This window comes from Streptomyces sp. NPDC002276 (assembly GCF_053891435.1).
The window spans coordinates 222441-277539 of the sequence record NZ_JBSFCQ010000010.1 but is presented as its reverse complement, the minus strand read 5'-3'; the positions used below and the strand labels follow the sequence as shown (position 1 = coordinate 277539).

Here is a 55099-nt window from a genome sequence, read left to right as displayed (position 1 = left end):
ACGGCGAGCGACGCGAGGATCCCGCCGAGGACCGCCGGCGGCAACTCGGCGTGGAGCACGCTCCCGTCGGGTCCGGCCTCGAAACGCTGGAGGCGGTTCCGGACGCCGTAGGACCACACCGCCAGTCCCGGGCCCGCGCCGGAGCTTCCCCCACCTGGCGCGATCAGGTCGTGAGGTCCCGTCGCCGTAGACCCGCCAGTCCTACGGCGATCAGGGCGGCGGCGATCCCCGTGAGGGCCGCCACCGGCTCCCACGCCATCTCCCCGCCCGGCAGCTTCGGCAGGTGGCCGAAGGGGGAGATGTCCAGGACCGCTTGGGGGAGGTTCAGTGCCGGGCCGATCCAGCCGAGGAGGAGGGTGAGGCCGGCCGCTGCCCAGGAGAGTGGGGACAGGCGGGGGGAGAGGCCGTGGAGGAGGACCGCGAGGGCGCCCAGGGTCCAGATCGCCGGGAGTTGGACCAGGGTGGCGGCGAGGATCGGGCCGGGCTCGGCGCCGTAGCCGAGGGTGAGGCCCAGGCCGCTCAGGAGCATGATCAGGGCCGCGCCCGCGAAGGCGATCGTCAGGTGCCCGGCCGCCCAGCGCAGGCGGCCCACCGCGTTCGCGAGGATCGGTTCGGCGCGTCCGGTCGTTTCCTCGCTGTGCAGCCGTAGGACCGACGAGACGGCGTAGAGCGCGGCCAGCATGCCGAACATGCCGACCATCGTGGCCAGGAACGCGTCCTCGATGCCGGACCGGCCGCCCATCCGCTCGATGATCTCGCGGGTCCTGTCGTTGTCGCCGACCAGGTCCGCCGCGCCCTTCGTGATGCCGCCGAAGGCGACCCCGGCCGCGAGGAAGCCCAGGCTCCAGCCCAGGACGCTGCTCCGTTGGAGGCGCCAGGCCAGTGCCGCCGCCGTGCCGAGGCGGCCGTGGGCCGGGCCGGGGCGGGCGGGCAGGAAGCTCATGCCCACGTCCCGGCGGCCCGCCAACTCGTAGGCCACGGAGCCTTGTAGGAGTGCCGCCGCCGCGAACAGGCCCAGCACCCACCACCGTTCGGACGCGAACGGGCGCAGGTTCTCCAGCCAGCCGATCGGGGAGAGCCAAGTCGCGGGTGAGGAGGCGTCGTTGGTCGTCGCGTCGCCCACCGCCCGCAGCACGAACGCTGTTCCCAGCAGGCCGCCGGTCAGGCCCTTCGCCAGCCTTCCGCTGTCCGTGAACTGCGCGACGATCGCCGCGAGCGTCGCGAACACCATGCCCACTCCGCCGATGCCGAGGCCGAGGGCCAGGGCTCCCGCTGTTCCCTGTCCGGCCAGTCCGGCCGTGATCAGCAGTGCCAGGGCGGAGTCGGCGACGAACGCCGTCAGCAGGGCCGCCGTCAGGGGTGCGCGGCGGCCCACCATCGCCGAGGAGACCAGTTCCTGGCGACCGCTCTCCTCCTCGTCCCGCGTGTGCCGTACCACGACGATCAGGCTCATGACTCCGGCGAGGATCGCGGCGTAGCCACCGATGCGCCAGGCGGTGAGGCCACCCAGCGAGTCGCTGAACACCGGGCCGTAGGTGGCGCGGAGTGAGCTGTTGGTGAGCATCTGGCGGGCGAGGTCGGCGCGTTCGGCGGGAGTTGAGTAGACGCTGCGCAGGGAGCTGGGGAGTGACAGGACCAGCAACGCCGTCACCGCGACCCAGGACGGGATCACCACGCGGTCGCGGCGCAGGTTGAAGCGCAACAGGGCGCCGGTGCCCGTGAGTTGGCGTGAGGTGCCGGTGCTGGTGCGTGCGGGGAGCGCGGTGGCGGTCATTCCGCCTCCTGGTAGTGGCGCAGGAAGAGTTCCTCCAGCGTCGGCGGCTGCGAGGTGAGCGACCGTACGCCCGAGTCGCTCAACGAGCGTAGTACGGCGGTGAGTTGGTCGGCCTCTACCTGGAGGCGGACGCGGTGGCCCTGTACGTCGAGGTCGTGCACGCCGGGGAGGGACGCCAACCCGTTGGGCGGGCCGGTGAGTTCGGCGCTCACGCTGGTGCGGGTGAGGTGGCGCAGGTCGGCGAGTGAACCGCTCTCCACCGTGCGGCCGTTGCGGATGATGCTCACGCGGTCGCACAACTCCTCCACCTCGCTGAGGATGTGGGAGGAGAGGAGGATCGTTCGGCCCCGGTCGCGTTCCTCCTCCACGCAGCGCTGGAAGACCTCCTCCATGAGGGGGTCGAGGCCCGAGGTCGGTTCGTCCAGGATCAGCAGGTCGACGTCCGAGGCGAACGCGGCGACCAGTGCGACCTTCTGGCGGTTGCCCTTGGAGTACGTGCGGCCCTTTTTTGTGGGGTCGAGTTCGAAGCGGTCGATCAGCTCGGCGCGGCGGGACGTGTCGAGGCCGCCGCGCAACCTGCCGTAGAGGTCGATGACTTCGCCTCCGGACAGATTGCGCCAGAGCGTCACGTCGCCGGGGACGTAGGCGACCTGGCGGTGCAGTTCGACCGCGTCGGCCCAGGGGTCGCGGCCCAGGAGCTGGGCGGCGCCCGAGTCGGCGCGCAGCAGGCCGAGCAGGACGCGGATGGTGGTGGACTTGCCGGAGCCGTTGGGGCCGAGGAAGCCGTGCACCTCGCCGGTCTCGACGTCCAGGTCGAGGCCGGTGAGGGCGGGTGTTCCGCCGAACGACTTGTGCAGCCCGGAGACGGTGATTGCCTTCGTCATGGAGCCGAACGTACGCTACGTTCAGAAATTTGTGAAGTTAAGGAAGGGCGTGAAACCCCGATAAGGTGGTGACCATGACGGATGAGGCGGGGCGGGACCAGGAGGCGGTCTCGAAGTTCGTGGAGAGTTTCGCGGCGCAGCTTGTCGAGGCCGGGATGCAGCGGATGCCGGCGCGGGTCTTCGCCGCGCTGCTGTCCTCCGACGACGGTGCGATGACCTCGGCGGAGCTGGGCGAACAACTGCGGATCAGTCCGGCTGGGGTCTCTGGGGCGGTGCGGTATCTGGCCCAGACGCACATGGTCTCGCGTGAGCGGGAACCCGGGTCGCGTCGGGAGCGGTATGTGGTGCACGGCGATCAGTGGTACGAGGCCCTCACCAACCGCGAGGCTCTCATCAAGCGCTGGGAGGGTGCCCTGCGCGAGGGGGTCAGCAGCCTCGGCGCGGACACCCCCGCGGGACGCCGCATGGCCGAGACGCTCGCCTTCTTCGAGTTCGTCGAGGGCGAGATCGTGGCGATGATGGAGCGGTGGCGGGTGCACCGGGAAACGCGGTTCGGTGGAGCGCCCTGAAGGGGCGCGGGGAACTGCGCGACTAGCCACGACGCTCCCGCAGATTCGTACTCGTCTGCGGCCCGGTGGTGGGCTGGTCGCGCAGTTCCCCGCGCCCCTAAAAGCTAAAAGCGCTTCAGCGCTCCTTGGTTTCTTCGAGCACCGTGCGGCCGAGCAAGGCGTAGCGCTCAGGGGCCCGGCGCTTCAAGTACTGGGCGTAGCCGATACCCGTCGCCGCGACCAGGGCCACCAGCCACGGCGTTGCCTTCAGGAGCGGGGAGTCGGACTCCGAGCCCGCCGCCACGCTCATGTTGGACACCAGGAGCAGTACCACCGCCAGCATCGCCACGCCCCCGAGCAGCGGAGCGGTGAACGTGCGGAACCAGTGGCGGCTCTCGGGGTGGTGGGTCCGGAAGTACGCCAGCACCGCGAACGAGCACACCGCCTGCACGACCAGGATCGCCATCGTGCCGAGGATCGCCAGCAGGACGTACATCGCGTTGGCCGGGTCCTTGCTCGTGGCCCAGAACGCGAGGATCAGCAGCGCGCTCACCACCGTCTGCACCAGGCCCGCGATGTGCGGGGAACCGTGCTTGGCGTGGGTGCGGCCGATGGTGTTCTTGAGCGAGGGGAGGACACCCTCGCGGCCCAGCGCGTACATGTAACGGCTGGCGCAGTTGTGGAAGGCCATGCCGCAGGCGAGCGAGCCGGTGATCATCAGCCACTGCATGAGGTCGACCGCCCAGTGGCCGACGTAGTGCTCGGTGGGGTTGAAGAAGAGCGCGAGCGGGTTCGCGGACGAGGCGACCTTGACGGCCTCGGTCTCGCCGTTGCCGATGATGGCCATCCAGGAGACGAAGACGTAGAAGACGCCGACGCCGAGGACCGAGATCATCGTCGCCTTGGGGATGATCTTCTTGGGGTCGCGGGACTCCTCGCCGTACATGGCGGTCGACTCGAAGCCGACCCAGGACCAGAAGGCGAAGAAGAGGCCGAGTCCGGCGCTCGTTCCCTTGAACGCGTTGACCGGGTTGACCGGGCCGAAGGTGAAGCCGTGCGGGCCGCCGCCGTGCAGGGCGACCGAGATCGCCATCGCGGCGAGGACGGTCACCTCCGTGCCGAGGAGGACGACGAGCAGCTTCTCCGCGACCGAGACACCGAACCAGGTGCCTGTCGCGTTGACGGCGAGCATCACGATCGCGCAGGCCCACCACGGGACGTCAAGTCCCGTCTGGTCCTTGAGGGTTCCGGTGGCGAAGACCGAGAAGATGCCGATCAGCGCCGGCTCGAATACGACGTACGCGAAGGTGGCGAGGAGGCCGGAGGCGAGGCCGACGGTGCGGCCGAGGCCGTAGGAGATGAAGCCGTAGAAGGCGCCCGTGGAGGTGATGTGCTTCGCCATCGACGTGAAGCCGACGGAAAAGATTGCCAGGACGACCATTGCGACGAGGTAGCTCGCCGGGGCGCCGATGCCGTTGCCTGACGAGACCATGAAGGGCACGTTGCCGGTCATCGCGGTGATCGGGGCGGCGGTCGCGACGGCCATGAAGACCACGCCCAGCAGGCCGATGGCGTTGGGCTTGAGCCGGTGAACGGCGCCGTCCTCGCTTGTGTTCGCCGCGGGGGCGACTCCTTCGTCCACTGCCATCGGGATGGCTCCTCTCCTGCTGCTCGGGTGGGTCTACGGTGCGGAACTCTGTCGGCCGAATGAGTCCGGCAAGGGTTTCCGTGCGTTAAATGTTTGTCAACCAGACCTTTAGAAATCTGAGGAAATCCGGTGGCAACACGCGCCTCGTACGGTCGCCGCCATGAGTACGTACACCTCGACCCTCGGCGGCCACCGTTACCGCTTCGGCTCCCTGGCGCGGCTGCTCGCCGCCGCGAGCCCCGAGCGGTCCGGCGACCGGCTGGCGGGGCTGGCGGCCGAAAGTGCCCAGGAGCGGGTGGCGGCGCGGTGGGCGCTGGCGGACGTACCGCTGACCGCCTTTCTCGCCGAGCCGGTGATCCCCTACGAGACCGACGACGTGACCCGGTTGATCATCGACACGCATGACGCGGCGGCTTTCGCGCCGGTGGCCGGGCTGTCGGTCGGCGGGTTCCGGGAATGGCTGCTGACGGCGGACACGTCCCAACTGGCCGCCGTAGCACCCGGGTTGACGCCGGAGGTGGTGGCGGCCGTGTCCAAGCTGATGGGCAACGCGGATCTGGTCGCCGTCGCGCGCAAGGTGCGGGTGGTGACCGCCTTCCGCTCGACGATCGGGCTCCCTGGCCGCCTCGCCACCCGCCTCCAGCCCAACCACCCCACCGACGATCCGGCGGGTGTGGCCGCGGCCCTGCTCGACGGGCTGCTGCTCGGCTCCGGCGACGCGGTCATCGGCATCAACCCGGCGACCGACAGCCCGAAGGCGGTACGCGACCTGCTGGAACTCCTGGACGGAGTCATCCAGCGCTACGCCATCCCCACCCAGTCCTGCGTCCTGTCCCACGTCACGACCAGCATGGACCTGATGGCACGCGGGGCGCCGGTCGACCTCGTCTTCCAGTCCATCGCCGGCACCCAGGCGGCCAACGCGTCCTTCGGCGTGACGCTGGGCCTGCTGGACGAGGCGTACGAGGCGGCGCGGGCGCTCGGCCGGGGCACGGTCGGCTCCAACGTCATGTACTTCGAGACGGGCCAGGGCAGCGCACTCTCCGCCGACGCGCACCACGGGGTGGACCAGCAGACGGTGGAGGCACGGGCGTACGCGGTCGCCCGCCGCTACGACCCGCTGCTCGTGAACACGGTGGTGGGCTTCATCGGCCCGGAGTACTTGTACGACGGCCGGCAGATCCTCCGCGCCGCCCTGGAGGACCACTTCTGCGGCAAGGTCCTCGGCCTGCCCATGGGCCTGGACATCTGCTACACCAACCACGCCGACGCGGACGACGACGACATCGCCACGATGCTCACCATGCTCGGCGTGGCCGGCGCGTCCTTCGTGATCTGCACCCCCGGCGGCGACGACATCATGCTCAACTACCAATCCGCCTCATACCACGACGCGTTGTACCTCCGCGAGGTACTCGGCCTGCGCCCGGCACCGGAGTTCGAGACCTGGCTCGACTCGATCGGCCTGCTGGAGGAGGGCGGGTCGATCCGGGACGTATCGGCTACGGCCCACCCGTTGACGGCGATCGGAAGGGAACTGGTGGCATGACGACCGGTCAAGTGGAGCTGGTGGGCGGGGAGTTGTGGCCGACCCTGCGACGCCACACGCAGGCGAGGATCGGCCTGGGGAGGGCGGGCTCGGGGCTCCCGACCCACCACCGGCTGGAGTTGCAGGCCGCGCACGCGGCGGCGCGGGACGCGGTGCACTCGCCGTTCGCGCCGGACGTGGTGGCGGCGGCGCTGGGCGGCGAGCCGACGGTACGGGTGCGCAGCGCGGCGCCCGACCGGCTCACGTATCTCCAACGCCCGGACCTGGGCCGCCGGTTGGACCCCGCGGACCGCGCGCACCTGCCGCTGGGCGACTGGGATGTGGTCTTCGTCGTCGCGGACGGCCTGTCCAGCCGGGCGGTGCACGAGCACGCGGCCGCGATGGTCCGTGCGACGACGGCCCTCCTCCCGACGTCCTGGCAGGTCGCCCCGGTGATCCTCGCCGAACAGGCCCGCGTGGCCCTCGGCGACGACATCGCCTCGGCGATGGGCGCGACGATGGTCGTCGTCCTGATCGGCGAACGCCCCGGCATGTCGGCGGCGGACTCCCTGGGCGCGTACCTGACGCACCGCCCGAAGCCGGGCGTCACGACGGACGCCGACCGCAACTGCCTGAGCAACATCCGACCGCCGTTGGGGCTGACGTATGAGGTGGCGGCGGGGAAGTTGGCGGCGTTGATGGGGCGGGCGCGGGAGTTGGAGATCACCGGGGTGGGGTTGAAGGACGAATCCGATCACATGGAAGTAGCCGAGCGGATACTCTGAGTTGCGATTGCGATAAGGGAGGTTCCGCGTGTCCGACGGTTTCCAGGGACTGTTGGACGACGGCGATGAGTTGCAGGTGCCTCCGGGCTACCGGGTCGAGATCATCAGGGGGAACATCGTCCTGTCGCCTTGGCCCCCCGGCTACTACGCCAGGGTGATGAACCAGGTGTGCGAGCAGCTGAGTTCCCACCTGCCCGAAGGGCACATCGCCTGTTCGGGACGACTGTTGTACGTCTTCCCGAGCGCGGAGCGCGCCTACGAACCGGACATTCACGTGGTGCACCGACGAAAGCTCCGGACGACGAGCAACCGTATGGACGGCACGGCACTCTCCTTCGTCGCGGAGCTGACTCTCCCCTCCACTCGGGACGTCGACTTCACCGACAAAGTCGAGACCTACGGCAAGGCGGGCGTCCCGGTCTATCTCCTCCTCGACATGCAGGAGGAGCAGGCCACCGTCTACTGGACCCCCTCCGCCAAAGGCTACGAGTCATGCAGCACGAGGCCGTTCGGAGGGAGGCTCTCGATCCCCGCTCCCTTCGACTGCACCCTCGACACCACCGGCTTCGAGCCCCCTAAGCCGTCGGCAACGTAAGCCCCCAAGCCCCCTCCCGCACTACCCACGTCCGCGTCCGCACCGGCCCCGCCACCACAGCATCCGCCCGGTACCGGAAATCCGCCCCGGACACAGTCACCGACCGCCCCCGTGCACACACAGGCGAAGCCTCCGCGCCCACCGACACCGGGCGCACCTCCACCTCGGCCAGCCCCGACGCCCCCGGCCGCACGGCGACCGTCTCCACCGGCTGGTCCAGGTCGACCAGGGTGACCCCGTCGACCTCGACGCGCAGCCGGGCCGGTCCGAAGCGGGGTACACCGACGAGCGGCTCCCGTTCCCGTGGCGGGCGGGCCGGGACCAGGGTGCGTACCAGTGACTGGCAGGTGCGGAGCCACGACGCGTGCCCGGTGCCCGCGGGCGAGGGCACCGCGGGTGAGGGGAGCGAGGGGATCCGCAGCGCGCCCAGCACCACCCCGTCGCTGTCGTCGACCAGCAGGTCCATCCGCCGTACGACCCCGTCGAGCACCGCCCGTGCCGCCGCCACCGCCCCCGTGGGCACCCCCAGTGCCCCCGCCAGGGACAGCGCGCCGCCCACCGGCACCATCGACAGGGCGCATCCCGCCAGCTCGCGCTGGCGGTACAGCAGGGACACGGTCCGCATCAGGGCCCGGTCGTCGCCCACCAGCACCGGTCGCCGTGAGCCCCGCCGGGCCAGGACCCGGGCGAATTCCTCGGGCCCCTCCGGCATGCACACCTTGGTCGCCGCACCCGCGCTGAGCACGTCTTTCGCGATGCGGACGGACTCTCCGTCGGTGCGCCGGGCGACCGGATCGATGACGACCAGGAGCTGATCGGAAGTCGCGAAAGTCGCCACCTCGGCCATGCCTCGCTTCCTCGGGTAGCATCTTTGTGCAAGAGCCCCTTGCGCTATTGCGCCAGGGGCTTCGTCTATTCCGGGGCATCCGGTCCGACGGGTTGCGGCCGACGAGGGTCGCTGACGTACGAGGCACACGCTGTGCGGCGTACGTCTCTGACCTTGGACATGCCCCGCCCGGAAGGGGTGTACGCGCGTGCCCGCACTTGTGCTGCTCGGTGCTCAGTGGGGTGACGAAGGCAAGGGAAAGGCGACGGACCTGCTAGGTGGGTCGGTCGACTATGTGGTGCGCTACCAGGGCGGCAACAACGCCGGCCACACGGTAGTCGTGGGCGATCAGAAGTACGCCCTTCACCTGCTCCCTTCCGGGATCCTCACACCGGAGTGCACTCCGGTCATCGGCAACGGTGTCGTCGTCGACCCGTCGGTCCTGTTCTCCGAGCTGAACGGGCTGAACGAGCGCGGCGTCGACACGTCCAAGCTCCTGATCAGCGGTAACGCTCACATCATCACGCCCTACAACGTGACGGTGGACAAGGTGACCGAGCGCTTCCTCGGGAAGCGGAAGATCGGCACGACCGGCCGCGGCATCGGCCCGACCTACGCGGACAAGATCAACCGCGTCGGCATCCGGGTCCAGGACCTCTACGACGAGTCGATCCTGACCCAGAAGGTCGAGGCGTCCCTCGACATCAAGAACCAGATGCTCACCAAGCTCTACAACCGGCGCGCGATCGCCATCGAGCAGGTCGTCGAGGAGCTGCTGTCCTACGCGGACCGCCTCAAGCCGTACGTCGCCGACACGGTCCTCGTCCTCAACCAGGCGCTGGACCAGGACAAGGTCGTCCTCTTCGAGGGCGGGCAGGGCACCCTCCTCGACATCGACCACGGGACCTATCCCTTCGTCACGTCCTCGAACCCCACCGCGGGCGGCGCGTGCACGGGCGCGGGTGTCGGCCCCACGAAGATCAGCCGGGTCATCGGCATCCTCAAGGCCTACACGACCCGGGTCGGCTCGGGCCCGTTCCCGACCGAGCTGTTCGACGCGGACGGCGACGCGCTGCGCCGTATCGGTGGCGAGCGGGGCGTCACCACCGGCCGCGACCGGCGCTGCGGCTGGTTCGACGCGGTCATCGCCCGCTACGCGACCCGCGTGAACGGCCTGACCGACTTCTTCCTCACCAAGCTCGACGTCCTCACCGGCTGGGAGCAGATCCCGGTCTGCGTGGCCTACGAGATCGACGGCAAGCGCGTCGAGGAACTCCCGTACTCGCAGACCGACTTCCACCACGCGAAGCCGATCTACGAGAACCTGCCCGGCTGGAGCGAGGACATCACGAAGGCCAAGACCTTCGCGGACCTCCCGAAGAACGCGCAGGCGTACGTGAAGGCGCTGGAGGAGATGTCGGGCGCGCCGATCTCCGCGATCGGTGTCGGCCCCGGCCGCACGGAGACGATCGAGATCAACTCGTTCATCTAGAGCGAGGGTTGAGCCGCGGCTGACGACGGTACTTGGGCCGGTCTTGGGAAACCTTGACCGGCCCTTGGGCTGTCCGTGGTTACGCCGGTAACGGGCGGAGGCCAGCATCTACGCGGGTAGCCCGCCGCGCCCCGCACGCACCACTCACCCTCTGTGCCCTCCCAGGAGCCCTGAATGCCCGTCAATCCCATGAACCGCCGTGAGTTCGTGCAGAAGTCCGCCGTCACCGGCGCGGTCGTGGCCGTCGCGGGGACGGCGGCGGCGACCCCGGCCGAGGCCGCCGACCGGCACCGGCCGAAGCCGACGCCCAAGCCGAAGACCTGGTCGTTCTCCATCCTGGGTACGACCGACCTGCACAGCCACGTCTTCAACTGGGACTACTACACCAACGCCGCCCCGGTGGACTCCAAGGGCAACACCTACGGCATCGCCCGTATCGCCACCCTGGTCAAGAACCTGCGCGCCGAGAAGGGCGAGCACAAGGTGCTGCTCGTCGACGCGGGCGACATCATCCAGGGAACGTCCCTCGCGTACTACTACGCCAACGTCGACCCCATCACGGGCAAGAACGGCAAGCGCGGCCCCAAGCACCCCATGGCCGTCGCCATGAACGAGATGCGCTACGACGCCGCCGCCCTCGGCAACCACGAGTTCAACTACGGCGTGGACGTGCTGCGCGCCTTCGAGAAGCAGTGTCACTTCCCGCTGCTCGGCGCCAACGCCCTGGACGCGAAGACCCTCAAGCCCGCCTTCGAGCCCTACACGGTCAAGCACATCAAGGTGCCCGGCGCGCCGGACATCAAGGTCGGCATCCTCGGCCTCACCAACCCGGGCATCGCGCTGTGGGACAAGGACAACGTCAGCGGCAAGCTGGTCTTCCCCGGGCTCGTCGAGCAGGCGAAGAAGTACGTGCCGCGGCTGCGCGCGCTCGGCTGTGACGTCGTCTTCCTCACCGACCACTCGGGCCTCGACGGCTCCACCTCCTGGGGCGACGAACTCCCCTACGTGGAGAACGCGTCGAACCTGGTCGCCCAGCAGGTCCCCGGCATCGACGCGATCCTCGTCGGCCACACCCACGTCGACGTCCCCACCTACACCGTGAAGAACGACGAGACCGGCGAGGACGTCCTCCTCTCCGAGCCGTACTGCTACGGCTACCGCCTCTCCGTCTTCGACTTCGAGCTGGAACTCGTGCGCGGCTGCTGGAAGATCACCAGCAAGACGGCGACCACGCTCAACAGCAACACGGTCGCGGAGGACAAGAAGATCACCGAACTCCTCACCGCCGACCACGACTTGGTCGTCAAGTACGTCAACACCGCGATCGGCACAAGCACCGTGGACATGTCGACCGCGGAGGCCTGCTGGAAGGACGTCCCCGCCATCGACTTCATCCACGAGGTCCAGATGGAGACGGTGAAGGCGGGCCTCTCGGCGGCGGACGCCGCGCTCCCGCTGATCTCGGTGGCGGCCTGCTTCAGCCGCACCGCCGACATCCCCAAGGGCGACGTGACCATCCGCGACGTCGCCGGCCTCTACATCTACGAGAACACCCTCTACGGCAAGAAGCTCACCGGCGCCCAGCTCAAGGACTACCTGGAGTTCGCGGCGAAGTACTACCACCAGGTCCCGGCCGGCACCGCGGTGGACACTTCTACGTTGACGAACGCCAACAGCTTCTGGGACTACATGTACGACACGGCGGCCGGTGTCTCCTACGAGATCGACATCGCGGCGGCCGAGGGCTCCCGCATCAAGAACCTCACCTACAACGGCGCCGCGATCCCCGACGACCAGGTCTTCGTCGTCGCGGTCAACAACTACCGCGCCAACGGCGGCAGCGGCTACCCGCACATCGCCGCCGCGGAGTCCGCCTACAGCTCCACCAACCAGGTCCGCGACCTGATGATCGCCTACGCCACGGCCAAGGGCACCATCGACCCGTCGACCTTCGCGGCCTCCAACTGGAAGCTGACGCAGGCCGGTACGGCGGTCTTCTAGCCGTTCGTTCCTGTGAGTTGCTGTGAATGATCAACTTCACGGCTTCCTCACACCGGACATTCGCTACGTTCCGTCCATGCCCTATCGAAGACGGTTGTCCCCGGCGGCGCTCCTGTTCCTGTTCCTGGAGGGAGCGCTCGCCGTCTTCGTCTCCGTGGGCCTCTACGGCGACGGGTCGAACGGCATGTGCGACTTCTCGACCCAGGACCTCCACCGGCACGTGGCCTACGCGCTGTGGGCCTCGCTGCCGGTGACCTGGGCGCTGCTGTACCTCGGCAACACCTGGCTGCGGTACGTCACTTGGACGGCTGCGGGACTACGACTGCTCTTCGGCACGGCGACGGGGACGCTGATGCTGATCGCCGGAGGGACGAGCCTGTGCTGAAGCCGCTCCAAGAGGAACTCGTCGGCCTCTGGGCCGAGTCGCTCCTCACCGCGACGTCCGCCGCGTGGTGGACCTACCTGGTGTGGGCCCACCCCGACGCCCTCTACGCCGACCCCGCGCCCGTGGTGTTGATCCTCACGGTCGTGCTGTCGTTGCTGGTGACGTGGACCGTATGGCTTCGGGCGGATCGGCTGCGGAGCGCGAACCTGGCCCTGGTCGCGGTACGCGGCGTAGCGGTACTGACGTTGTCCCTCTGGTTCCTTCAGGATCTGTAGGTCAGTCGGGGCAGGTGAGTGGCAGGCCGAGGCAGGCGTGCAGGGCCTGGCTCAACCGGCGGTCGACAGCCGCCCGTTCGGTCTCGGAGGGCGGCTCCTCCGGCGGGATCAGCGCGTACGGCAGCGCCGTGGTCAGCACGGCGAGCGTCACCGTGTCCCGCTCGGTGCCCCAGGGCAGATGCGGAGTCACGTACTCGGTCAGCCAGTCCCAGGCGGTCCGGTGCCACTCGGTGTCCGTACGGAGGACGGCGGCGTACGTCATCGCCGGTTCGGTCCGTGCCATCGCCCCGACGACGGGATGCTCCCGCAGCAGCCGGGCCGCGCGCACCGCGAAGTGCACGCCCAGACACTCCCGTGGCGGCAACGGGTCGGGGACTCGCAGGGCTACGTGCAGCACACGACTCAGTTCCCGCAACGTGGCCTCGCGCAGCAGTACCTGGGGATCGGCCCAATTCCGGTAGAAGAACTGGCGGTTGGACTCGGCCAGCCTGGCGATATGGGTGACCCCCACGCGCCGGGGCCCGCGCATGGCCATCGCGTCCAGCGTCGCGCGATACACGGTGCCCATTCCGGGCGGAGCCTGGACATGCTGTGAGCTGCTCATGTGAGCAGTTTGGCGTGGGGGGTGGGGGGTGTCTCAGAAAAGTGTGTCGGTATCGCCTGAAGGTGTCACACTTTTTTGGGGAGGGGGTGGGGGGTGAGGGGGAGGAAGGCGGACCAGGCCACATCGGAAACGGTGACCATCCCAAGCCCCGGATTCTTGGAGTCCCGGATGTGGATGGTTCGGGGGCAGGATGCGATCTCGACGCAGTTCCCGCCGCCGCCGTCGCTGTAACTCGACTTGAACCAGCGCAAGGTGTCGGTGCCGCTCATCGTTCTTCTCCTGCCAACCGCTCGATGAGGCTCAGTGAATCGTCGGGGCTCAGAGCCTGTGCGCGGATCTTCGCATAGCGGTGCGCCAGTTGGGAGACTTCCGGCGGATCACTGATCAGGATGCCCTGGTCCTCGATCTCCATGTAGACGACGTGCTCGTGCTCCTTCGTCACCACCAACTTCATGGAGCCACGGTCACCGGCGTATGTTCCTCGCAACCCGCGATCCAGCGGCAGTACTTGCACGCAGACATTGTCCCGTTGCGCGTCCTGGGCGAGCGAGCGCAGTTGCTCCCGCTGAACCTCCCAACTGCCGAACGGCCGCCTCAGTACGCTCTCTTCGAGGATCAGCTCGATCATGGGAGCCGGGTCCCGGTCGAAGAGCTTCCTGCGGGCAAGCCGTGCCTCGACCAATTCCTCGCGCTTCTGCTCGGGCACTGGCGGGAAACTGCCGCCGATCAACGCCCGCGCATAGGCCTCGGTCTGGAACAGGCCATCGACAACGAGCGTCTCGTACGACGACAACGTGACGGCCTCCGCCTCCATCTCGGCGAACCCACGGAACCGTGTCGGGTACTTCTCCAGCAGCATCCACTTGCGCGCCTCGTCGAAGACCCCGAGCCCACCCCCGACCGTCTCCTCCAACTTGAGGAGCATGTCGTCGCTGGCGGGCTGCGCGCAGGTCTCCATCGCGCTGACCGCCGAACCGGTGTAGCCCATCAGCTTGCCCAACTCGCTCTGCGTCAGCTGCTGTTGCTCACGCAGTGCTTTCGCGAGGGTGGCGACAAGATGCGCCGTTCCACTCGCTTCTTCCTTGTTCTTGGCCCGCGCCATTGCGGTCACCCCCGGACTCAACCGAACTCAACCGGTCACCAACAGCCGACTCCCGTGTCCAACCGTCGCGGACGGTCGACGCAGAGTCATGGAAACGGTAGCCGGACCTGCCGAAACTATCCGCATGGATACGCAAAGTGACCTGAAATGGATCCCCACAACCGGCATCCAACTCCGCAAGGCAGGGGTCCAGTTCGACGCGGTACGGGTGGACGGCGACGAGGGCAGAGACCTCGCGGACAGGCTCGCCCGCATGACAGGAGGGGCGCCGGGCCCGGTCGTGGAGGAGGCGACGGGCAACAGGGCCGTCTACTTCCTGGTCCCCGTCGGCAGCACGTCCCACCGTTCATGGCCACCGGGGGTAACCCGCCTCACCGCCGGCCCGAACCACATCTCGTACATCCCGGTCCCGGCCCTCAACGGCCAGACCTGGCCCCTGACTTGGCGCTACCGCCCGACAACCCCGGACCACTTCGTCCACACCCTGCTCCTGCGCACCGCCCTTCACCCCCAAGAGTGAAGAACGCGAACTCCCGCCCAGGCAAACCCAGTTCCGGCTTGCGTTCGTCGCTTTGCGTGCGCATAGAGTCACGCCAACGAAAACGCCCCCGCGGTGCACCAACACCCGGGGGCTCGACACCAGGAGCAGCAACTCCGGATGCGTATCCATCGTACGACGCCCACGCGCGCCTTTTCAGTCTTCTCCAATGCTCTTCTCCGCGATCGGAGCATCTCCTGGTGCGCGGTCGGCGTACTGACGTACCTATTGAGCCTCCCGAACGAGGCCCGCGTCACGATCCGCACGCTCGCCGATCAGCGCAAGGAGGGGCGGTCGCGGATCGCCGCCGCCCTGCATGAGCTGGAGGATTCGCGGTATCTGCGGCGGGTGGTGCGCAAGAACCCCGAGAGCGGCCAACTCTTCACCGTGTACGAGGGGTTTTCGATACTCCGTACGAGGACGAGCCGCCTTCGGGTGAAGAAGAAAAAGTCGAGAACCTGGCCTCCGGAGAGTCGGCCGTCGAGCCGTCGGACGCTCTCCCTTCGGGAGAAAAGACCAGGGAACAAGAACCTCCCTCCCCGCCGCCGCAGGCCGAGTTGAGCGAGCGCACCGCGCTTGCCGCGAAGTTGCTCGGGTCACTCGGGCGAACTGAACCCCGGCTCACGCTCGGTGCCGCCGAGGCGCAGAAACTCGCGCCGCTGGTCGAGGAGTGGTGGGCCCGGGGCGCGACGACCGTCCAGGTCGAACCCCGTAAACCCGGCGCCTCCGGCTACCGCGAGGCCGCCCAGCGCGGAGGTGCACTCGCCCGCGCCTTGTTGCAGGGGCGCCCCGCGCTCGCGTAACCGCCCTACAGACTCCCGGCCGCACGCCCGTGCAGAGCCGGGCCCTTCGAAAGAAACGGAGTGTTGATGACCGTCACACTCGTACGCCCTGAGACGGTATACCGTCGGTATACTTTGCTCATGGCTGACACCACGATCAAGGTCGACCCCGCTGTCCGTGACCGCCTCCAGGAGCTTGCCCGGGAGCGTGGGATCAGCATGCGGGACTTCGTCGCGGAGCTGGCCGGGGCCACCCCCACCAAGGAAGAGCTGCGCAAGCAGTACGAGGAGACCCGGGCCTACGTGGAGGAGCACTTCCTCGGCAGGCCCTACACCGAAGAGGACGAGAAGGCCGGCGAGAAGCTGTGGGCCGACCTCGAAGCGGGGCGGATCGGGGAGGTCCAGTGACGGGGGAGGAGCGGTACCCACTGCCGCGTGCCGTCATCTTCGACGACACCGCCGCGCTGGCGCTCGGCGCGGGCAACATCATGGCCTCCCGACTCGTCGTCGAGGCCGAGAAGGATCCCGCCCTGCGCGTCTACATCCCGGCGCTCAGCCTGGCCGCCGCCGAACGGGAGCGGGCGGGCGTCGCCGAACACGTCGGCGCGTTGCCGTCCGTGGCCATTGAGGGGCTCGACTTCGCGGCGGCGACCGCCGTGGGCAAGCGGCTGCGAGTGGCCGGTGGTGCCGATGCCGATGCCGACAAGGGCGAGGCCGACTGGAGCGGCGCCCATGTGCTGCATCTCGCCCTGCCCACTGTCGAGTGGCCGCGCGGCCGACCCGTCCTGACCAGGACGCCCATCCGGTATCGAGGTACCGGCATCCGCACGATCCGTATCGTCGAGCAGAACTGACCTCAAAGGGGGCGCTCCCACCGGGACGCCCCCTTTGTCCGGGCATATCCTGAAGTGGTCCGCCCCGCGCACGCCGACCAGGAGAAGGTGACTGCGATGCGCATGATGCTGAAAGCGGCCATGGACACGGAGAAGGGGAACGAGGCCATCCGGAACGGGACTCTGGGGAAGCTGATGGAGGAGTCCCTGGAGCAGATCAAGCCCGAGGCGGCCTACTTCACCGCCGACGGCGGCAAGCGCACCGCGTTCCTGTTCTTCGATCTGAAGGACGCCTCGGACATTCCGTCGATCAGTGAGCCGTTCTTCCTCAACCTGGGTGCCGAGTTGACCTGGACCCCGGTGATGAACGCGGAGGACGTCCAGACGGGTCTCGGCAAGATCCGCTAGGTCCTCAGGGTCAGGACACCGCCGCCGATGCCCCATCCCGCGTCGGCGACCTCCTCGACCAGGACGAGCGTGGTGGCGCGGGCGCCGTCGCCGAAGATCTCGGCGTACAGGTCCGTCGTGCGCGTGATGATCTGCTCCTTCTGCTCGGCGGTGAGGGCGCCGGCGGGGACCTTGAAGTTCGCGAAAGGCATGGTGTTCTCTTTCGTAGCGCTGTCGGTGTGGGGCAACTGTCTGTCCCCGGCGTCCGTCCCGCCAGGGCTGAGCCCACCCAGGGGTTGCCGGCCCCTGGCTCGGACCCCGCCGGAGAGGCGACGATGAGCGGGTGAACCTTCCCGAGCTCGCGGCGTTCCTCAGGTCCCGGCGTGACCGGGTCCGGCCGGCCGACGTCGGGCTGCCCGTCGGGCCCCGGCGCCGGGTGCCCGGACTGCGGCGCGAGGAGGTCGCGCAGTTGGCGGGGCTGTCGGCCGACTACTACACCGAGTTGGAGCGGGGGCGTGGCGCCCAGCCCTCGGCGCAGACCCTGAACGCCCTCGCCCGGGCGCTGCGGCTGGGCGGCGACCAGCGCGACCACCTGTTCCACCTGGCCGACCGGCCGTTGCCCGAGTCGGCGCGCGGTGCGGGCGCGCGGCACGTACAGCCCGCCCTGCTCGGGCTGTTGGACCGGCTGGCGACCACTCCGGCCCAGGTCATCACCGACCTGCACGAGACCCTCGTACAGAACGAGTTGGCCGTTGCTCTGCTCGGGCGGGCGCCGGAGCAGCGTGGCCCGGCCACCGGGTTCGCGTACCGCTGGTTCACCGATCCGGCCGCCGCCCGCGCCATTTACCCGCCCGAGGACCATCCGCACCACTCACGGGTCTTCGTCGCCGACCTCCAGGCGGTGGCCGCCCGTCGGAGCCGCGACAGCGAGGTCGCCGGGATGACGGCCGAACTGCGGCGGCGCAGCGCGGAGTTCGCCGGACTGTGGGACACCCACGACGTCGGGCTGCGCCGTACCGATCACAAGCGCATCGTGCATCCCGCGCTGGGCGTCATCGAGTTGGACTGCCACAGCCTGTTCAGCGAGGACGGCCGCCAGCGCCTCCTGTGGTTCACGGCCCCGCCCGGTACCGAGGGCGCCGCCCAGCTCGAACTGCTCGGCGTCATCGGCACGCAGGACATGGCCGCCACCGAGGACACCCCTGGCACGCGTCGCTAGCTGAACACGATCATCGAGCCCTGGGCCAGGCTGCGCGTCGCCGCCGCGTGCAGCCCGAGCCACACGTGCCGTTCGCGCGCGAACGGGCTGGGGTCGTACGGCGCGGCGACGGCCGGTTCCTCCAACTCCGTGGGCGCGGCGGGGGGTTGGGGTGCCGTGGGCGGGTTGGCCGGGTCGATGCCGATCGTGGGGGCCACGAACTCCAGCTCGCGCAGGAGGGTTTGGGAAGAGCCCAACGGGCCGCCGCCCGCGAGGAGTTCGTCGTTCGCGAGCGGGTGCGGGAAGTCGACCGGGACGTAGGCGCCCGCGTGGTCGTAGTGCCAGACCAGGTGGGACTGCTGGGCCGTGGTCTCGAACATCTCCAGGAGTTGCTCGTAGTCGCCGCCGAGGTCGTCCACCGGGGTCACCGGGAGACCGCAGACCTGGAGGAGGTAGGCCCGGCGCAGGAAGTGCAGCGCGTCGTAGTCGAAGCCGGCCACCGGGGCGACCTCGCCGGACAGTCCCGGCATGTACTGGTACACCGGCACCGGGGGGAGCCCGGCCTCGGCCAGCAGCGAGTTGTAGAGCGCGAGTTCCTCGGCGAACGGATTGTCGGGGGTGTGGCACAACACGTCGACGAGCGGGACCAGCCACAGGTCACAGGCCAAAAGGGGCTCCTCGGTTACTCGCTGCGCAGCGTGGATCTCGCATGGTGGTCAGGCAAGAGTAGGGGGAAGAGTAGTCGGTGCGGCCCGGGTCAGCTCCCCTCGTGCAGGTCCCATACCCACACGCCGTCCACCCACTTACCGGGTTTACCGGTCAGCTTTTCCACAGCCGTGCGCAGCTTGTCGTCGTTCGGCTGGGGCGCGACCACCAGGGCGCCCGCGTGCCAGTACGCGAAGTCCGCCTTGGCCTGCGCCTGCCAGTTCTTGCCGATCGTGGGGATGACGCCGGTGTAGCGGACGTCCCGCAGCATGTTGGAGGTGTAGCGGGGCGAGGCGCCGTAGATGCCGATGCGGTCGGCGCCGTAGGGGCCGTTGAAGTAGCCGCCGGGCATCTTGAAGCCGAGGCCGGAAGCCGTCTGCCAGTGGAGGGGCTCCGCCGCGCCCGGGTCCGCGAGCGGGAGCGGGACCAGGGATTCGCCCGCGCGGACGTACGACTTGTAGGTGCCGTCCGTGAAGAAGGCGGGTACGGCCGCGCGGTCGACGGCCTTCAGCGGTGCGGGGACGAGGGGGAGCAGTGCCAGGCATACGGCGAGCAGGCCCACGTACTGCGTGCCCAACTCCCGTGTCGCGGCGAGGCGTTCGACCGCGAGTGCGACCAGCATGCCCAGCGCGGGTGCGCAGATCATCGCCACCCGGCCCTCGATCACCGACTCGAAGAGCGGTTTGTGGGCGAGCAGGGCCCAGGGGCCGGGGTAGATCGTGTCCGTGAGCGGGATGCGGATCTTGGGGCCCATGGAGAGGATCGCGGCGGCTATCGCCGTGAAGGCCAGGGCCTTGACCAGGGCGTGTTCCCACAGTCGTACGACGATTGCGAAGGCCAGGGCGACCAGCGGCCAGCCGTAGAAGGCGTTCTGTTCGGTGGGGTTGAGGGAGAGGGAGTTGGCGCGGATCTCGTCGCCCGCCATCAGGGAGCGTTCGGCGAAGGAGAGGAGCGCGAGGGGGCTGTTGCCCGCGTTGTCGCCGTGCAGGACGCTCTTGTAGCTCTGGGGACCGACGAACTGATACCAGAGGGGGATCAGGATGATCGGGGCGCAGACCAGCGCCGCGATGCCCAGGCCCTTGAGGAGCGGGCGCCAGGACGCGCGGACGACCTCCCTGTTGAGGACGCCGTAGGACACGGCGAACAGGACCATGCCGATGGAGGCGAGGAGCAGGGGTTCCTCGCCGAGGAAGATCTGGTAGGCCGCCATCAGGCCCAGCACGACGCCGTCGCGGCGCACCCGGGTGCCCGCGCACAGGCGCAGGGCGCGGTCGATGATCAGCGGGATCATGAAGAGGATGACGAAGTTGGGGTGCGCGTTGGCGTGGCTGACCATCGGCGGGGCGAAGGCCGCGAGCGAGGCGCCGACGAAGGCCGCGGCCCGTTGCCGTACGACGCGCTTCACGATCAGCCAGTACCAGGCGGCGGCCGTGGCCGCGAGGCCCAGCGCCATGCAGACGCTGAGGGAGACCGCGGGTCCGGCGAGCAGGGTGAGGGGCGCGAAGGGGACCGACAGGCCCAGCATGACCGTGTTGGCCATGAGGTTCACGCCGTCGGGGAAGCCCTGGAGGTTGGAGAAGAGCGGGTTGTGGAGGTGGGCCACGTTGTCGGCGGTGACCGCGAAGAACCACTCCCACTGGTTCTGGTCCTGGAGCGAGTCCTCCAGGTAGCGGTGGTTCGGGTCGAAGAGGCGGCCCGAGTAGAGGGCCACCGACATGAGGAGGAAGAGGACGACCACCAGGGCGTCGACCGGGCGCAGGGAGCGGGCGCGGAGGCGGGCGAGTTCGGTGAGGACCCGGGCGTAGTCCAGGGGTCGTACCTTCGAACCGGACTGGTGGGACCAGCGCACCGGGACCTCGGCGACCTCCCAGTCGGCGCGGCGGAAGTGCTGGAGGACCTCCACGTCGATGCCCCAGCCGTTGATGCGGGAGGCGGCGAAGGCCTCGCGGGCGCGGTCGCCCTCGAAGAGCTTGAAGCCGCACTGGGTGTCGCGTATGCCGGGCACCGCGGCCTTGCGTATCAGGAAGTTGCCCGCGCGGCCCAGGAGTTCACGGACCGGGTGCTGGTGGCTCTCGATGGTCGCGCCCGGCGCGGCCCGGGAGCCGATGGCCGCCGTACGGCCCTCGCCGAGCTCCTTGTCGAGTTTCTCCAACTCCTCGATGGGCGCGGCCAGATCGGCGTCGGTGACCAGGACCCGGCGTCCGCGCGAGGCGGCGACCCCGAGGCGCAGGGCGTGGCCCTTGCCGCGGTTGCGGGGGCTGGTGACCAACTGCACACGCCGGTCGGCGCGGGAGGTGACGACCTCCCGCGTCCCGTCGTCGGAGCCGTCGTCGGCGACGATGATCTCCCAGTCGCCGAAGCGGCCCTCGTTGTCGCCCAGATACGCGGTGATCGCGTCGAGCGTCGGGCCCAGCCGCTGTTCCTCGTTGTAGGCGGGCACGACGACACTGAGGTCCACGACGACGACACTGGGGTCCACGGCCGGAGCGGCCCTTTCCGGTCCGGTCACCGGGCGGCCAGCCGCTCGATGAGGGCGAGGGAGTGCGTGTTGTACGCCAGGACGATCGCCCGCGCGGCGGGGGTGTCGCGGCGCGCCAGGGCGTCGACGAGTTCGGTGTGCTCGGCCCACAACTGCCCGCGCAGATCGGTCAGTCGGCGCAGATGCTGGACCGTGCACACCCAGGACTGGACGCGCAGCCGGTGCAGGAAGTCGCCGAGGTAGGGGTTGCCGAACATGGTGCTCAGCTCGCGCCAGTACCGCAGGTCGTAGCCGATCAGCACGGTGAGGTCACCGGCCTCGGCGGCGCGCTGCGCCTCCTCGCCGCGGCGGCGGACGCCGGCGAGCGCGGCGACCGTACGCGGGTCGTCGGTGCGGTCGAACACGGAGTGGCCGCCGGCCAGCGCCAGGAACATGCCCTCGGTGACCAGCGCGCGGGCCTCGATCATGCCGCGGTGGTCGGCCACCGAGTACTCGTGGACGCGGAAGCCGCGGTGCTGGTCGGCTTCGAGGAGTCCCTGCGCGGAGAGATCGACAAGGGCTTCCCGGACCGGGGTCGCGGAGACGCCGTACTGCTCGGCGATCTCCTTCACCGTGAACTCCTGGCCGGGCTGGAGGCGGCCGGCCAGGACCTCGTCGCGAAGCGCGTCGGCGATCTGCTGCCGCAGGGTGCTGCGGGTCACGGCGCCGTTGCCGCTGCTTCCGGGCATCGTCGGAGCGTCTCCCTCGTCGCGTTCGATGGCGTACTCGTATATGTCTACGAGCACGTCACCTTACGCGTTCGGGTTCCCGCCCTGCCCGTATCCGGGCACCAGAGGAACGGACCCGCCCATTCCGGGTACTACGAGGTGAATTCGACGGCGTACTACGACGTGAATTCGTCCGCCACGGACAGCGCCGTGTCCAGAGCGGCGAGGCCCTCCTTCAGTTCGGCCTCGCTCACATTGAGCGGCGGGACGACGTGCGTGCGGTTCATGTTGACGAACGGCCACAGCCCCTGCTGCTTCGCGGCGGCCCCGAAGGCGGCCATCGCCGCGTTCGCCTCACCGGCCGCGTTGTACGGCACCAGCGGCTCGCGCGTCTCCCGGTCCTTCACCAGGTCCAGCGCCCAGAACATGCCGACCCCGCGCACCTCCCCGACACTCGGGTGCCGCTCCGCCAGCGCGCGCAGCGCGGGCTCGACGACGGTCGTACCGAGGTGCTTCGCGTTTTCTACGACGCCCTCCTCGGCCATGACATTGATCGTGGCGACGGCCGCGGCGCAGGCCAGCGGGTGCCCGGAGTACGTCAGGCCGCCCGGGTAGGCCCGCTTGCCGAAGGTGTCCGCGATGGCGCCGGAGATGGCGACCCCGCCGAGCGGCACGTATCCGCTGTTCACGCCCTTGGCGAAGGTCATGAGGTCCGGTACGACGTCGAACAGGTCGGCCGCGAACCACTCACCGGTCCGCCCGAACCCGGCCATCACCTCGTCGAGGACGAAGACGATCCCGTACTTGTCGCAGATCTCACGGACCCCGGCGAGATAACCGGGCGGCGGCACCATGATCCCGGCCGTGCCCGGCACGGTCTCCAGGACGATCGCGGCGATCGTGGCCGGACCCTCGAAGGCGATCGTCGTCTCCAGGTGCTCCAGCGCGCGCTCGCACTCCTGCTCCTCGGTCTCCGCGTAGAAACGGGACCGGTACAGGAAGGGCGCCCAGAAGTGCACGACCCCGGCCGAGGCGCTGTCGCTGGCCCAACGGCGCGGATCCCCGGTGAGGTTGATCGCCTGCTGGGTACCGCCGTGGTACGAGCGGTAGGCGGAGAGCACCTTCGGCCGACCGGTGTGCAGCCGGGCCATGCGCGTCGCGTGCTCGATGGCGTCGGCGCCGCCGTTGGTGAAGAAGATCTTGTCCAGGTCCCCGGGCGTCCGCTCGGCGATCAGCCGGGCCGCCTCCGAGCGGGCCTCGATCGCGAACGCGGGCGCGAAGGTGGTGAGGGTCGCGGCCTGCTCCTGGATCGCGGCGACGACCTTCGGGTGCTGGTAGCCGATGTTCGTGTAGACGAGCCCACTGGTGAAGTCCAGGTAGCGCCTGCCGTCGTAGTCCCAGAAGTACGACCCCTCCGCGCCGGCCACGGCGAGCGGGTCGATGAGTTCCTGCGCGGACCAGGAGTGGAACACATGCGCACGGTCCGCGGCCTTCACGGCGGCGCCGGCCTGGGGGTTGGGCTGAGGGGTCATGGCGGCGAGCGTAAATGTCCGCGATGCGGAAAAGGTATCGGCGGTCTGTCTGCGGTAGCGGGGTTTCCGCGACAGGTTGTCCAGGGTGGGTGTCCGCTACCGGACCCCTCTGACCTGTGTCGGTGAAACTAACCGCTGTCCGCCCCTGTGACCGGTTAGTTTCAGTGACACAGCTCAGCGAGGTGGTGCCGGGCGGGGCCGGTCTGCCGTTACGGAACCGTAGACACCGCTCCGTCCGTCTCGTCGATTCCCCGCACTATTCTCGGTCTGTCGCGGAGCACAGGGGCTCGACCGGGGTGTGACCGGGGAATTCAGGGGAGGCGGCGCGGTCGTGGAGAAACTGGGGGCGGCCGATCCGCAGCGGATCGGGGCGTATCGGCTGGTGGGCCGGCTCGGCGCCGGGGGCATGGGGCATGTGTACCTGGCCCGGTCGGACCGGGGACGCACGGTCGCCGTCAAGCTGGTGCGGGAGGACCTGGCCGCGCAGGAGGAGTTCCGCGCCCGGTTCCGGCAGGAGGTGCAGGCCGCGCGCCGGGTCGGCGGACACTGGACCGCGCCCGTCCTGGACGCCGACACCGAGGCCCCGGTGCCCTGGGTGGCCACCGGATATGTCGCCGGACCCACCCTGCAACAGGTCGTCGGCCGCGATCACGGGGCACTGCCCGAGCGTTCGGTACGGATCCTCGCCGCCGGGCTCGCGCACGCGCTCCAGGACATCCACGCCGCCGGCATCGTCCACCGCGACCTCAAACCGTCCAACGTGCTGGTCACCATCGACGGCCCCCGCGTCATCGACTTCGGCATAGCGCGCGCCCTGGAGACCCAGGCCGGGGACGGCCTCACCCGCACCGGCTCGCTGGTCGGCTCGCCCGGATTCATGGCACCGGAACAGGTGCGGGGCGACCGCATCACCCCGGCGTGCGACATCTTCTGCCTCGGTTCCGTCCTCGCCTACGCCGCGACCGGCACCCTCCCCTTCGGTACCGCCAACAGCGGTGTCCACGCGCTGATGTTCCGCATCGCCCAGGACGAACCCGACCTGACGGGCGTCCCCGAGGGCATCGCCGAACTGGTCCGCGACTGCCTGCGCAAGGACCCGGACGCCAGGCCGACCCTGAACCAGATCCTCGACCGTACGGGCGCGGAGGACACCGTCTCCGGGGGCCGCTCCCGCGACCCCTGGCTGCCGGGCGGCCTGGTCGCCCAACTCGGGCGCCACGCGGTGCGGTTGCTGGACACGGAGGATCCGCAGACGGCGGAACGGGTGCAGCTGGAGAAGGGCGCCGAGCGGCTCCAGTTGGAGAAGGGCGCTCCGGTGGTGCGGCCCCTTCAGGCTCGGGCTTCCGAGCCCCTGGCCCTTGAGACGGCGCAGGGGGCCACGCCCGACGCACCTCCCGCACCCGGACCTCCCGCACCCGCACCTCCCGCACCCGCATCCCCCGCACCTGTTCCCGTGCGGGCCGCACCCGTCGCCGTAGAGCCGCCCGCCGTCTCCGAAGCCTCACTCGAACACGCGCCGGCCTCGGACGACTCCTCGCCGGCGGACGACGGCGCGCCCACCACCCACCTCCCGACGGTGGTCGAGAGCGGACCCGGACCCACCGGGACACCACCCCCGCCCACCCCGCACCCGGCCTACGGCCACCCGCAGCAACACCCCCAGCCCGCCCCCGGCTACGGCTATCCGCAACAACCGCCCGCACAGCCCGCCCCGCCCGCCGCCGACCACGGCTACCCCCAGCTCCCCGGCCGGCAACTCGTCGGCTGGGGCGGGCAGGTGCCGTACAACCCCTACCCCCACAACAACGGCCTCGGCGCCACCCCGCCCTACGGCCCCGGGCCCTACCTGGAGCCCCAGGAGCCGCGTCGCAGCAAGCGGTCGACCGCGCTGCTCGTCGTGGTCGCGCTGGTCGTCGCGCTGGGGGCGGGCGGTTCGGTGTACGCGCTGATGAAGAGCGGCGGCAACGGCAGCCGTACGGCGGCCGGTTCGGGCGGCCGGGCCACCGGCGCCGCGCCCACCACGCCCGGTCCGACCACCGGGCAGCCGTCGCCGACCGACTCCGCCTCGGCCTCCGCGAAACCGTCCGGCGGCGACGCCGTACCGAGCGGCTACCTCGGCACCTGGAACGCGTCCATCGACAACTCCACCGGCCACAACACCCGCCAACTCACCATCAGCCAGGGCAAGCTGGGGGACCCGGTGCTGAAGCTGGTCGCGGACGGACCCGGCTACCACTGCGTGTTCAGCGCCGACCTCACCCAACGGCCGGGCGGTGACAGCCCGTTGGCGCTGGGCGCCTCCACCGTCACCTCGGGGCAGCCGCTGTCGTCCTGTAGTCCGGGCGCGGCCAGTGAGGTCACCCTGCTGTCGGACGGCAGCCTGGAGCGGGTGAACACCGGCAACGGCGAGAAGCTGACGTACACCAAGGCGGGCTGAAGTCCCTTTACCCCAGGGCCAGTTGAACGTCACGCGAACTTCGGCCGGTATCCCCTGAGTGTCTTCCGGTACCCCCGTACCGTGAACCCACTGTCCGGCTGGGGAGCGGGGGCCCGCAGTGGAATGGATCAGCTCGGAGAATGTCGTCGCCGTGTGTACCGCGCTGCTCGGTATCGTCGCGTCCGGCGTGACGGTCTGGTACGAACGCCGGGTGCCGCGCCGCAGGCAGATCGGCTACCGCGTCCAGATGGACAGCCCGATCGGCGTTGGCGGGGGTTCGGGCCAGGCCAACCGCCGCCTCGGCCTCTTCAACCAGGCACCCGGCATGTCCGACGCCACCCTCGTCCTGCTGCGCATCGAGAACGACGGCTCGCTGAGCATCGCCGACCACGACTACACCGCTCCTGACGGTGGCGGTCTCACCGCCGAGTTCACCGGCCGCACGATCGTCGGTGTCTCGGTCACCCAGCCGCCCGGCACCAACCACCTGATGGACCACTTCAACCCGGAGGGCGCGCTCAACTACGCGGAAGGCAGCAACACCCTGCACATCCCGCGCGTCCCGCTCAACCGCGGCGACCACTTCAAACTGCTGGTACTGCTGTCCGGCGGCACCGTGGGCAGTGAGGTGGTGCTCTACGGCGGCATCAACGACGGCGAGGTGCACACCAACCGGAGCGCGACCCCGGACGAGACGCCGGCTCTGTTCAGCCGCGCCTCCAGGCTGATCACCATCATGCTCACCCTGTGCGTGGTGACCCTGGCGGCGATCATCGTGGTCCGGGACGACACCCCGCCGCCCCTCGGCTGTGAGAAGGGCACGCTGACGATCACCGGTTCCACGGCCTTCGCGCCCGTGACCGAGGAGCTGGCGAAACAGTACGAGAAGGACTGCCAGGGCTCCCGGATCACGGTGGACGCGCGGGGCAGCGCGGCCGGAGCCACCGAACTCGCCTCCCTGGGCGCGGTGTCGGCGAAGAGCGCCCACTCGGTGATCGCCTTCTCCGACGGCGCCGCGACCGACACGGGCGGCGAACTCTTCGGCACCCGGGTCGCGTTGTCCGTCTTCACACTCGTCGTCAACAACGACATCCGTCTCCCGCACGGCCTCACCATGGCCCAGGTACGCCGTATCTACCGCGGCCAGGTCACGCGGTGGAAGCAACTCGACGCCTCCCTTCCCGATCTGCCCATCGTGCTGGTCAGCCGCAACGCCGACTCCGGTACGCGGCAGATCTTCCAGCAGCGGGTGCTGGGCAGTTGGGAACGGGTACCGAGCACCTCACTGGACTGCGTCCACAAGGACGACGCCTCCGCGCCCGTCACGCGCTGCGAACTCGACTCCACGGACAAGGTGTTGGACAAGGTCGCCGAACTCCCCGGCGCCCTCGGCTACAGCGAGGTCACCCTCGCGAACGGACACAAGGGCCTGCGCCCGGTCCCCCTCGACGGCGCACCGGCCTCGGTCTCGGACATCGAGTACGGCAAGAGCGAGTACCCGTACCGGGGCGTCGAGTACGCCTACACCTACGGTCGCCCGTCCGCGGGCTCCCTCACCGAGAGCTTCCTCGCCTACGTGGCCCAGGGCACCGGCGAGAACGTCATCCGCGCCCACGGCCACCTGCCGTGCTCGGCGACCCAGTCGACGGGGTTGTGCGTGGACGACTGAGAGGACCTCGCCTCGCCTCACCTCGGCTCCGGTGGCCGCTGCCTCGGCATGTTCGGCCGGGTGCCGCCCCCCGGCCCCGGCGGCTGCGGGAACCTGCCTTGGACGACAGTCCCCTCGTGCCGTACCCCGGACGCCACCGCCGACTGGATGCCCAGCGGCCCCGCCCCGGTCCGGAACTCCACCATCCAGTCGGCGGTCTCCACCCGCACCAGCTCCGTCACGTCCTCCGAGAAGCGCCGCAGCACCCCCAGACACCGGTCCGCGGCCTCGCTCGCCGTCCCGTCGGCCGGTCCCAGCACCTCCCGTACGCCCTCCGACGCCCAGTCGAACTGGAGCACCTGAAGACGCCGCTGCACCGCCTGCGCCGTAGCCACGTCCCTCATCCACCCGGACGTCATCCCGAAGAGCCGGTCCCCGGCCACGCACGCCGCCCCGAACAGCAGCGCCAGATAGCCCCAGGCGGCCGGCCCGGCCACCACCCCGGTGAGGTCGAGCAGCGGCAGCGCCGCCCCCACGACCGCGCCCAGTACCGCGCCCGTACGCAGCACCCGCGCCCCGCGCCGCTTCCACACCCGGTCCGCGAGGTACCAGGCCGCCGTCTCCAGCGCCCCGCGCTCGACCCACCGGTACAGCTCGTCCAGCCGGGCCGTCGGCTCGCCCCAGTCCCCGAGCGGAAACGTCCGCCCGGCCAGATCGCCACCCTCGGGCTGAATCTCCGGCTGACCCACCCGGCACTCCCTTACGTTGTGTGACACCTGATGCTGATGTGCCGGATCCTTCCTACCGCCCAATGGGTGGCGAAGGCTCCGGTTTCATCGCTTTTCCGCCCGGAAGTGGGTCTTGATCAGGTATAGGACGCGGTAAGGACTCACTCGAAAGAGTGCTGAAGCGATGACTGCCCGGACCACGTAGGCTCGTGCCGAGCGGGAAAAACCTCGCCCGGACAGCCGTACGAAACCAGGAGCTGATCGTGATTCCCGGTGGTGGCCAGCCCAATATGCAGCAGTTGTTGCAGCAGGCCCAGAAGATGCAGCAGGACCTGGCGAACGCGCAGGAGGAACTGGCGCGGACCGAGGTCGACGGACAGGCCGGCGGCGGCCTGGTCAAGGCCACGGTCACCGGCGCCGGCGAGCTGCGCGCGCTGAAGATCGACCCGAAGGCCGTCGACCCGGACGACACCGAGACCCTCGCGGACCTGATCGTCGCGGCCGTCCAGGCGGCCAACGAGAACGCGCAGACCCTCCAGCAGCAGAAGCTCGGCCCGCTCGCGCAGGGCCTGGGCGGCGGCGGCAGCGGTATCCCCGGTCTGCCTTTCTAAGACAGGCTGCGGCCAACTACGGTACGTACGTGTCACGCGTACCGCATGACTCCACGGAAGGGCAGGCAGTCCGTTGTACGAAGGCGTGGTCCAGGACCTCATCGACGAATTGGGGCGGCTCCCCGGCGTCGGTCCCAAGAGCGCGCAGCGGATCGCCTTCCACATCCTTCAGGCCGAGCCGACGGACGTCCGCCGCCTCGCGCAGTGCCTGATGGAGGTCAAGGCGAAGGTCCGCTTCTGCGCGACCTGCGGAAACGTCGCGCAGGAAGAGCTGTGCGGCATCTGCCGCGACCCGCGCCGCGACCTCTCGGTGATCTGCGTGGTCGAGGAGCCCAAGGACGTCGTAGCGGTCGAACGCACTCGCGAATTCCGGGGCAAGTACCACGTCCTCGGCGGCGCGATCAGCCCGATCGAAGGTGTCGGTCCCGACGACCTGCGTATACGAGAACTTCTCGCGCGGTTGGCCGACGGTACGGTCACGGAACTGATCATTGCCACGGACCCGAATCTGGAAGGCGAGGCCACGGCCACGTACCTCGCCCGCATGATCAAGCCCATGGGCCTCAAGGTCACCCGCCTGGCCAGCGGCCTCCCGGTGGGCGGAGACCTGGAATACGCGGACGAGGTGACCCTCGGCCGCGCCTTCGAGGGGAGACGACTCCTAGATGTCTGACGCCACACTGCATGCCACCGCACCTGACCCGGACGACTTCGCGGTCCAGATCGCGGACCAGGTCGAGAGCTTCCTGGTGGCCGTGTCGGAGGTAGCGAAGGGCGAGGACCCCGACTCCGCGGTCCCCTTCCTCCTCCTGGAGGTTTCCCAACTCCTGCTGGCCGGCGGCCGGTTGGGCGCGCACGAGGACATCGTCCCCGACGAGCGCTACGAGCCCGACCTGGGCCCGGAGCCGGACGTGGACGAACTCCGCGAGCGCTTCGCGGTGATGCTGGAGCCGATCGACGTCTACTCGGAGGTCTTCGACCCCTACGAGCCGCGCAAGGCCCCGGTCCCGGCCCGCATCTCCGACGACCTGGCCGACCTCTTCACCGACCTCCGCCACGGCATGGCCCACTACCGAGCGGGCCGCACCACGGAGGCCCTGTGGTGGTGGCAGTTCTCCTACTTCTCCAACTGGGGCTCGACGGCGTCGGCGACCCTGCGCGCGTTGCAGTCGGTGGTCGCGCATGTGCGGTTGAACCAGCCCCTTGCCGAACTGGACGGCCTGGACACGGACCAGAGCGTCCTGGGCGACGAGACGCTGGAGTTCGAGGCGGGGCGGGTCATGGCGGAGGAGATCGGGGAACCGCTGGGGATCCGGCCGGTCAAGTAGGGCTTTTCCAGGGCACTTTGTGGGGCGCGGCGAGTACGCTGCGCCCCACAGTGCGTGTACGGGGACGAGGGAGACGCCCGATGGCCGATGAGGTATGGATGGGCTTGGCCGAGGCGATCGGGGCGATCCGCGCGGAGCTTCAGCAGGCGGCGCGGGATGGTGCGGGGCAGGAGATCCAGTTCCGGACGGGCCCGGTGGAGATCGAGTTCGCTGTGGACATGAAGAAGGACGGGGAGGCACGGGCGAAGGTCTTGGTGCTCCCGTTCGGCGCGGAGGCGAAGGCCTCGCGATCGAAGGGCACGACGAGCCGAGTCAAGCTCACACTCCAGCCGGTCGATGCCGAGGGCGAGGATCGGCGTATCGCGGATGACTCCGGGGAACGCCCCAAGTAACGGGGAACACGGGGGTGTTGGCCTGTGGCTGTGGACGTGCGGCGGGTCGTGGAGATCTGGAATCCGGTCGGGAAGTGTTCGGGTACCGGGTACTTGGTCACGGACGATCTTGTTCTGACGGCTCTTCACAATGTGCTGGGCTGTGGGGTCTTGGAGGTCAGAGGTCTCGGCGGCGACTCCAAATGGCTTGCGGCGGAAGTGTTGTGGCCGCTGACAGAGCCACCGCCTGATCTGGAGCGGGAGCCGCAGGCTGACGGGGCGTTGGTCAGGATCACGGATCCGGGGTGGGTTCCGCCGGCAGGTGCTGAACCTGTCCGCTGGGGCCGGATCGACGGCGGCCCGGTCGTCGCGGATGAGGGACGGCTGGCGTGCGTCGCGGTCGGCTTCCCCAAGTCCGAGGTACGGGACGGCATCCGGGACACGAAGGAGATCAGCGGCCACATCGAGAGGCTGACGGGGCTCAAGTCGGGTGGGCTGATCACGGCGTACGTCGACCAGGTCGCGGTGCCCGGTGTCTGGGCGGGGGCGTCCGGGGCGGCACTTTTTGCGCGGGGGCGGCTCATCGGGGTCATGACGACCGATCGGCGGCGGGATTATGACGGGGATCAGCTGGCGGCGGTGTCGGTGGTGGGGCTGGCTGCGCGGCCTGGATTTGTGGCGGCGGTGGGGGAGTTGGTGCCGGAGGACGTTGCGGCTACGGCTACGGCTGCTGATCGCGAAGGGGCGCGGCGTACGGCGTACGACGTCGAAGTCCCGCCGGGCGTGAACAACTTGCCGGAGCTGCCGTCGCCGATTTTCGTCGGCAGGGTGGAGGTGATGGCCGAGCTGGAGCGGGCTCTGTCGGCGGAGTCGCAGACGATCACGCAGACGGTGCACGGGCTTGGGGGTGTCGGGAAGACGACGCTGGCACTGCACTACGCGCATGACCACGCGGGGGCGTATCGGCTGGTGTGGTGGATTCGTTCGGACACACCTGAGTTGATTGAGGCGGGTTTCGCGGCGCTGACTGTGCGGTTGAGGGGTGAGGAGGCGTTCGACCTCACCACTACGCAGGCCGCCGAGTGGGCGGTGGGGTGGTTGCAGACGCACCCTGGGTGGCTGCTGGTTTTCGACAACGCGGAGAAGCCGGGGGATGTGCATGCCTGGACGGGTCAACTACGGGCTTCCGGGCGTCACTTGATCACGAGCCGGTACAAGCGGGGTTGGGTGTGCGACCCGATCTCGTTGCCTGTACTGGATCAGGGGGCTTCGCTGGCCCTTCTGTCGCGCCTCGTCGGGGGTGGTGGCCAGGAAGACGAGGCCCGCGTGCTGGCGGACGAACTCGGTCATCTACCGCTCGCTCTGGAGCAGGCCGGCGCCTTCATCGCGCAGAGGGAGGTCTCTATCGCCGCGTACCGGGCCATGCTGGAGCAGTATCCGGCGCGTGCGGCGGCTGCGGTACCGGGCGGCTTTGACCCTGCGCGGACGGTCGCGCGGATCTGGCGTATCACGCTGGACGTGCTTGAGGAGCGGGATCCCAGGGCGGTGGAGATCTTGCGGATCGCGGCGTGGTACGCCCCGACCGGCATTCCGCGTTTTCTGTTCGAGCCGCTGGCCGAGGACCCGGTGGACCTGGCCCAACTTCTGGGGCTGCTGGCCGACTACAACATGATCACGCTCGACCGGGCGGGAGTTGGCATCCACCGCCTGCTCCAGATGGTGGCCCGAACGGCGTCGGCGGACGATCCGCATCGTGATCAGGCGCGCATCCTGGCCGCGCGTGAACGGGCCACGGAGCTGATGCTTGACGAACTTCCGGACGATCCCCGCGGAAACGTTGCGGGCTGGACGACTTGGAGAGCCTTGTTTCCCCACGTCGAAGCCATCCTCGATGCGTTCGAACCGGGCGAGGACACGGCTGAGATTGATACAATCCTCACTCTGACGGGAGTGTACCTCCAGGAGCAAGGGCAGTTGAGTCAGGCAACCGACTGTTTTGACCGGTCTCTGGCAGCGGCTACTCGGCTCTTCGGTGAGGATGATCTGAGCACGCTGGTTTCGCGGAGCAACCTGGCTAGCGCGTATGAGGTGTCGGGGGATGTGGTGCGGGCGGTCCCGTTGTATGAGCGGACGTTGGAGGACTGTGTGCGGGTGTTGGGTGAGGATCACCCGGACACCTTGAGTTCGCGGAACAACCTGGCTGGTGTGTATCGGGCGTCGGGGGATGTGGTGCGGGCGGTCCCGTTGTTCGAGCGGACGTTGGAGGACCGTGTGCGGGTGTTGGGTGAGGATCACCCGAGCACGCTGATTTCGCGGAACAACCTGGCTGTCGCGTATCGGGCGTCGGGGGATGTGGTGCGGGCGGTCTCGTTGTTCGAGCGGACGTTGGAGGACCGTGTGCGGGTGTTGGGTGAGGATCACCCGAGCACGTTGATTTCGCGGAACAACCTGGCCTACGCCTATCAGGTGTCGGGGGATGTGGTGCGGGCGGTCTCGTTGTTCGAGCGGACGTTGGAGGACCGTGTGCGGGTGTTGGGTGAGGATCACCCGGACACGCTGACTTCGGGGAACAACCTGGCCTACGCCTATCAGGTGTCGGCGGATGTCGCGCGCGCGATCCCGCTCTTCGAACAGGCACTTGCCGGTTGTCTTCGTGTACTGGGCCAGGACCACCCGACGACAAAGACCGTCCGCGCGAATCTCTCCGCCGTGCGCGCCCAACAGCCCTGACCTACGCCCCCATCAGCGCCAGCACCGCCCCCAACCGCCCCGCCTCCACAAACGGCGCCGTAACCGTAGGCTCGCTGTACCACCGCAACGGCCACGTGTTCCCGTCCAGCGCCGGAACCCCGATGTACGTGACGGTACGAGCGCCTCGGCCGCCGAACTGCTGCACACCCAAAGGCCAGTTGTGTCGGCGTACTTCTCCGGGCGCCAGCAGAAAGTACATCCACCGGAACCCGGCGGCCTCGCAGACCACGGGCCCCGCATCCCCGTCGGCGGCCTCGATGAGACGCGCGGCGACCCGTTCTCCCCGTACGCCTTCGATGCGTACGGCGTCGAAGTGGACCCCGGTGAGGCGGAGTTGGTGACCGGACGCGGGGATCCAGTCGAGCAGATGAATTGATTCGGTCATGGTCACACGGTGGCGTTCGCGAAGCTACGCTCGGTAGTGACTGAGGTGATACACGCCGGGGTGTATCGGTCGGAGGTGGATGCTGTGCCGGGTCAGCCCAAAGCCAAGTCCCTGCCGCCCGTGGCCTGGCGGTACAGCGGGAACCAGCTGAAGCGGTGGCGCACCAAGGCCAACGTGAGCCGGGAGCAGCTGGCCGCCGCCTCCAACTACTCGCCGGACACCATCAAATCCATGGAGCAGGGCGTACGGATGCCGACGCCGCGCGTGCTCGACGTGGCGGATGGGCTCTGCCGGGCTGAGGGGTTGTTGAGCGCGGCCAAGGACTACTTGCAGAGGGAGAAGTTCCCGGCGCGGGCACAGGACTTCATGGAGCGGGAGAAGGAGGCGATCAGCTTCTGGTCCTACGAGGCGACCCTGATCCCGGGGCTGTTGCAGACGGAGGGATACGCACGGGCCTTGATCGGCGGACGCTATCCGCCCGTGGGTCAGGACTTGGTGGAGGAGCGAGTGGCGGCTCGCCTGGAGCGTCAGCTCCTGCTCACGCGCACGCCTCCGGCGGCCTTCGTGTTCCTGATCTATGAGGCGGCACTGCGCACCCCGCTGGTGGACGGGGAACAGGTGGGACACATCCTGGGCATGGCGCGGCTCAGCAACGTTCTGGTCCAGGTGCTGCCCTTTGAGCGGTTCGTTTCCACCGCGCTCATCGGACCGATGGTGTTGCTTGAGACCCCTGACCATGAACGGCACGCCTACTCGACGGGGCAGGCGATGAGGCAACTCACCACAGACCCAGAAGTGGTGAGCAACTATCTGGCGCGTCTTAGCCTGCTTCGGACTATGGCTCTCGGCCCTGCTGAGACGGCCCAGTTCCTCGAACGGATGGCGGCACAGAAATGACAGAACAACCCGTGTAGTTCAAGTCCAGCCACAGCGACGACGAAGGCGACAACTGCGTCGAAGCGGCCTTGCCCACACCCCGAACCCGCATCCACATCCGAGACTCGAAGAATCCCTCAAGCCCCCAACTCCAGATCACCGCCCCCTCCTGGGCGGCCTTCATTTCCGCAGTTCAGCCCGGAGCTTGAGCCCCGGGCTTCGAGCTCTTTTCTTGGGTTCTGGGCTGGTTGAAAAACAACCCAACCAACCAAGCCCGTACGTGAGTTGAGGGGGGTTTAACCCGAACGGGTGACATCCCATGATCAGCTTGCGCCGCAACGTAAAGTCACTCTAGGTTCACGGCAAACAGCAAATAGTTCGGCCCCGGTCGGTGCTACCAACACCGGCTCCGGGGCCTAGACCTACGTATCGAAGATAGGACTCGATCGTGGCTTACGCCCAGCCTAGCCCTGCCCTGCCGTCCCCGTCGCACCCCATGGCCAATACGGGCTACGGAAAACGCACCACGGGTGACGAAGAACCGCACGCCGACCCGGACTTCGCACATCTGCTCCCGCGAGACGCCGAGATCGCCGTCTTCATCGACCACCTCGACAACGGCCACGCCATGGGCCACAAGGTGATCGCGGCCGAGCATCCCCGTTACGGCCAGCAGGCCTGCCGTACGTCCCTCAAGAACCTCACCGAGGCCGGCCACCTGCGCTGGATCAAGGAACACATCACCGTCGAGGACAACTCGATGCGGTGGGTGACGCGGACGTACTGGTCGCGTACGCCCAGGTCAGCGCAGTGGTGGGCCGAGTTCGCGCGTGAGCGCCACGGCAGGGACGTCACGCACGACTACCAGCCGGGCCTGGCGAGGACGGAAGACCCGACCCCCGAGCCGGAGGGCGGAAGCGAGAACGAGAGCGACGGGACGCCGGATACGGACCCGACCCCGGAGACGGACCCGACCCCCGAGCCCAGCGCCGCGTACCGCGCACTCGCCCAACTCCGCGCCACAGACCCCCGTATGAGCCTGTCCGAAGCCGAGTGCCGCGCCCTCGAACCCCTCGCCGCCGAGTGGCTGACCCGAGGTGCCACCCCGGCCGGCATGGCCCGCGCGCTGACCGACGGACTGCCACCCAACGTCACGAACCCGGGCGGACTGGCCCGCAACCGATTGGAGTCGAAGATGCCCCCGAAGAAGAACGACACCGCCGAGACCCGCCCCCTCCGCGCCCGTGTGACCCGCGTGCTCATGGCCTGCGCCACCTGCGACGCCGACGAGCGGACGGCGAAGATCATCAACGGCATCTGCGAGGAATGCCGCGCGGAGCCGGAGATGAGCGAGGAAGAGATCAAGAAGGGCTTCGAGGAGATCGCCTACCTGGGAACCACGACGGCCCGCCTCCTGAAGCAGAAGCTGGAACGCCGTACGGGCGGGCCCGTCCCCGACACGTTCCGTCCCGTGCCGATCGAGGACCGCGTCCACTACCACTACCGCGACAACCGCGACCGCATCGCGAACGGCCTCCCGCCGAGGCGGTGGAACCCGTGACGGTCGAGAAGCGGCGCGTCCCGCACAGGACCGAGCAACGGCCACAGATGTCCGTCGAAGACTTCGAGGAACTGGATCGCGGGGCGCCCGAGACCGTCCGGCTGGAGTTCATCAACGGGAAGGTCGTCGTCAAACCCATGCCGGACGGCAACCACAGTGAGATCGTCGCCTGGCTACAGAGGGTGTGCATGCAGCACCTTCCCGACCTGTGGCTGCAAGCGGGGCGCGGGCTCAAGACGGAGAATTGTCGGAGGGGGCGCGCTCGTGCGGATGGCGCCCTCTTTCCCCGGGGTGGCCTCAAGGGGCACGGCGAGTGGTCGGACACGGGCACAGCCCTGATGGCCGTAGAGGTGACTTCGTGGGACGCCGATGCCGCTCAACGGGACCGGCTCGACAAGCCCGATGGTTATGCGGCGGCCGGAATCCCGGTCTACGTACTCATCGACCGGGACGACCGCACAGTCACCGTGTTCACTCGTCCCGAGGACGGCCGTTACCGGCGACAGGTGAACGCGCCGTTCGGCGCTCCCGTCGAGATCCCCGACCCGGTGAACATCACCCTCGACACCGAGCCGCTGAAGGAGTTCGCCGACTGATCACAACCCCCACACCCCCTTCCCCACCGCCGTAACCCCACCCGCCAACGCCAGCCCCAACACCAGTGCCCGCGCCCGCGGTTCAGGTATTCGCCCCGCCAACCCCCGCCCGATCACCCCGCCCACGACCATCGCCGCGCCGACCGCCACCCACCGCGCTCCGCTCAGCGACGGCACCCCGTTCGCCGCCACCGAGAACGCGTTGACGACGACGCCGTAGAACTGGGCGTTGGGGACGAACTCCCGTACCGTCCAACCCGCGTTGACCGCGTAGAGGGAGATCGGCGGGCCGCCCACCCCCGCCGCCGCGTTCATGAAACCGCCTGCCGCGCCCGCGGCCACCGCACCGCGCGTGCCCCGAAGTGCCGGGACGCGGGCGCCCTTCATGACCAGCAGGACCGCCGCCGTCACCAACCCGCCCATCACCAACAGGAGGACCGGCGGCGGGAGTTGGCGGGTCATCCACGCCCCCGCCGGCACCGTGCAGACCGCCGCCGCGCATAGCGGGACCATCGCGCGGGCCCGGACCTCGCGCCAGCCGCCCGCCAGGCCCACGACGCTGATCGCGCCGGCGGCGCAGTTGGCGAGGACGACCCCCTGTGTCGGGCCGAGGAGGAGTACCAGGGCCGGTACGGCCACCAGGGCGAAGCCCATGCCCGTCAGCCACTGGACGGACGAGCCGAGCAGGACGATCGCGGCCAGCAGTATGTCCCCCGTCATGGGGCAACATCATCCAGGGGCGGGGTGTAGCCCGCTACACCCTCACTTCGGGACTGGGCTCCCTCGTCGCTGACCTGTGGAAACGGGATCGTTGAACTCGTCAGCCGGTGAACGAGCCACCGGCCCGGATCCCGAAGGTGCCCACCATGAAGAACTTCCTCTCCTCCAGGCCCGTCCTCTGGTTCCTCTTCCTCTTCAACCTGGCCGTCGCCGCGGTCGCACCCTTCGTGGTCGACGGAACGCAGGGCGTGATGACCGCCGTCGGTATGGGTGTCGTGTCCCTGGGGGCTGGCGTCAGCCTCGTGCGGGACCGTGGCCAGTCGGCCACGGCGCGTTGAGTGGCCGGTCGGTCGCAGCGCGTCAATTGGAGCAGCCCTTCCCCGCTCCTGTACGTCCGTTGCACGGGCGCTAACCAGCCGAAAGCCAGTCTGGAGTCATCCCAAAGCGCACCAGTACAACTGGAGTTGAGATGACCCGCCGGACCATGAGCAAGCGTGCAGCCGCCGTCACCGTCACCACCGTCCTGGCCCTCGGTACCGTCGGTACGGTTGCCGCGACCGCCGGGCCCCAGCGTGACGCCAAGCCCTCCAAGAAGCAGATCGCCGCCCTCTTCGACGGCTGGAACGCCGCGCTGAAGACCGGTGACCCGGAGAAGGTCGCGAACCGGTACGCGCCGGACGCCGTGCTCCTGCCGACCGTCTCCAACAAGATCCGCACCGACCGTGCCGAGATCGTCGACTACTTCGAGCACTTCCTGCCCAACAAGCCGGTCGGGAAGAAGGTCGAGACGATCGTGAACGTGCTCGACAGCAACTCCGCGATAGACACCGGCATTTACGAGTTCACGCTCACCGACCCGGACACCGGCAAGAAGCGTGTCGTGGAAGCCCGTTACACCTACGAGTACGAGAAGCGCGGCGGCAAGTGGCTGATCGTCAACCACCACTCCTCGGTGATGCCCGAAGGGTGATCACGACCGACAGTCCGGTCTCCGGCGCGTCCCGCAGGGTCACCGTGCCGCCGTCGTCCGTCAGCAACTGGCGTACGACGGCCAGGCCCAGGCCCGAACCGGAGCGCCCGGTGAGGCCCTGACCGCGCCAGAAGCGGTCGAAGGCGCGGGACTTGTCCGCGTCGGACATGCCGGGGCCCTCGTCCGTCACCGTCAACTCGACCTCGTCGCCCCGCAGTTCGGACCGTACGGTGATCGTCGCGCCGTCCGGTGACACCTCCAGGGCGTTCGACAGCACGTTGTCCAGGACCTGTTCGAGATGACCGGGACTGGCCAGCACAAGCGGCCGGCCGTCGACAACACTCCCCCTGAGCGCGATCTCGACCCCGCGCTCGTCGGCGGCCGGTCTCCACACCGAGAGGCGTTCGGTCACGATCTCCCGCAGCGGCAGCGGTTCCGCCGCCGTGACCTTCGCCTCGGCCCGCGCCAGCACCAGCAGGCCGTTGACCAGGCGGCTCATCCGGACCACTTCGGCCGTCGCCTGATCGACGTCCTCCCGTAGGAACTCGTCGTCCACGCCGTCCGCGATGTTGTCCAGCGAGAGTCTCAACGCCGTGAGCGGGGTGCGGAGTTGATGGGAGGCGTCGGCCACGAAGATGCGCTGCGAGGCGATGAGGGTGTCCAGGCGCTCGCCCGCCTGGTTCAACGTCCTTGCCAGGGTCTGTGTTTCGTGCGGGCCCGTCACCGGTGTACGTGCCGTCAGGTCGCCGTCGCTGAACTTGCTCGCCATGTCGTTGAGTTGGCGCAGAGGGCGGGTCAGGCGGCGGGCCACGAGCGCGCCCAGGCCGGCCGCCACCGCCAGGACCGCGAGCGCGAGGATCGCGCGGAAGCCCCAGATCTGCACCAGGCGCCGGGTCAGGTCCGAGGTCGGGTACGTGATGCGTACGGCGCCGACCGTCTTGCCGTCGCGCTGCGCCGGTGCCGTCACCTCCAGCTTTCCGTCGCCCCAGTGCGTCGCGGTCTTGGTGCGTGACGCGGGCAGTACCTCGGCCGTGCCGGGGGTCTCCTGCGCGTACGCCACCACCATGCGGTCCAGCGCGGCGCGCGAGGCGGCGTCGCCGCTCAGCAGCAACGCCATCGTCCTCGCCTCGCGCCGCACCGACTGCTCGGTGTCGCCCCGGAGTTGGGCGGTCAGCGTGAAGGCGACGGGCACGGTGAACGCCGTCAGCGCCACGGCCACGAGGAGGACGTAGCTGACGATCAGTTGCCGGATCATGAGGAGGCCGCGCCGTCCGTGATCTCCAGGCGGAAGCCCACGCCCCGTACCGCCTCGATCGTGATCGCGCCCGCCAACTTCCGCCGCAGCGCGGCCACATGGACGTCGAGGGTCTTCGTCGGGCCGAACCAGTTCGCGTCCCAGACCGCTTCCATGATCTGCTCGCGCGACATCAGCGCGCCCGGCTCCTCGGTGAGGAACGACAGCAGGTCGTACTCCTTGGGGGCCAACGCCACCTCCTCGCCGTCGAGGCGGACGCGGGCGGCCTTGCGGTCGATGGTGAGGCGGGTGCCGTACTCGTCGGGGCCGGTGGTCGTGCGGGGCTGGGCGCGGCGCATCACCGCCCTTATGCGGGCGATGACCTCGCGGACACCGAAGGGTTTCGACACGTAGTCGTCGGCGCCCAGTTCCAGGCCGACCACCCGGTCCGTCTCGTCGCTGCGCGCGCTGATCACGATGATCGGGATGTCGCCGCGGGCGCGCAGCGCCTTGCACACGTCGAGGCCGTCGGTGTCGGGCAGGCCCAGGTCGAGGAGGACGACGTCGTAGGGGGCGGAGTGGCTCAGCGCGGCGCCGCCCGTGGTGACCCAGTCGACCTCGAAGCCGTAGCGCAGCAGTCCGCGTCGTAGCGACTCGGCCACGGGTTCATCGTCTTCCACCAGAAGTACGCGCACAGCCCGCACCTTAGTGCGGGAAACCCCCATCACACCCGTCACCTGTGACGCTCGGCACTTTTCCCGCACCCCTGGATTGGGCATGCGCTGACCTGGGTGTCCGAAGCTTCCGGGTCTCACCATGCGATACCGGGGAAGCGAATTTCGGGTGCTCGTTAAACTGAGCCGACACACCAGGACTGAGCGAGGAGCGCACGTGGGCCTTGTCGTGCAGAAGTACGGAGGCTCCTCCGTAGCCGATGCCGAGGGCATCAAGCGCGTCGCCAAGCGAATCGTCGAAGCGAAGAAGAACGGCCACCAAGTGGTCGTCGTCGTTTCCGCGATGGGCGACACGACGGACGAGCTGATCGATCTCGCCGAGCAGGTATCTCCGATGCCCGCCGGGCGTGAGTTCGACATGCTGCTGACCGCCGGAGAGCGGATCTCCATGGCGCTGCTGGCCATGGCGATCAAAAACCTGGGGCATGAAGCCCAGTCGTTCACCGGCAGCCAGGCAGGCGTCATCACCGACTCGGTCCACAACAAAGCCCGGATCATCGACGTCACGCCGGGGCGCATCCGGACCGCGCTGGACGAGGGCAACATCGCCATCGTCGCCGGGTTCCAGGGTGTGAGCCAGGACAAGAAGGACATCACCACGCTGGGGCGGGGGGGCAGCGACACCACCGCCGTCGCGCTGGCCGCGGCCCTCGATGCCGAGGTGTGCGAGATCTACACCGACGTCGACGGGGTGTTCACCGCCGACCCGCGGGTGGTGCCGAAGGCGAAGAAGATCGACTGGATCTCCTTCGAGGACATGCTGGAGCTCGCCGCCTCCGGCTCCAAGGTGCTGCTCCACCGCTGTGTGGAGTACGCCCGCCGATACAACATCCCGATCCATGTGCGGTCCAGCTTCAGCGGACTTCAGGGCACCTGGGTCAGCAGTGAGCCGATTGGGGACCGCAAGGTGGAGCAGGCCATCATCTCCGGTGTCGCGCACGACACCTCCGAGGCCAAGATCACGGTCGTCGGCGTGCCGGACAAGCCGGGCGAGGCCGCGGTGATCTTCCGGACGATCTCCGACGCGCAGGTCAACATCGACATGATCGTGCAAAACGTGTCGGCGGCCTCGACGGGTCTCACCGACATCTCCTTCACCCTCCCCAAGGCCGAGGGTCGCAAGGCCATCGCCGCCCTGGAGAAGAACAAGGACGGCATCGGCTTCGAGTCGCTGCGCTACGACGACCAGATCGGGAAGATCTCGCTGGTGGGCGCCGGGATGAAGACCAACCCGGGCGTCACCGCCGACTTCTTCACCGCCCTGTCCGACGCGGGCGTCAACATCGAGCTGATCTCGACATCCGAGATCCGTATCTCGGTCGTGACCCGCGCGGACGACGTCAACGAGGCCGTCCGCGCCGTGCACACGGCGTTCGGCCTCGACTCCGACAGCGACGAAGCCGTCGTCTACGGAGGCACCGGCCGCTGATGGCCACCACCGGAGCGACCGTGCGTCCGACGCTCGCCGTCGTCGGAGCGACCGGGGCCGTCGGCACGGTCATGCTCGGGATCCTGTCCCAGCATGCGGACATCTGGGGCGAGATCCGCCTGATCGCCTCTCCGCGCTCGGCCGGCCGCAAGCTGACCGTGCGCGGGGAGCAGGTCGAGGTGACGGCCCTGACGGAGGAGGCCTTCGACGGGGTCGACGTCGCCATGTTCGACGTCCCCGACGAGGTCTCCGCCCAGTGGGCGCCGATCGCCGCCGCCAAGGGCGTGGTCGTCGTCGACAACTCGGGCGCCTTCCGGATGGACCCCGAGGTGCCCCTGGTGGTCCCCGAGGTCAACCCGCACAAGGTGCGGCACCGCCCGCGCGGGATCATCGCCAACCCGAACTGCACGACCCTGTCGATGATCGTCGCCGTGGGCGCGCTGCACGCCGAGTTCGGGCTGCGCGAGCTGGTGGTGTCGTCGTACCAGGCGGTCAGCGGGGCCGGGCGGGCCGGGGTCGACACCCTGCGCCAGCAGCTCGCCCTCGTCGCGGGCACCGAGCTGGGCACCAAGCCCGGTGACGTACGGCGGGCCGTCGGGGACAACACCGGGCCGTTCCCGGAGCCGGTGGCGCTGAACGTCGTACCGTGGGCCGGGTCGCTGCGCGAGGACGGCTGGTCCTCGGAGGAGATGAAGGTGCGGGACGAAACCCGCAAGATCCTCGGCCAGCCCGCGCTGCCGGTCGCCGTGACGTGCGTGCGCGTCCCCGTGGTCACCACGCACTCCCTCACCGTCCACGCCCGCTTCCAGGGCGAGGTCACCGTCGACAAGGCGCGCGAGATCCTCGCCACGGCCCCGGGGGTCGTCCTCTTCGACAATCCGGCCGCGGGGGAGTTCCCCACCCCCGCCGACGTGGTGGGCACCGACCCGACCTGGGTGGGGCGGCTGCGGCGGGCGCTGGACGACCCGACGGCGCTCGAACTGTTCGTCTGTGGCGACAATTTGCGCAAGGGAGCGGCCCTCAATACGGCACAGATCGCCGAGCTGGTGGCGCGCGACCTTCGGTGAGAAGTGGAGCCGCCCGCTCCGCCCGGCCGTAAATCCGCTGGCCAGTGGCGCACGAGTTTGTAGGATCACTGTGCGCGATGTGGCCGGATTAATGGTTGGGACCACTTGAATCCAGCCACCTCCGCATCCGAAGATTTCACTCCCCGCCCTCCGCAACCGCGCGGTCGGCGGGGAGCGTCTTTGCGGACGCCCTTCAGCGGGCGCGGGGATGCGGCGAGGGGCGTGGGGACGCTCCGGCCTTTTTTGTGACACAGGGGAAGAGCGGGTAGGCATGAGGGTGTTCGACGCACTGCCGGTTGTGCTGCCTGACACCAGACGGGTGGGTGGTGACAGCAGACAGGTGGGTGGACTGTTTGTTTCGTCTGACATAAATGTGACGGTCGACGCGTACAACCCCAACGGGGGGAAGCGTGTCCAACTGGCGTGGCTCAGGTACTCGACTTCACTGCGGCACGCGGCACGGCCCTACGGCCTCCGCGTGGATCCCGTGCGCCCGGCGGCATGCCGGTGATCGCGCCGATGCCCGCAGCGCGGCCCGCCCGCATCCCGAACCAGCGCGAAGGTGTCGACGACACCGTCGCGGCCGGAACGACCGTCGACCACCTCACCGAGACCTACCGGGCGCACTACCGCTCGCTGCTCGGCCTGGCCGCGCTCCTCCTCGACGACACCGCCTCCTGCGAGGACGTCGTCCAGGAGGCGTTCATCCGGGTCCACTCGGCGCGCAAACGTGTCCGTGACCCCGAGAAGACCCTGGCGTATCTGCGCCAGACCGTCGTCAACCTCTCCCGCTCGGCCCTGCGCCGCCGCATCCTCGGCCTCAAGCTCCTCTCGAAGCCGATGCCGGACATGGCCAGCGCGGAGGAGGGCGCCTACGACCAGTTGGAGCGCGACTCCCTCATCAAGGCGATGAAGGGGCTACAGCGCCGCCAGCGCGAGGTCCTGGTCCTGCGCTACTTCGCGGACATGACCGAGGCGCAGGTCGCCGAGTCGCTCGGCATATCGCTGGGCTCGGTGAAGGCGTACGGCTCCCGCGGTATCGCCGCCCTCCGGATCGCGATGGAGGCATCGGCATGAGCGACAACGTCGACGGAAACGGCGCGCGTGCGGGGCGTGAGCCGGAAGTCAGGCGTGAGCCGGAAGTCCGGCGCGGTCCGACCTGGGCGCGCAAGGAAGAACCGAACGAATCGCACGCTGGGAACGGAATTGTGAACCACGGCCCCGACGAACAGAGCCTCACCGGGCCGAGCCCCAACGGGCCGAGCCTCGACGGGAACTCCGGAGGAGCCTCCGAGGGGAAGAACCCCGAGACCGTTCAGGGGCGCGACCCCGAAGGACTCGGGGGGCTCGCGGGCCTCGCCGCGCAACTCGGTGGACCCGGCGGCCCCGGCGGACCCCGCGACCACGACACCGAAGGGTTCGCCCCGGACGAGCTGGCGCTGCGTCGGCTGCTGCACCAGGCGGTCCAGGAGGTCGAGCCGCGCGACGGCACGCTGGAGCACCTGCGCAAGGCGGTGCCCGCGCGTCGGGCCCGCAAGCGCCAGGCCGTCGTCGGCATGGCCGCCGCCGCGCTCTTCTTCGGCACCGCCATCCCGGCCCTCGTGCACGTCTCGAACTCGACGGGTTCCGTCGACCCGTCCATGGCGGGCAACAGCTCACAGGCCCAGGGCGGCACCAGCCAGGGCAAGAACCCGGACGGAGGTTCCGGCACCTCCGGCGGCTCCTCCGGGCAGACGTCGGGACAGAATCCGGGCGGCCACAAGAACGAGGGCGGGAGCAAGGACCAGGGCTCCAACCCCCTGAGCGCCACTCCCTCGTCCAGCACCGGGACGGCCGCGCCCATCTGCGGCGCCGACCAGCTCGGCTCGGCCACCTCGTCCGTGGCCGCCGCCGACGCGGGGGGCATCGTCTACGGCACGTTCACCGTCACCAACACCTCCGCCACCAGCTGTACCGTCGGCGGCGCCGGCACCGTGGGATTCTCCGCGCTGGGGGCGGCGGACAGCACCAAGATCGTCGTGACGCGGCACGCGGCGGGGGACTCGGCGACCGGCCTGCCCGACCCGTCGACGGAGCCCGCCGAACTGGTCCTGCTGCCCGGCTCCGCCTACCAGGTCAAGTTCGCCTGGGTGCCCTCCGAGACCTGCCCCACCAGCAGCGGCAGCACCGGCGGCACCACGACCGGCGGCACCACGCCCAGCCCGTCGCCCTCGGAGGACGCCAGCACCACCAGCGGCTCCACGACCGGTGACACCGGCACGTCCACCCAGCTGCTCCCCGAGGACGGCACGCTCGACGGCAGCGTCCAGGTCTCCCACACCGCGGAGGCGGGCTCACCGACGACCTCGGTCGTCGTACCGGACGCGTGCGCGGGGACGATCTACCGGACGGGCGTGCTGTCGGCGTCGTAGGACGGCGGTAAGGCCACCGGTCCACGGGGGACCCGGCGGCGGGCGTCAGACGGTGACGCGGACCGTCTGCTCGTTCTCGTTCTCGTCCTCCGGCAGCAGCCCGAGTTCCGCGTCCCGCGCGAACTCCACCTCGCGGCGCAGCAGCCGGAACCACATGAAGACCACGAAGCCCGCGAAGACGAACCACTCGCCGGTGTAGCCCAGGTTCTGGAACGCCTTCAGGTCGAGGCCCGTGTTCGCGGGCGCGGTCGCCGGTACGGCCGTCATCCCGGAGTCGCCCCTGTCGAGCGTGATCCACGCGTCGTACACGGGGTAGGGCACCAGGTTCACCAGTGAGGCCGCGCTGATCGCCGCGGTCTGGCCGGACGGCAGTCCGCCCTGGGCGCTGACGCCGTTGTCGCCGGGCGTCTCGGAGGCCTGGAGCGAGCCGGTGACGGTGACCTCGCCGGTCGGCGCGGCCGGTGCCTTCGCCGCGTCGGGCGTGCCGGGCAGCCAGCCGCGTACCACGGGCAGCGCCTTGCCGTCGTCGGTGCGCAGCAGGGTGAGGACGTAGAAGCCGTTCTTCCCGTCCAACTGGCGGTCGGGGACGAGGAGTTGCTTGCCGTAGCGGCCGGTCGCCGTGGTCTGCCGGCCCGAGGTGGCCTGGTCGACGGGGAGCAGTTCGGCGAGTGGGCGGGCGGCCTCCGTGCGGTCCGTCCGGACCTGCTTGGTGGCCTGGTGGCTGCTGTCCACGCGCGCCTGGAACCGGCTCAGCTGCCACGACCCCATGAAGACGCAGAAGGGGATGGCGAGCAGTACGAAGACGTTGATGCCCCACCAGCGCGATGTCAGCAGAAACCGGTACACGCCTTCCACGGTACGGGGCTGTCGTGGCGGCCTCGGCCCTGGGGTCGGCCCGTGGCCCGGCCCGGCGGTTCACCCGTCGTCGGCAATGCTCCGACCGGGACTTGGTCGAAGTTATCCACAGGCTGAGGATCCAGTCAGTGCAATGTCTGTGAGGGCGGGCAGTATGGGGCCATGACTGTGAGCAACGGGTCCGCGTACACACCGGACTGGGAGAAGCGCTTCAGGGCGCCCCGAGTGTCCCTGCCCGACTGGGCGGAGGACGCACCCGACCGTTCCCTGTTCGTGTCGAACGCGACAGGGACGTATGAGCTGTACGCCTGGGACCGGGCGACGGGCGGGCAACGCCAGGTCACGGACCGGGCGAACGGCACGACGGACGGTGTGCTTTCCCCGGACGGGGAGTGGATCTGGTGGTTCGACGACAAGGACGGCGACGAGTTCGGCGTCTGGCGCCGCCAGCCCTTCAAGGGCGGCCCCGACGAACCGGCCGTCCCCGGCCTCGAACCGTCCTACCCGGCCGGGCTGGCCCTCGCGCGGGACGGCAGGACCGCCGTCGTCGGCCGTTCCACGGACGAGGACGGTACGACGATCCACCTCGCCCGCACCGGCGAAGAGACCACGCTGCTCTACCGCCACCGCGAGTCGGCGGGCGTCGGCGACCTCTCGCACGACGGTTCGCTGATCGCGATCGAGCACACCGAGCACGGCGACGCGATGCACTCGGCGCTGCGCGTCCTGCGCCCGGACGGCACGGCGGTCGCCGACCTGGACGACACCAAGGGCGGCACCGAGGAGCTGGGCCTTGAGGTCCTCGGCTTCGCACCCGTGGAGGGCGACACCCGGCTCCTCATCGGGCATCAGCGGCGCGGCCGTTGGGAGCCCCTGGTGTGGGACGTGGTGAAGGGCGGCGAGACCGACCTGTCCCTCGACCTGCCCGGTGACGTGAGCGCCGAGTGGTACCCGGACGGCTCGGCCCTCCTCATCGCGCACAGCTTCGAGGCCCGCAGCGAGGTGTTCCGCTACGACCTGGCCTCGGGCGCTCTGGAGAGGGTGCCGACCCCGCCCGGTACGGTCTCCGGCGCGACGGCCCGCCCCGACGGCAACGTCGAATACCTGTGGTCGTCGGCCGCCGAGCCGTCCGCCGTGCGCTCGACGACCGGCGAGGTCGTCCTGGACCCGCCCGGCCTGAGGTCACCGGGCTCGGTGCCGGTGGAGGACGTGTGGGTGGAGGGGCCTGGCGGCCGCATCCACGCCCTCGTCCAGAAGCCGGCGGGCGCGACGGGCCCGCTGCCCACGGTCTTCGACATCCACGGCGGCCCGACCTGGCACGACAGCGACTCCTTCGCGGCGGGCCCGGCGGCCTGGGTCGACCACGGATACGCGGTCGTGCGGGTCAACTACCGCGGCTCCACCGGGTACGGGCGGGCGTGGACGGACGCGCTGAAGGTCCGGGTCGGCCTGATCGAGCTGGAGGACATCGCGGCGGTCAGGGAATGGGCGATCAGCTCAGGCCTCGCCGACCCCGCCCGCCTCATCCTCACCGGCGGTTCCTGGGGCGGCTACCTCACCCTCCTCGGCATCGGCACCCAGCCCGACGCGTGGACGCTCGGCATCGCGGCGGTCCCGGTCGCCGACTACGTCACGGCGTACCACGACGAGATGGAAGCCCTGAAGGCCATGGACCGCACCCTGCTGGGCGGCACCCCCGAAGAGGTCCCCGACCGCTTCGAGGCGTCCTCCCCGCTGACCTACGTCGACAAGGTCACGTCCCCCGTCTACATCTCGGCCGGAGTCAACGACCCCCGCTGCCCGATCCAGCAGATCGACAACTACGTCGAACGGCTGGAGAAGCGCGGCGCGGTCCACGAGGTGTACCGGTACGACGCGGGACACGGGTCACTGGTCGTGGACGAGCGGATCAAGCAGGTGAGACTGGAACTGGACTTCGCGGCACGGCACTTGGGGAAGTAGCCCCCTTGTAGCCCCCATTTCCCAGCAGGTTGCTTCTTGGCGGCGCGTGAGGAGCGGGGGGTCCGGAACCCCTGCTCCCTGCTCCCTACGCCCCGGCCCGGTCCCGCGGCCGCCGCCCCAGCAACTCCGCCAACCCCCGCCGGGTGGCGGCGAGCACCACCCGGTCCGAGCCCCGCAGGACATACGTGTCGGGCAGATCCCACACCAGCCCCGACCGCCGTACGTCCTCCGACGCGTCCCGGTTCGCCGTGTCCAGGGCCAGCACTCGCCAGGACCCGGCCCGGAACGCCTCGGCGATCGTCCTGCCCTCCAGTTGGGGATGTCCGCCCACGGTCATCGCCGCGAACAGCAGCACCCGCCGTTCGACGGGGATCGCGCCCAGGATCTGGCGGCCCATCATCGCCCCGGCGAACGCGGGCGCGGCCAGGTGGGAGACGCTCCGGCTGCGGGTGAGGGCGCCGGGGTGGGCGGCGCGCAGGGTGCGGTACACGGCGGTCGCGAAGTCGTCGTCGTAGAGCCGGAGTACGACCCGTAGGTCGGGGCGCACGGAGCGGGCGTAGAGCACGGCTTCGAGGTTGGTGGTGTCGGAGCTGGTGACCGCGAGGAGGGCGTGGGCGCGGTGGATCTTCGCGGACTCCAGGACGCCTTCCTGGGTGACGTCCCCGAGGATCACCGGGACCCGCAGTCGGCGGGCGACCGCGAGACCGCGCGCCTCGGGGTCGGCCTCGACGCACACCACGGGGATGTTGAGTTCGCGCAGCCGGGTCAGCACCCGGGTGCCGATCTTGCCGAGCCCCAGCAGCACCACATGCCCGCCGAGTCCGCGCGGCGGCTTGCGCAGCCCGGACGCCGTACGGAACGTGCCGAGGGCCTCAAGCACCGCGGCCAGCAGCACCGGAAGCATCAGCAACCCGACGAGACCGGAGAGGAGTTGAAGGATCTGGCGGCCGAGCGGTGCCCCGATCGCGGGGTCGTCGATCGCGAACAGGTCGAGCAGCGTCAGATAGAAGGCCCGCACGGGATGGATACCGGTCACCAGCCACAGCGAGACGGCGAGCGCGATCACGCACGCCACCATGCCCGCCAGCGACCAGCGGAGCCGCCGCGAGAAGAGGGAGGAGAAGGGCGGCACGACACCGCCCCCGCGTCCGCCCGGCAACTGCGGCCCGGCGTACGACACTTGCTCAAGGACGACGGTCCCGCGCCCGGTGGCCGAGGCGACGGCCGCCGCGTCGGGCAGCAGGCGCGGGCCCTGTTCGCCCATGCCCTCGGAGCCGTCCGCGCCCGCCGGGTCGCTGCTGGTCGCCGACAGCAGGGCGAGCGTGGCCAGCCCCGGGTCGGCGACCTCGCCGGGCCCGGGCGGCGGCCGTTCCACCGCGCGCAGCAGCAGCCCGTCGGTCTGGACGACCTTGCTGGTACCGGCCAGGGCGGTGGCGGCCAGCGCGGGCGCGGCGGTGTCGGCGTCGGAGAGGACGGTGGTGGAGGCGTCGAACCCCGTGCCGGTGCCGTCGCCGGTCGCCAACGCGGCCGCCTGGTCGAGGAGTTCCTCGATGTGCTGGCCGAGCCGCCGGTTGTAGAGGCGGAGCACGAGCCGGATCCGGGGGTTGAGGCGGCGGGCGGTGAGGGCGGCACGGATGTTGGTCTCGTCGTCGTCGTGCACGAGGGCCAGCGCGGTCGCCCGCTCCACGCCCGCCTCGGCGAACACCGCCTCGGTCAGCTCGGCGACCTCCAACACCCGTTCCCCGCGCGGGGTTTCGGGGGCGGTCGGGGCGCCGTTGCCGTTGGCCCTGGCCACGGCCGCGTTGACCCGGTCGCGCAGCGCCACCGAGGCCGCACGCGCACGGCCCACGACCGGCGGGCGGGAGTTGGCCTCGGAGAGCGGTACGACGAGGGTGATCTGTTCGCCGTAGACCGTGCGCAGTTCGGCCGCGAGCCGGTGCGCGAGCGCGTCGTCGCCGCACACCACCATGTGTGCCCGAGCGGTGCCCGGCGGGGTCTGATGAGGAACGCTGCTCGCCACGAGGGGAAAGACTGCCCCAAGGAGGCGGGTGGTTCCAGTATTCCGCTGAACACCTGTGCCCCGACTGCCGTATGCAGAGAGAGGGAGCAAAACTCGCGAAACCCCGCACCCGCCGGAGGTAGCACACCCGTGGCCATCACCACCGAACCAGCCGCGCCGACCACGGAGACTCCGCCGACCCCGGAAACCCCCGCGGAGCCGCCCGCACCGGCGCCCGCACCGGCGTCCGCACCGGCCAAGGACGGCTGGCAGCTCAACTCGCCGCTCGTGCTGACCATGGTGCTGCTCCTGGTGGTGCTGGCGCAGGCGCCGATCCGTACGGCCCTGTCCGCGCCGGTGATGCAGAGCTGGATGACGGTGTTCGTGGCCGTGGTCGTGCAGGCGCTGCCCTTCCTGGTGCTGGGCGTGCTGCTGTCGGCGGCCATCGCGGTGTTCGTGCCGGCCACGTGGTTCACCCGCGCGCTGCCCAGCAACCCGGTGCTGGCCGTACCGGTGGCCGGGATGGCGGGCGCGATCCTGCCGGGCTGCGAGTGCGCGTCCGTGCCGGTGGCCGGGGCGCTGGTGCGCCGGGGCGTCACCCCGGCGGCGGCGATCGCGTTCCTGCTCTCCGCCCCGGCGATCAACCCGATCGTGCTGACGGCGACGGCCGTGGCGTTCCCGCGCAACCCGGAGATGGTGCTCGCCCGGTTCGCCGGCAGCCTGCTCGTGGCGTGCGTGATGGGCTGGCTGTGGACGCGGCTCGGCCGCACCGACTGGCTGAAACTGCCCGCGCACGAGCCGCACGCGGGGGAGACCAAGGGGGCCGCGTTCTGGGGCTCGGTGCGGCACGACGTGATGCAGGCGGGCGGGTTCCTGGTGCTCGGCGCGATGTCCGCGGCGACGCTCAAGGCGGTGGCACCGGCGAGTTGGCTGCGTACGGCGGCCGACAACCCGGTGGTGGCGATCCTCGCCCTCTCGATCCTGGCCGTACTGCTGTCGATCTGCTCGGAGGCGGACGCGTTCGTGGCCGCCTCGCTGACCCAGTTCTCGCTGACGGCGAAACTCGCGTTCCTGGTGGTGGGACCCATGATCGACCTGAAGCTGTTCGCCATGCAGGCGGGCACGTTCGGGCGCGGCTTCGCGATGCGTTTCGCGCCCGCCACCTTCGTCCTCGCCATCGCGGGCGCGGTCGTCACCTCGGCGGTGCTCCTGTGAACCGGCAGGCACAGGCGGCGGTCCTGTTCCTGATCGGCACGGCCCTGCTGCACGCGGGCCTGACCAACCTCTACCTGCGCTACGTCAAGGCGGGCCTCCAGCCGCTGCTGCTGCTCTCCGGCGTCGTACTCATCGTCGCGGCACTGGCGACGGCCTGGTACGAGTGGCGCCGGGCGCGGGCGGAGAAGGCGCGGGCGGTGGCAATGGCGCACACGGAGGCGGACGGTGAGGGTCACGGCGGTCATGTGCACCGCGAACCCCGTATCTCCTGGCTCCTGTTGCTCCCTCTCTTCGCCCTGATCCTGGTCGCCCCGCCCGCCCTCGGCTCCTACAGCGCGGTCCGCACGGGCACGGCCATCCAGCAGCCCTACGGCCTCTCCAAGCTCCCCGCCGACAACCCGCTCACCATCGGCCTGGTCGACTACGCGACCCGCGCGGTCTACGACCACGGGCACTCCCTCGGCGACCGTCAGCTCAAGGTCACCGGCTTCGTGGCCCTCGACAAGTCCGGCGCCCCCTACCTCGTCCGCATGGCCCTCAACTGCTGTGCCGCCGACGCCCAGCCGGTGAAGATCGCCCTGACCGGCAAGATCCCGCCGGTCCTGCAACCCGACACCTGGCTGCTGGTCACCGGCACCTACTCCGCCAAGCAGACCAAGGACCCCGTCAACAACCGCCCCATCCCCTACTTCCAGGTCACCGAGGCCAAGCCGGTCCCGACGCCGAAGGACCCGTACGACGAGAGCTGGAACCAGTGACGTCGTAGGCGGGCCCGGTTGGTCATCAGCCCCGTCGCACCCCGCGGGCGTACCGTGAAGGGACCGAGGGTTTCTCGTGTGCCGGATCGCGCCGGTGCCGTCCTCGGCGAAGGACGACGCCGGGGCGGACGTGTCCGCACCCGGGGCAGGGCTCGCCCCATGACCGTGAATGTGCCCGGTCGGCCGATGACCGCGGACCTCGTCGGGCGCGGCGGTGTGGACGCGCACTCCGGTGCCGACGCGGCCCAGGGGGACAGGGCGTGGTCGCCCGGCCGGGAGCGCGGCCCGTCCCCGCGGCAGGGGGACCGGCTTCGCCCGCTCAGCCGACGCCAGATCGAGGACCGGTTCGAGGACCTGGGCGATCTGTACGAGGAGACCTCAGGCGGCAACCGCGCCGGGACCCGCTCCCGCGCCGAGTTCCTGCGCCGACTCGCGGGCGATGTCCGACGGCCCGGGTTCACGCTGCTGATCGCCGAGAACACCACCCTGACGGCCTTCGCCTACGGCTTCCCCGTGCGCGGCGCCGATCCGTGGTGGCAGGGGTGCGACACCCGCCTCCCCCGGACCGTGCGCGGTCTCGCGGTCACCGGTGGGCTCTTCGCGGTGTCCGGGATCGTCGTCCCGCCCCGGGTGCGCACCCACTACCAGGACCGGGACTGGAATCTCGCCCGGCGCCTGCAACACCGGCTGCTCGACGACCACGCGCCGGCCCTCGGCGTCACCCTGTTGCCCGCGACCGACACCGAGACGCTGACGGCGTACCGGGCCTGGGGCTGGCGGGACGTCGTAGCGGAAGCGCGCGATCCGCGACCGCCCGCCGGGGCCTGCCGCGTCCTGCTGCTGGGCCGCTGAGCGCGTCAACCGGCGTCCACGGTCGGCAGGACATCTGTGCTCGCCGCGACAGAGATTCCCCGGGTGCGACTAGAGTTCCCGTAAGGGGTAACAAGCTCCCCTGCGGCGGGCCGTCCCTCTCCGGTGGTCCGCAGGAAAGGTGTACATGCCCGCAGAAAGCCAGCAGCCCGCGGCCGACCGGCTCGACGACGACGACTACCCCGCCTACACCATGGGCCGGGCCGCCGAGCTGATCTCCTCCACGCCCGGATTCCTCCGGTCGCTGGGCGAGGCCGGGCTGATCACGCCGACGCGGTCGGACGGTGGTCACCGCCGCTACTCGCGCCATCAGCTCCGTACGGCCTCCCGCGCCCGCGAGCTGGTCGACCAGGGGACGCCCATCGAGGCCGCCTGCCGCATCATCAGCCTGGAGGACCGGCTGGACGAGGCGCTGCGCGTCAATGAGGAGCTGCGCCGTTCGTCCCATCGGTAGAAAATCTGATGTCGGCGAAACAGAAATTCACCGTTTCGGGCGACGCTTTTCCAACCCATTTCCGCCGCCGCTGAAATGGGTTCCGTGCTAGGCTGACTTCAGTTGCAGTTGTGGTTGCCAATTTTGAACCGGTTCTCCGGGCAGGTGATCATCACGGCGATGGAGGAGATTCGTAAAGTGCGGATCTCGTGCACTGCCTAGGAGTTAAGACATGGCCACCGGTACCGTGAAGTGGTTCAACGCGGAAAAGGGTTTCGGCTTCATCGAGCAGGACGGCGGCGGCGCTGACGTCTTCGCCCACTACTCGAACATCGCCACCCAGGGCTTCCGCGAGCTGCAGGAAGGTCAGAAGGTGACCTTCGACATCACGCAGGGCCAGAAGGGCCCGCAGGCGGAGAACATCGTTCCCGCCTAAGCACGCGAGACTGCGAAACAGGGGCCCGCACCTTGGGTGCGGGCCCCTTTTCGTATCTGCTCATTTACCCGCTGTTCCATCTGCCGTTCTTCGGCCACCCGCTGTTCTTCGGCCGTTCTCCGGCTTCCCCGTTTTCCCCGAGGAGAAATCCTCCCCTCTCCTCCCGCTCGAACCCCTTGGTGAGGCACCATGCGCTGCGTGATCGCCCGTTACCCCTTCGATCTGACGAAGAGCGAGGTGGAGGAGATGCTCAAGGGCATCCGCCCGGAGCAGCCCGTCAGCGGCCCCTGCGCCGTCATCAGCCGCAAGCTGTACCCGGTCAAGCAGGTCGGCGAGGTGATCACCAAGCAGGACCGCCGTGACTTCACCGCCTTCGAGGTGACCCGGGCCCTGACCCGCCTCGGCTTCACCTGCCACGAGACGCCGCCGGCACCGGCCACCCCCGCGCCCGCGCCCGCCACATCGTCCGTCGAGTCCGAGTCCGACTCAGGCCCCGAATCGACGTCGTACATCGGTACCACCCTGGGCTGACGCCTCCGCCCCCGCACTCCTCCGCAACCCCCAAGCGACCACGCCGCCGACGAACCATCCGGGCGCGGGGTCGCTTTTTTATGCGCCCGCCGGAGGGGACCATCCCTGAAAAAGTGTGACACTTAAGCGCTGGGTGTCACACTTTCGCGCCTCACCTCCCCCCCCGGTGGCACGGAGCGTTCCCGCGCCCAGCACTCTTCGGTCTCACAGCTCCTTGTCCGGCCAGTCCAGCAGGCGGGCGCCGATCACCGCCGTCTGGAGCATGTACCGCTGGCCGGGGTCCGCCGGGTCCGCGCCGGTCAGCTGGTGGATGCGTTCCAGGCGGTACGTCAGGGCGCGCACGCTCAGTGAGAGGCGCCGGGCGGCCTCCGCGGCCACGCAGCCGCAGTCGAAGTAGGTCGAGAGCGTGTCCAGCAGCGGTCGCGGACCGCCGCGCGCCTTGGTGAGCGGACCCAGCGCGTCGAGCACCAGGTCGGCCATCGCCTGCCGGTCGCGGGTGAGCACGGGGTAGACCAGCAGGTCGGCGGCGCGCAGCAACGGGCCCTCCAGGGTGAGCCGTTCGGCCAGTTCGAGGG

Annotated in this window: 57 protein-coding genes and 1 pseudogene (1 of these 58 running past the window's edge); 38 read left to right on the top strand and 20 right to left on the bottom strand. The window is 69.6% G+C overall.

Going from position 1 to position 55099, the window contains the following annotated elements; genetic code table 11:
• Positions 1-163: 163 nt before the first annotated feature.
• Together ACWIHT_RS26110 and ACWIHT_RS26105 are read right to left on the bottom strand one after the other, a co-directional pair.
• On the bottom strand, positions 164-1774 hold the full coding sequence (locus tag ACWIHT_RS26110; RefSeq protein WP_456170670.1) for an ABC transporter permease: 1611 nt from the start codon (positions 1772-1774) through the stop codon (positions 164-166).
• Positions 1771-2658, bottom strand: a complete 888-nt coding sequence (locus ACWIHT_RS26105) for an ABC transporter ATP-binding protein (protein ID WP_456170669.1) — start codon at positions 2656-2658, stop codon at positions 1771-1773. The genes ACWIHT_RS26110 and ACWIHT_RS26105 overlap by 4 nt, the downstream gene beginning before the upstream one ends.
• A gap of 74 nt (positions 2659-2732) precedes the next feature.
• Here ACWIHT_RS26105 and ACWIHT_RS26100 point away from each other — a divergent pair, with 74 nt between their 5' ends.
• Positions 2733-3227: a GbsR/MarR family transcriptional regulator gene (locus tag ACWIHT_RS26100; RefSeq protein ID WP_456170668.1), complete on the top strand. Its 495-nt coding sequence runs from the start codon at positions 2733-2735 to the stop codon at positions 3225-3227.
• Between the two features lie 115 nt (positions 3228-3342).
• On the opposite strand, the gene ACWIHT_RS26095 is transcribed toward ACWIHT_RS26100, so the two are convergent.
• Positions 3343-4854, bottom strand: coding sequence for an APC family permease (locus ACWIHT_RS26095; protein WP_456170667.1), 1512 nt, complete (start codon positions 4852-4854; stop codon positions 3343-3345).
• 160 nt (positions 4855-5014) lie between these two features.
• On the opposite strand from ACWIHT_RS26095, the gene ACWIHT_RS26090 reads away from it, so the two are divergent.
• Genes ACWIHT_RS26090 through ACWIHT_RS26080 form a run of 3 tightly spaced genes read left to right on the top strand, consistent with a single transcriptional unit; the run spans position 5015 to position 7762 of the window.
• Positions 5015-6403, top strand: coding sequence for an ethanolamine ammonia-lyase subunit EutB (locus ACWIHT_RS26090; RefSeq protein ID WP_456170666.1), 1389 nt, complete (start codon positions 5015-5017; stop codon positions 6401-6403).
• Positions 6400-7167 carry an ethanolamine ammonia-lyase subunit EutC gene (gene eutC, locus ACWIHT_RS26085; RefSeq protein ID WP_456170665.1) on the top strand — a complete coding sequence of 256 codons (768 nt, stop codon included), beginning with the start codon at positions 6400-6402 and terminating at the stop codon, positions 7165-7167. The genes ACWIHT_RS26090 and eutC overlap by 4 nt, the downstream gene beginning before the upstream one ends.
• Before the next feature lie 28 nt (positions 7168-7195).
• Positions 7196-7762, top strand: a complete 567-nt coding sequence (locus tag ACWIHT_RS26080) for a Uma2 family endonuclease (protein ID WP_456170664.1) — start codon at positions 7196-7198, stop codon at positions 7760-7762.
• Here the strand turns inward: ACWIHT_RS26080 and ACWIHT_RS26075 are convergent.
• The gene (locus ACWIHT_RS26075) at positions 7743-8609 is read right to left on the bottom strand and encodes a diacylglycerol kinase (protein ID WP_456170663.1); all 867 of its coding nucleotides are present in this window, start codon (positions 8607-8609) and stop codon (positions 7743-7745) included. The genes ACWIHT_RS26080 and ACWIHT_RS26075 overlap by 20 nt on opposite strands.
• Positions 8610-8796: 187 nt before the next feature.
• Between ACWIHT_RS26075 and ACWIHT_RS26070 the strand changes: the two genes are divergently transcribed.
• The 4 genes from ACWIHT_RS26070 (at position 8797) to ACWIHT_RS26055 (ending at position 12741) form a co-directional block, all read left to right on the top strand.
• On the top strand, positions 8797-10080 hold the full coding sequence (locus ACWIHT_RS26070) for an adenylosuccinate synthase (protein ID WP_201056040.1): 1284 nt from the start codon (positions 8797-8799) through the stop codon (positions 10078-10080).
• A gap of 174 nt (positions 10081-10254) precedes the next feature.
• Positions 10255-12081: a bifunctional metallophosphatase/5'-nucleotidase gene (locus ACWIHT_RS26065; protein WP_456170661.1), complete on the top strand. Its 1827-nt coding sequence runs from the start codon at positions 10255-10257 to the stop codon at positions 12079-12081.
• A 76-nt stretch (positions 12082-12157) separates the two neighbouring features.
• Positions 12158-12466, top strand: a complete 309-nt coding sequence (locus tag ACWIHT_RS26060; RefSeq protein WP_456170660.1) for a hypothetical protein — start codon at positions 12158-12160, stop codon at positions 12464-12466.
• Positions 12460-12741, top strand: coding sequence for a hypothetical protein (locus ACWIHT_RS26055; RefSeq protein WP_456170659.1), 282 nt, complete (start codon positions 12460-12462; stop codon positions 12739-12741). The genes ACWIHT_RS26060 and ACWIHT_RS26055 overlap by 7 nt, the downstream gene beginning before the upstream one ends.
• A gap of 1 nt (position 12742) precedes the next feature.
• Here the strand turns inward: ACWIHT_RS26055 and ACWIHT_RS26050 are convergent, their stop codons facing one another.
• The 3 genes from ACWIHT_RS26050 to ACWIHT_RS26040 all read right to left on the bottom strand — a co-directional run bounded on the left by ACWIHT_RS26050 (position 12743) and on the right by ACWIHT_RS26040 (position 14447).
• On the bottom strand, positions 12743-13345 hold the full coding sequence (locus tag ACWIHT_RS26050) for a TetR/AcrR family transcriptional regulator (RefSeq protein WP_456170658.1): 603 nt from the start codon (positions 13343-13345) through the stop codon (positions 12743-12745).
• A gap of 65 nt (positions 13346-13410) precedes the next feature.
• Positions 13411-13614 (bottom strand): DUF397 domain-containing protein, encoded by a 204-nt coding sequence (locus tag ACWIHT_RS26045; RefSeq protein ID WP_456170657.1) that lies wholly within the window; start codon positions 13612-13614, stop codon positions 13411-13413.
• Positions 13611-14447 carry a helix-turn-helix domain-containing protein gene (locus ACWIHT_RS26040; RefSeq protein WP_456170739.1) on the bottom strand — a complete coding sequence of 279 codons (837 nt, stop codon included), beginning with the start codon at positions 14445-14447 and terminating at the stop codon, positions 13611-13613. Before ACWIHT_RS26040 ends, ACWIHT_RS26045 begins: the two co-directional genes overlap by 4 nt.
• A gap of 124 nt (positions 14448-14571) precedes the next feature.
• Between ACWIHT_RS26040 and ACWIHT_RS26035 the strand changes: the two genes are divergently transcribed.
• From ACWIHT_RS26035 to ACWIHT_RS26015, 5 genes are all read left to right on the top strand, one after another.
• Positions 14572-14967: a hypothetical protein gene (locus tag ACWIHT_RS26035; RefSeq protein WP_456170656.1), complete on the top strand. Its 396-nt coding sequence runs from the start codon at positions 14572-14574 to the stop codon at positions 14965-14967.
• A gap of 575 nt (positions 14968-15542) precedes the next feature.
• Positions 15543-15788 (top strand): hypothetical protein, encoded by a 246-nt coding sequence (locus ACWIHT_RS26030; protein ID WP_456170655.1) that lies wholly within the window; start codon positions 15543-15545, stop codon positions 15786-15788.
• Between the two features lie 120 nt (positions 15789-15908).
• Positions 15909-16175, top strand: coding sequence for a cupin domain-containing protein (locus tag ACWIHT_RS26025; RefSeq protein WP_363094336.1), 267 nt, complete (start codon positions 15909-15911; stop codon positions 16173-16175).
• Positions 16172-16621 carry a hypothetical protein gene (locus tag ACWIHT_RS26020; protein ID WP_456170654.1) on the top strand — a complete coding sequence of 150 codons (450 nt, stop codon included), beginning with the start codon at positions 16172-16174 and terminating at the stop codon, positions 16619-16621. Before ACWIHT_RS26025 ends, ACWIHT_RS26020 begins: the two co-directional genes overlap by 4 nt.
• Positions 16622-16717: 96 nt before the next feature.
• Positions 16718-17008 (top strand): hypothetical protein, encoded by a 291-nt coding sequence (locus ACWIHT_RS26015; protein WP_456170653.1) that lies wholly within the window; start codon positions 16718-16720, stop codon positions 17006-17008.
• Here the strand turns inward: ACWIHT_RS26015 and ACWIHT_RS26010 are convergent.
• A complete protein-coding gene (locus tag ACWIHT_RS26010; protein ID WP_456170652.1) occupies positions 17005-17199 on the bottom strand; it encodes a tautomerase family protein in 195 nt (64 codons plus the stop codon). The two genes, ACWIHT_RS26015 and ACWIHT_RS26010, sit on opposite strands and share 4 nt — an antisense overlap.
• A gap of 131 nt (positions 17200-17330) precedes the next feature.
• On the opposite strand from ACWIHT_RS26010, the gene ACWIHT_RS26005 reads away from it, so the two are divergent.
• A complete protein-coding gene (locus tag ACWIHT_RS26005; RefSeq protein ID WP_456170651.1) occupies positions 17331-18206 on the top strand; it encodes a helix-turn-helix transcriptional regulator in 876 nt (291 codons plus the stop codon).
• Here ACWIHT_RS26005 and ACWIHT_RS26000 read toward each other — a convergent pair.
• The 4 genes from ACWIHT_RS26000 to ACWIHT_RS25985 form a co-directional block, all read right to left on the bottom strand.
• Positions 18203-18853: a hypothetical protein gene (locus ACWIHT_RS26000; protein WP_363094331.1), complete on the bottom strand. Its 651-nt coding sequence runs from the start codon at positions 18851-18853 to the stop codon at positions 18203-18205. The two genes, ACWIHT_RS26005 and ACWIHT_RS26000, sit on opposite strands and share 4 nt — an antisense overlap.
• A gap of 89 nt (positions 18854-18942) precedes the next feature.
• Positions 18943-21369 (bottom strand): dolichyl-phosphate beta-glucosyltransferase, encoded by a 2427-nt coding sequence (locus ACWIHT_RS25995; protein ID WP_456170649.1) that lies wholly within the window; start codon positions 21367-21369, stop codon positions 18943-18945.
• A gap of 26 nt (positions 21370-21395) precedes the next feature.
• A complete protein-coding gene (locus ACWIHT_RS25990) occupies positions 21396-22097 on the bottom strand; it encodes a GntR family transcriptional regulator (RefSeq protein ID WP_456170738.1) in 702 nt (233 codons plus the stop codon).
• 155 nt (positions 22098-22252) lie between these two features.
• Positions 22253-23608, bottom strand: coding sequence for an aspartate aminotransferase family protein (locus ACWIHT_RS25985; protein ID WP_200715595.1), 1356 nt, complete (start codon positions 23606-23608; stop codon positions 22253-22255).
• A gap of 331 nt (positions 23609-23939) precedes the next feature.
• On the opposite strand from ACWIHT_RS25985, the gene ACWIHT_RS25980 reads away from it, so the two are divergent.
• Together ACWIHT_RS25980 and ACWIHT_RS25975 are read left to right on the top strand one after the other, a co-directional pair.
• Positions 23940-26045: a serine/threonine-protein kinase gene (locus tag ACWIHT_RS25980; protein WP_456170648.1), complete on the top strand. Its 2106-nt coding sequence runs from the start codon at positions 23940-23942 to the stop codon at positions 26043-26045.
• A gap of 118 nt (positions 26046-26163) precedes the next feature.
• Positions 26164-27714 carry a PstS family phosphate ABC transporter substrate-binding protein gene (locus ACWIHT_RS25975; protein ID WP_456170647.1) on the top strand — a complete coding sequence of 517 codons (1551 nt, stop codon included), beginning with the start codon at positions 26164-26166 and terminating at the stop codon, positions 27712-27714.
• A gap of 17 nt (positions 27715-27731) precedes the next feature.
• Here the strand turns inward: ACWIHT_RS25975 and ACWIHT_RS25970 are convergent, their stop codons facing one another.
• Positions 27732-28442, bottom strand: coding sequence for an SLATT domain-containing protein (locus ACWIHT_RS25970; RefSeq protein ID WP_456170646.1), 711 nt, complete (start codon positions 28440-28442; stop codon positions 27732-27734).
• A 242-nt stretch (positions 28443-28684) separates the two neighbouring features.
• On the opposite strand from ACWIHT_RS25970, the gene ACWIHT_RS25965 reads away from it, so the two are divergent.
• The 5 genes from ACWIHT_RS25965 to ACWIHT_RS25945 all read left to right on the top strand — a co-directional run bounded on the left by ACWIHT_RS25965 (position 28685) and on the right by ACWIHT_RS25945 (position 33461).
• Positions 28685-29032: a YbaB/EbfC family nucleoid-associated protein gene (locus ACWIHT_RS25965; protein ID WP_200690759.1), complete on the top strand. Its 348-nt coding sequence runs from the start codon at positions 28685-28687 to the stop codon at positions 29030-29032.
• 73 nt (positions 29033-29105) lie between these two features.
• Entirely contained in the window at positions 29106-29705 is a 600-nt protein-coding gene (recR, locus tag ACWIHT_RS25960; RefSeq protein ID WP_329254729.1) for a recombination mediator RecR, read from the top strand.
• Positions 29698-30360, top strand: coding sequence for a DUF5063 domain-containing protein (locus tag ACWIHT_RS25955; RefSeq protein ID WP_456170644.1), 663 nt, complete (start codon positions 29698-29700; stop codon positions 30358-30360). Before recR ends, ACWIHT_RS25955 begins: the two co-directional genes overlap by 8 nt.
• An 80-nt stretch (positions 30361-30440) precedes the next feature.
• Positions 30441-30752: a trypco2 family protein gene (locus ACWIHT_RS25950; RefSeq protein WP_381245310.1), complete on the top strand. Its 312-nt coding sequence runs from the start codon at positions 30441-30443 to the stop codon at positions 30750-30752.
• A 24-nt stretch (positions 30753-30776) separates the two neighbouring features.
• On the top strand, positions 30777-33461 hold the full coding sequence (locus ACWIHT_RS25945) for a tetratricopeptide repeat protein (protein WP_456170643.1): 2685 nt from the start codon (positions 30777-30779) through the stop codon (positions 33459-33461).
• Position 33462: 1 nt separating this feature from the next.
• Here ACWIHT_RS25945 and ACWIHT_RS25940 read toward each other — a convergent pair whose 3' ends face one another.
• Positions 33463-33873, bottom strand: coding sequence for a hypothetical protein (locus ACWIHT_RS25940; protein ID WP_456170642.1), 411 nt, complete (start codon positions 33871-33873; stop codon positions 33463-33465).
• A 3-nt stretch (positions 33874-33876) separates the two neighbouring features.
• Here ACWIHT_RS25940 and ACWIHT_RS25935 point away from each other — a divergent pair, with 3 nt between their 5' ends.
• From ACWIHT_RS25935 to ACWIHT_RS25920, 4 genes and pseudogenes are all read left to right on the top strand, one after another.
• Complete coding sequence (locus tag ACWIHT_RS25935) at positions 33877-34764, top strand: helix-turn-helix domain-containing protein (RefSeq protein ID WP_456170641.1); 888 nt, start codon at positions 33877-33879, stop codon at positions 34762-34764.
• A 29-nt stretch (positions 34765-34793) separates the two neighbouring features.
• A pseudogene (locus ACWIHT_RS25930) lies at positions 34794-34952 on the top strand (DUF397 domain-containing protein); the annotation flags it as partial.
• Between the two features lie 287 nt (positions 34953-35239).
• Entirely contained in the window at positions 35240-36304 is a 1065-nt protein-coding gene (locus ACWIHT_RS25925; protein ID WP_456170640.1) for a hypothetical protein, read from the top strand.
• A 47-nt stretch (positions 36305-36351) separates the two neighbouring features.
• Complete coding sequence (locus ACWIHT_RS25920; RefSeq protein WP_456170737.1) at positions 36352-36900, top strand: Uma2 family endonuclease; 549 nt, start codon at positions 36352-36354, stop codon at positions 36898-36900.
• Here the strand turns inward: ACWIHT_RS25920 and ACWIHT_RS25915 are convergent, their stop codons facing one another.
• The gene (locus tag ACWIHT_RS25915) at positions 36901-37620 is read right to left on the bottom strand and encodes a TSUP family transporter (protein ID WP_456170639.1); all 720 of its coding nucleotides are present in this window, start codon (positions 37618-37620) and stop codon (positions 36901-36903) included. It abuts the gene before it with no gap.
• A gap of 146 nt (positions 37621-37766) precedes the next feature.
• Between ACWIHT_RS25915 and ACWIHT_RS25910 the strand changes: the two genes are divergently transcribed.
• Entirely contained in the window at positions 37767-37958 is a 192-nt protein-coding gene (locus tag ACWIHT_RS25910; RefSeq protein ID WP_200713239.1) for a hypothetical protein, read from the top strand.
• 131 nt (positions 37959-38089) lie between these two features.
• On the top strand, positions 38090-38590 hold the full coding sequence (locus ACWIHT_RS25905; protein WP_456170638.1) for an SgcJ/EcaC family oxidoreductase: 501 nt from the start codon (positions 38090-38092) through the stop codon (positions 38588-38590).
• Here the strand turns inward: ACWIHT_RS25905 and ACWIHT_RS25900 are convergent.
• The gene (locus ACWIHT_RS25900; RefSeq protein ID WP_456170637.1) at positions 38556-39845 is read right to left on the bottom strand and encodes an ATP-binding protein; all 1290 of its coding nucleotides are present in this window, start codon (positions 39843-39845) and stop codon (positions 38556-38558) included. The genes ACWIHT_RS25905 and ACWIHT_RS25900 overlap by 35 nt on opposite strands.
• Entirely contained in the window at positions 39842-40519 is a 678-nt protein-coding gene (locus tag ACWIHT_RS25895; protein ID WP_456170635.1) for a response regulator transcription factor, read from the bottom strand. The genes ACWIHT_RS25900 and ACWIHT_RS25895 overlap by 4 nt, the downstream gene beginning before the upstream one ends.
• A gap of 196 nt (positions 40520-40715) precedes the next feature.
• Here ACWIHT_RS25895 and ACWIHT_RS25890 point away from each other — a divergent pair, with 196 nt between their 5' ends.
• The 4 genes from ACWIHT_RS25890 to ACWIHT_RS25875 all read left to right on the top strand — a co-directional run bounded on the left by ACWIHT_RS25890 (position 40716) and on the right by ACWIHT_RS25875 (position 45465).
• On the top strand, positions 40716-41987 hold the full coding sequence (locus tag ACWIHT_RS25890; protein ID WP_456170633.1) for an aspartate kinase: 1272 nt from the start codon (positions 40716-40718) through the stop codon (positions 41985-41987).
• Complete coding sequence (locus tag ACWIHT_RS25885) at positions 41987-43054, top strand: aspartate-semialdehyde dehydrogenase (protein ID WP_456170632.1); 1068 nt, start codon at positions 41987-41989, stop codon at positions 43052-43054. Before ACWIHT_RS25890 ends, ACWIHT_RS25885 begins: the two co-directional genes overlap by 1 nt.
• A gap of 501 nt (positions 43055-43555) precedes the next feature.
• Positions 43556-44131: a SigE family RNA polymerase sigma factor gene (locus tag ACWIHT_RS25880; protein WP_381245540.1), complete on the top strand. Its 576-nt coding sequence runs from the start codon at positions 43556-43558 to the stop codon at positions 44129-44131.
• A gap of 131 nt (positions 44132-44262) precedes the next feature.
• Positions 44263-45465 (top strand): hypothetical protein, encoded by a 1203-nt coding sequence (locus tag ACWIHT_RS25875; RefSeq protein ID WP_456170630.1) that lies wholly within the window; start codon positions 44263-44265, stop codon positions 45463-45465.
• A gap of 45 nt (positions 45466-45510) precedes the next feature.
• Here ACWIHT_RS25875 and ACWIHT_RS25870 read toward each other — a convergent pair whose 3' ends face one another.
• Positions 45511-46311 (bottom strand): SURF1 family protein, encoded by an 801-nt coding sequence (locus ACWIHT_RS25870; RefSeq protein ID WP_456170629.1) that lies wholly within the window; start codon positions 46309-46311, stop codon positions 45511-45513.
• Between the two features lie 171 nt (positions 46312-46482).
• On the opposite strand from ACWIHT_RS25870, the gene ACWIHT_RS25865 reads away from it, so the two are divergent.
• Complete coding sequence (locus ACWIHT_RS25865; RefSeq protein ID WP_456170627.1) at positions 46483-48282, top strand: prolyl oligopeptidase family serine peptidase; 1800 nt, start codon at positions 46483-46485, stop codon at positions 48280-48282.
• Between the two features lie 85 nt (positions 48283-48367).
• Here ACWIHT_RS25865 and ACWIHT_RS25860 read toward each other — a convergent pair whose 3' ends face one another.
• Positions 48368-50251 carry an NAD-binding protein gene (locus tag ACWIHT_RS25860; RefSeq protein WP_456170736.1) on the bottom strand — a complete coding sequence of 628 codons (1884 nt, stop codon included), beginning with the start codon at positions 50249-50251 and terminating at the stop codon, positions 48368-48370.
• Positions 50252-50431: 180 nt separating this feature from the next.
• Here ACWIHT_RS25860 and ACWIHT_RS25855 point away from each other — a divergent pair, with 180 nt between their 5' ends.
• The 6 genes from ACWIHT_RS25855 to ACWIHT_RS25830 all read left to right on the top strand — a co-directional run bounded on the left by ACWIHT_RS25855 (position 50432) and on the right by ACWIHT_RS25830 (position 54524).
• On the top strand, positions 50432-51496 hold the full coding sequence (locus ACWIHT_RS25855) for a permease (protein WP_456170626.1): 1065 nt from the start codon (positions 50432-50434) through the stop codon (positions 51494-51496).
• On the top strand, positions 51493-52254 hold the full coding sequence (locus ACWIHT_RS25850) for a TIGR03943 family putative permease subunit (RefSeq protein WP_456170625.1): 762 nt from the start codon (positions 51493-51495) through the stop codon (positions 52252-52254). The genes ACWIHT_RS25855 and ACWIHT_RS25850 overlap by 4 nt, the downstream gene beginning before the upstream one ends.
• Positions 52255-52413: 159 nt before the next feature.
• On the top strand, positions 52414-53106 hold the full coding sequence (locus ACWIHT_RS25845; RefSeq protein WP_456170623.1) for a hypothetical protein: 693 nt from the start codon (positions 52414-52416) through the stop codon (positions 53104-53106).
• A 145-nt stretch (positions 53107-53251) separates the two neighbouring features.
• Positions 53252-53578 (top strand): MerR family transcriptional regulator, encoded by a 327-nt coding sequence (locus ACWIHT_RS25840; protein ID WP_381245279.1) that lies wholly within the window; start codon positions 53252-53254, stop codon positions 53576-53578.
• Positions 53579-53789: 211 nt separating this feature from the next.
• Positions 53790-53993 carry a cold-shock protein gene (locus ACWIHT_RS25835; protein ID WP_019063123.1) on the top strand — a complete coding sequence of 68 codons (204 nt, stop codon included), beginning with the start codon at positions 53790-53792 and terminating at the stop codon, positions 53991-53993.
• Between the two features lie 189 nt (positions 53994-54182).
• Positions 54183-54524 (top strand): SCO5918 family protein, encoded by a 342-nt coding sequence (locus ACWIHT_RS25830; protein ID WP_456170622.1) that lies wholly within the window; start codon positions 54183-54185, stop codon positions 54522-54524.
• Between the two features lie 204 nt (positions 54525-54728).
• On the opposite strand, the gene ACWIHT_RS25825 is transcribed toward ACWIHT_RS25830, so the two are convergent.
• A protein-coding gene (locus ACWIHT_RS25825; RefSeq protein WP_456170621.1) for a PucR family transcriptional regulator crosses the window boundary here: on the bottom strand, positions 54729-55099 show its 3' portion. The gene runs 688 nt beyond the window's last position; only the last 371 of its 1059 coding nucleotides appear in the window; its start codon lies off the right edge, out of view; it ends in the stop codon at positions 54729-54731.

Bases quoted from the DNA above. Each gene is read 5' to 3' on its own strand.
- ACWIHT_RS26025 (WP_363094336.1), top strand. From the start codon at position 15,909: ATGGCTGACACCACGATCAAGGTCGACCCCGCTGTCCGTGACCGCCTC.
- ACWIHT_RS25905 (WP_456170638.1), top strand. From the start codon at position 38,090: ATGACCCGCCGGACCATGAGCAAGCGTGCAGCCGCCGTCACCGTCACC.
- ACWIHT_RS26045 (WP_456170657.1), bottom strand. From the start codon at position 13,614: ATGAGCGGCACCGACACCTTGCGCTGGTTCAAGTCGAGTTACAGCGAC.
- ACWIHT_RS26090 (WP_456170666.1), top strand. From the start codon at position 5,015: ATGAGTACGTACACCTCGACCCTCGGCGGCCACCGTTACCGCTTCGGC.
- ACWIHT_RS26015 (WP_456170653.1), top strand. From the start codon at position 16,718: ATGCGCATGATGCTGAAAGCGGCCATGGACACGGAGAAGGGGAACGAG.
- ACWIHT_RS26035 (WP_456170656.1), top strand. From the start codon at position 14,572: ATGGATACGCAAAGTGACCTGAAATGGATCCCCACAACCGGCATCCAA.
- ACWIHT_RS26075 (WP_456170663.1), bottom strand. From the start codon at position 8,609: ATGGCCGAGGTGGCGACTTTCGCGACTTCCGATCAGCTCCTGGTCGTC.
- ACWIHT_RS26010 (WP_456170652.1), bottom strand. From the start codon at position 17,199: ATGCCTTTCGCGAACTTCAAGGTCCCCGCCGGCGCCCTCACCGCCGAG.
- ACWIHT_RS25880 (WP_381245540.1), top strand. From the start codon at position 43,556: ATGCCGGTGATCGCGCCGATGCCCGCAGCGCGGCCCGCCCGCATCCCG.
- ACWIHT_RS25990 (WP_456170738.1), bottom strand. From the start codon at position 22,097: ATGCCCGGAAGCAGCGGCAACGGCGCCGTGACCCGCAGCACCCTGCGG.
- ACWIHT_RS25925 (WP_456170640.1), top strand. From the start codon at position 35,240: ATGGCCAATACGGGCTACGGAAAACGCACCACGGGTGACGAAGAACCG.
- ACWIHT_RS25985 (WP_200715595.1), bottom strand. From the start codon at position 23,608: ATGACCCCTCAGCCCAACCCCCAGGCCGGCGCCGCCGTGAAGGCCGCG.
- ACWIHT_RS26065 (WP_456170661.1), top strand. From the start codon at position 10,255: ATGCCCGTCAATCCCATGAACCGCCGTGAGTTCGTGCAGAAGTCCGCC.
- ACWIHT_RS25955 (WP_456170644.1), top strand. From the start codon at position 29,698: ATGTCTGACGCCACACTGCATGCCACCGCACCTGACCCGGACGACTTC.
- ACWIHT_RS26050 (WP_456170658.1), bottom strand. From the start codon at position 13,345: ATGAGCAGCTCACAGCATGTCCAGGCTCCGCCCGGAATGGGCACCGTG.
- ACWIHT_RS25885 (WP_456170632.1), top strand. From the start codon at position 41,987: ATGGCCACCACCGGAGCGACCGTGCGTCCGACGCTCGCCGTCGTCGGA.
- eutC (WP_456170665.1), top strand. From the start codon at position 6,400: ATGACGACCGGTCAAGTGGAGCTGGTGGGCGGGGAGTTGTGGCCGACC.
- ACWIHT_RS25860 (WP_456170736.1), bottom strand. From the start codon at position 50,251: ATGGTGGTGTGCGGCGACGACGCGCTCGCGCACCGGCTCGCGGCCGAA.
- ACWIHT_RS25915 (WP_456170639.1), bottom strand. From the start codon at position 37,620: ATGACGGGGGACATACTGCTGGCCGCGATCGTCCTGCTCGGCTCGTCC.
- ACWIHT_RS26100 (WP_456170668.1), top strand. From the start codon at position 2,733: ATGACGGATGAGGCGGGGCGGGACCAGGAGGCGGTCTCGAAGTTCGTG.
- ACWIHT_RS25910 (WP_200713239.1), top strand. From the start codon at position 37,767: ATGAAGAACTTCCTCTCCTCCAGGCCCGTCCTCTGGTTCCTCTTCCTC.
- ACWIHT_RS25920 (WP_456170737.1), top strand. From the start codon at position 36,352: ATGTCCGTCGAAGACTTCGAGGAACTGGATCGCGGGGCGCCCGAGACC.
- ACWIHT_RS25900 (WP_456170637.1), bottom strand. From the start codon at position 39,845: ATGATCCGGCAACTGATCGTCAGCTACGTCCTCCTCGTGGCCGTGGCG.
- ACWIHT_RS26110 (WP_456170670.1), bottom strand. From the start codon at position 1,774: ATGACCGCCACCGCGCTCCCCGCACGCACCAGCACCGGCACCTCACGC.
- ACWIHT_RS26060 (WP_456170660.1), top strand. From the start codon at position 12,158: ATGCCCTATCGAAGACGGTTGTCCCCGGCGGCGCTCCTGTTCCTGTTC.
- ACWIHT_RS25865 (WP_456170627.1), top strand. From the start codon at position 46,483: ATGACTGTGAGCAACGGGTCCGCGTACACACCGGACTGGGAGAAGCGC.
- ACWIHT_RS26095 (WP_456170667.1), bottom strand. From the start codon at position 4,854: ATGGCAGTGGACGAAGGAGTCGCCCCCGCGGCGAACACAAGCGAGGAC.
- ACWIHT_RS26105 (WP_456170669.1), bottom strand. From the start codon at position 2,658: ATGACGAAGGCAATCACCGTCTCCGGGCTGCACAAGTCGTTCGGCGGA.
- ACWIHT_RS26040 (WP_456170739.1), bottom strand. From the start codon at position 14,447: ATGGCGCGGGCCAAGAACAAGGAAGAAGCGAGTGGAACGGCGCATCTT.
- ACWIHT_RS25845 (WP_456170623.1), top strand. From the start codon at position 52,414: ATGACCGTGAATGTGCCCGGTCGGCCGATGACCGCGGACCTCGTCGGG.
- ACWIHT_RS25950 (WP_381245310.1), top strand. From the start codon at position 30,441: ATGGCCGATGAGGTATGGATGGGCTTGGCCGAGGCGATCGGGGCGATC.
- ACWIHT_RS25835 (WP_019063123.1), top strand. From the start codon at position 53,790: ATGGCCACCGGTACCGTGAAGTGGTTCAACGCGGAAAAGGGTTTCGGC.
- ACWIHT_RS25830 (WP_456170622.1), top strand. From the start codon at position 54,183: ATGCGCTGCGTGATCGCCCGTTACCCCTTCGATCTGACGAAGAGCGAG.
- ACWIHT_RS25840 (WP_381245279.1), top strand. From the start codon at position 53,252: ATGCCCGCAGAAAGCCAGCAGCCCGCGGCCGACCGGCTCGACGACGAC.